Annotated in this window: 40 protein-coding genes and 1 tRNA gene (1 of these 41 only partly in view); 24 read left to right on the top strand and 17 right to left on the bottom strand. The window is 42.9% G+C overall.

Annotation, left to right across the window (positions count from 1 at the left end):
* Positions 1-746, top strand: partial view of a GAF domain-containing protein gene (locus ABWY16_RS02505; RefSeq protein ID WP_353903073.1) — the 3' end only. It extends 1,618 nt beyond the left edge of the window; 746 of the gene's 2,364 nt are visible here — the last part of the coding sequence; its start codon lies beyond the left edge, outside the window; it ends in the stop codon at positions 744-746.
* A gap of 10 nt (positions 747-756) precedes the next feature.
* Entirely contained in the window at positions 757-3,366 is a 2,610-nt protein-coding gene (locus ABWY16_RS02500; protein ID WP_353903072.1) for a BamA/TamA family outer membrane protein, read from the top strand.
* Positions 3,367-3,580: 214 nt separating this feature from the next.
* Here ABWY16_RS02500 and ABWY16_RS02495 read toward each other — a convergent pair whose 3' ends face one another.
* Positions 3,581-4,375, bottom strand: a complete 795-nt coding sequence (locus tag ABWY16_RS02495) for a hypothetical protein (protein WP_353903071.1) — start codon at positions 4,373-4,375, stop codon at positions 3,581-3,583.
* Between the two features lie 210 nt (positions 4,376-4,585).
* Here ABWY16_RS02495 and ABWY16_RS02490 point away from each other — a divergent pair, with 210 nt between their 5' ends.
* Together ABWY16_RS02490 and ABWY16_RS02485 are read left to right on the top strand one after the other, a co-directional pair.
* The gene (locus tag ABWY16_RS02490; protein WP_353903070.1) at positions 4,586-5,992 is read left to right on the top strand and encodes a glycogen synthase; all 1,407 of its coding nucleotides are present in this window, start codon (positions 4,586-4,588) and stop codon (positions 5,990-5,992) included.
* Positions 5,993-6,005: 13 nt separating this feature from the next.
* Positions 6,006-7,280: a glucose-1-phosphate adenylyltransferase gene (locus ABWY16_RS02485; protein ID WP_353903069.1), complete on the top strand. Its 1,275-nt coding sequence runs from the start codon at positions 6,006-6,008 to the stop codon at positions 7,278-7,280.
* Positions 7,281-7,350: 70 nt separating this feature from the next.
* On the opposite strand, the gene ABWY16_RS02480 is transcribed toward ABWY16_RS02485, so the two are convergent.
* The 4 genes from ABWY16_RS02480 to ABWY16_RS02465 form a co-directional block, all read right to left on the bottom strand.
* Entirely contained in the window at positions 7,351-8,220 is an 870-nt protein-coding gene (locus ABWY16_RS02480) for a PD-(D/E)XK nuclease family transposase (RefSeq protein WP_353903068.1), read from the bottom strand.
* Between the two features lie 123 nt (positions 8,221-8,343).
* Positions 8,344-9,396: a 2Fe-2S iron-sulfur cluster-binding protein gene (locus ABWY16_RS02475; protein ID WP_353903067.1), complete on the bottom strand. Its 1,053-nt coding sequence runs from the start codon at positions 9,394-9,396 to the stop codon at positions 8,344-8,346.
* Between the two features lie 22 nt (positions 9,397-9,418).
* Positions 9,419-10,777, bottom strand: coding sequence for a sensor histidine kinase (locus ABWY16_RS02470; RefSeq protein ID WP_353903066.1), 1,359 nt, complete (start codon positions 10,775-10,777; stop codon positions 9,419-9,421).
* 4 nt (positions 10,778-10,781) lie between these two features.
* A complete protein-coding gene (locus ABWY16_RS02465; RefSeq protein WP_353903065.1) occupies positions 10,782-12,152 on the bottom strand; it encodes a sigma-54-dependent transcriptional regulator in 1,371 nt (456 codons plus the stop codon).
* Positions 12,153-12,327: 175 nt separating this feature from the next.
* On the opposite strand from ABWY16_RS02465, the gene ABWY16_RS02460 reads away from it, so the two are divergent.
* The 12 genes from ABWY16_RS02460 to ABWY16_RS02405 all read left to right on the top strand — a co-directional run bounded on the left by ABWY16_RS02460 (position 12,328) and on the right by ABWY16_RS02405 (position 30,900).
* The gene (locus tag ABWY16_RS02460) at positions 12,328-13,572 is read left to right on the top strand and encodes an efflux RND transporter periplasmic adaptor subunit (protein ID WP_353903064.1); all 1,245 of its coding nucleotides are present in this window, start codon (positions 12,328-12,330) and stop codon (positions 13,570-13,572) included.
* Positions 13,573-13,627: 55 nt separating this feature from the next.
* The gene (locus ABWY16_RS02455; protein ID WP_353903063.1) at positions 13,628-14,326 is read left to right on the top strand and encodes an ABC transporter ATP-binding protein; all 699 of its coding nucleotides are present in this window, start codon (positions 13,628-13,630) and stop codon (positions 14,324-14,326) included.
* A 127-nt stretch (positions 14,327-14,453) separates the two neighbouring features.
* Positions 14,454-16,826 (top strand): ABC transporter permease, encoded by a 2,373-nt coding sequence (locus ABWY16_RS02450; protein WP_353903062.1) that lies wholly within the window; start codon positions 14,454-14,456, stop codon positions 16,824-16,826.
* A gap of 43 nt (positions 16,827-16,869) precedes the next feature.
* On the top strand, positions 16,870-19,242 hold the full coding sequence (locus ABWY16_RS02445) for an ABC transporter permease (protein WP_353903061.1): 2,373 nt from the start codon (positions 16,870-16,872) through the stop codon (positions 19,240-19,242).
* Positions 19,243-19,282: 40 nt separating this feature from the next.
* Positions 19,283-21,655, top strand: coding sequence for an ABC transporter permease (locus ABWY16_RS02440; protein WP_353903060.1), 2,373 nt, complete (start codon positions 19,283-19,285; stop codon positions 21,653-21,655).
* 24 nt (positions 21,656-21,679) lie between these two features.
* Entirely contained in the window at positions 21,680-24,040 is a 2,361-nt protein-coding gene (locus ABWY16_RS02435; RefSeq protein WP_353903059.1) for an ABC transporter permease, read from the top strand.
* 49 nt (positions 24,041-24,089) lie between these two features.
* On the top strand, positions 24,090-26,462 hold the full coding sequence (locus ABWY16_RS02430) for an ABC transporter permease (protein WP_353903058.1): 2,373 nt from the start codon (positions 24,090-24,092) through the stop codon (positions 26,460-26,462).
* Positions 26,455-26,634 (top strand): hypothetical protein, encoded by a 180-nt coding sequence (locus ABWY16_RS02425; RefSeq protein WP_353903057.1) that lies wholly within the window; start codon positions 26,455-26,457, stop codon positions 26,632-26,634. Before ABWY16_RS02430 ends, ABWY16_RS02425 begins: the two co-directional genes overlap by 8 nt.
* Positions 26,635-26,682: 48 nt before the next feature.
* A complete protein-coding gene (locus ABWY16_RS02420) occupies positions 26,683-29,076 on the top strand; it encodes an ABC transporter permease (RefSeq protein WP_353903056.1) in 2,394 nt (797 codons plus the stop codon).
* A 48-nt stretch (positions 29,077-29,124) separates the two neighbouring features.
* Entirely contained in the window at positions 29,125-29,817 is a 693-nt protein-coding gene (locus ABWY16_RS02415) for an ABC transporter ATP-binding protein (protein ID WP_353903055.1), read from the top strand.
* A 96-nt stretch (positions 29,818-29,913) separates the two neighbouring features.
* Complete coding sequence (locus ABWY16_RS02410; RefSeq protein ID WP_353903054.1) at positions 29,914-30,711, top strand: ABC transporter substrate-binding protein; 798 nt, start codon at positions 29,914-29,916, stop codon at positions 30,709-30,711.
* A gap of 107 nt (positions 30,712-30,818) precedes the next feature.
* A tRNA-Leu gene (locus ABWY16_RS02405) sits at positions 30,819-30,900 on the top strand.
* 464 nt (positions 30,901-31,364) lie between these two features.
* Here the strand turns inward: ABWY16_RS02405 and ABWY16_RS02400 are convergent.
* Together ABWY16_RS02400 and ABWY16_RS02395 are read right to left on the bottom strand one after the other, a co-directional pair.
* Positions 31,365-33,338: a RagB/SusD family nutrient uptake outer membrane protein gene (locus ABWY16_RS02400; protein ID WP_353903053.1), complete on the bottom strand. Its 1,974-nt coding sequence runs from the start codon at positions 33,336-33,338 to the stop codon at positions 31,365-31,367.
* A 42-nt stretch (positions 33,339-33,380) separates the two neighbouring features.
* A complete protein-coding gene (locus tag ABWY16_RS02395) occupies positions 33,381-36,590 on the bottom strand; it encodes a SusC/RagA family TonB-linked outer membrane protein (RefSeq protein ID WP_353903052.1) in 3,210 nt (1,069 codons plus the stop codon).
* Between the two features lie 495 nt (positions 36,591-37,085).
* Between ABWY16_RS02395 and ABWY16_RS02390 the strand changes: the two genes are divergently transcribed.
* On the top strand, positions 37,086-41,006 hold the full coding sequence (locus ABWY16_RS02390; RefSeq protein WP_353903051.1) for a hybrid sensor histidine kinase/response regulator transcription factor: 3,921 nt from the start codon (positions 37,086-37,088) through the stop codon (positions 41,004-41,006).
* 355 nt (positions 41,007-41,361) lie between these two features.
* Here the strand turns inward: ABWY16_RS02390 and ABWY16_RS02385 are convergent, their stop codons facing one another.
* Entirely contained in the window at positions 41,362-41,559 is a 198-nt protein-coding gene (locus tag ABWY16_RS02385; protein ID WP_353903050.1) for a hypothetical protein, read from the bottom strand.
* Between the two features lie 452 nt (positions 41,560-42,011).
* Between ABWY16_RS02385 and tig the strand changes: the two genes are divergently transcribed.
* The 4 genes from tig to ABWY16_RS02365 all read left to right on the top strand — a co-directional run bounded on the left by tig (position 42,012) and on the right by ABWY16_RS02365 (position 46,428).
* Positions 42,012-43,358, top strand: a complete 1,347-nt coding sequence (gene tig, locus ABWY16_RS02380; protein WP_353903049.1) for a trigger factor — start codon at positions 42,012-42,014, stop codon at positions 43,356-43,358.
* Positions 43,359-43,529: 171 nt separating this feature from the next.
* Positions 43,530-44,225, top strand: coding sequence for an ATP-dependent Clp endopeptidase proteolytic subunit ClpP (gene clpP / locus ABWY16_RS02375; RefSeq protein ID WP_142528989.1), 696 nt, complete (start codon positions 43,530-43,532; stop codon positions 44,223-44,225).
* Between the two features lie 3 nt (positions 44,226-44,228).
* Positions 44,229-45,470, top strand: a complete 1,242-nt coding sequence (gene clpX, locus ABWY16_RS02370; protein WP_353903048.1) for an ATP-dependent Clp protease ATP-binding subunit ClpX — start codon at positions 44,229-44,231, stop codon at positions 45,468-45,470.
* A 94-nt stretch (positions 45,471-45,564) separates the two neighbouring features.
* Positions 45,565-46,428 (top strand): AMP nucleosidase, encoded by an 864-nt coding sequence (locus tag ABWY16_RS02365; protein ID WP_353903047.1) that lies wholly within the window; start codon positions 45,565-45,567, stop codon positions 46,426-46,428.
* Here ABWY16_RS02365 and ABWY16_RS02360 read toward each other — a convergent pair.
* Genes ABWY16_RS02360 through ABWY16_RS02335 form a run of 6 tightly spaced genes read right to left on the bottom strand, consistent with a single transcriptional unit; the run spans position 46,425 to position 51,714 of the window.
* The gene (locus ABWY16_RS02360) at positions 46,425-46,925 is read right to left on the bottom strand and encodes a SixA phosphatase family protein (protein ID WP_353903046.1); all 501 of its coding nucleotides are present in this window, start codon (positions 46,923-46,925) and stop codon (positions 46,425-46,427) included. The genes ABWY16_RS02365 and ABWY16_RS02360 overlap by 4 nt on opposite strands.
* 40 nt (positions 46,926-46,965) lie before the next feature.
* Entirely contained in the window at positions 46,966-47,946 is a 981-nt protein-coding gene (locus ABWY16_RS02355; protein WP_353903045.1) for a glycosyltransferase family 9 protein, read from the bottom strand.
* A 17-nt stretch (positions 47,947-47,963) separates the two neighbouring features.
* Entirely contained in the window at positions 47,964-48,458 is a 495-nt protein-coding gene (rfaE2, locus tag ABWY16_RS02350) for a D-glycero-beta-D-manno-heptose 1-phosphate adenylyltransferase (protein ID WP_353903044.1), read from the bottom strand.
* 2 nt (positions 48,459-48,460) lie between these two features.
* Positions 48,461-49,015: a D-sedoheptulose 7-phosphate isomerase gene (locus ABWY16_RS02345; RefSeq protein WP_353903043.1), complete on the bottom strand. Its 555-nt coding sequence runs from the start codon at positions 49,013-49,015 to the stop codon at positions 48,461-48,463.
* Complete coding sequence (rfaE1, locus tag ABWY16_RS02340; protein WP_353903042.1) at positions 49,015-49,995, bottom strand: D-glycero-beta-D-manno-heptose-7-phosphate kinase; 981 nt, start codon at positions 49,993-49,995, stop codon at positions 49,015-49,017. Before rfaE1 ends, ABWY16_RS02345 begins: the two co-directional genes overlap by 1 nt.
* 39 nt (positions 49,996-50,034) lie before the next feature.
* A complete protein-coding gene (locus ABWY16_RS02335; protein WP_353903041.1) occupies positions 50,035-51,714 on the bottom strand; it encodes a DNA polymerase/3'-5' exonuclease PolX in 1,680 nt (559 codons plus the stop codon).
* 86 nt (positions 51,715-51,800) lie between these two features.
* On the opposite strand from ABWY16_RS02335, the gene ABWY16_RS02330 reads away from it, so the two are divergent.
* Positions 51,801-52,418 (top strand): hypothetical protein, encoded by a 618-nt coding sequence (locus ABWY16_RS02330; protein WP_353903040.1) that lies wholly within the window; start codon positions 51,801-51,803, stop codon positions 52,416-52,418.
* A gap of 1 nt (position 52,419) precedes the next feature.
* Here ABWY16_RS02330 and sppA read toward each other — a convergent pair whose 3' ends face one another.
* Positions 52,420-54,189 (bottom strand): signal peptide peptidase SppA, encoded by a 1,770-nt coding sequence (sppA, locus tag ABWY16_RS02325; RefSeq protein WP_353903039.1) that lies wholly within the window; start codon positions 54,187-54,189, stop codon positions 52,420-52,422.
* A gap of 52 nt (positions 54,190-54,241) precedes the next feature.
* On the opposite strand from sppA, the gene folK reads away from it, so the two are divergent.
* Together folK and ABWY16_RS02315 are read left to right on the top strand one after the other, a co-directional pair.
* Complete coding sequence (gene folK, locus ABWY16_RS02320; protein ID WP_353903038.1) at positions 54,242-54,739, top strand: 2-amino-4-hydroxy-6-hydroxymethyldihydropteridine diphosphokinase; 498 nt, start codon at positions 54,242-54,244, stop codon at positions 54,737-54,739.
* A gap of 21 nt (positions 54,740-54,760) precedes the next feature.
* Positions 54,761-55,138 carry an Hpt domain-containing protein gene (locus ABWY16_RS02315; protein ID WP_353903037.1) on the top strand — a complete coding sequence of 126 codons (378 nt, stop codon included), beginning with the start codon at positions 54,761-54,763 and terminating at the stop codon, positions 55,136-55,138.
* 58 nt (positions 55,139-55,196) lie between these two features.
* Here the strand turns inward: ABWY16_RS02315 and pssA are convergent, their stop codons facing one another.
* Both pssA and rho read right to left on the bottom strand, forming a co-directional pair.
* Positions 55,197-55,880 carry a CDP-diacylglycerol--serine O-phosphatidyltransferase gene (gene pssA / locus ABWY16_RS02310; protein ID WP_353903036.1) on the bottom strand — a complete coding sequence of 228 codons (684 nt, stop codon included), beginning with the start codon at positions 55,878-55,880 and terminating at the stop codon, positions 55,197-55,199.
* A 6-nt stretch (positions 55,881-55,886) separates the two neighbouring features.
* A complete protein-coding gene (rho, locus tag ABWY16_RS02305; RefSeq protein ID WP_353903035.1) occupies positions 55,887-57,599 on the bottom strand; it encodes a transcription termination factor Rho in 1,713 nt (570 codons plus the stop codon).
* Positions 57,600-57,671 lie beyond the last annotated feature (72 nt).

The raw sequence follows: 57,671 nt of genomic DNA, 5'->3' as shown, positions 1-57,671 counted from the left end.
ACCTGCAAAGGCAGCTTCCAGCATATTTTAATATGCTGGTGGATGAGCACCCTGAAACGAAGGAACTCATTGATGAGTATTTTGCGTTGACCAGGCAGGGGGGGAAGATCTATGAAAACCGCGACAACTATGAGTTGAGCATGCAGATGATCAATCATGCGCTGAACCGCCGCCTGGATGAATTTAATGCTGAACTACAGGAAATATATCCCTGCTATTTTGAGAAGTTCAGGACAGACGGGGTAGAGTTTGATATTTACCTGGGACAGTCGATCACCCCTGAAGTCAGGTTTAACCAGTATTACCTGACAGATTTCCGCTTCAGACAACTGAAGACAATTGCTGAAATAGCTCAGATAACCGGTAACCTTACACCGCATTTACCTATACCTTTAGAAACAACACAGCTGATTTTTGTTTATGATAAGCTGATTGATATTGGCTTCCGCCTGGATGAACAAAGGTTCGATGTGGAGGGCAGCTACAATATCAGGTATCAGATGGTGAAAAAAAGAATAGACAAAGCACATGTCAGGGAAAGCACAGAACGCCTCACCCAGCCTGGCAAAATTGCCATTGTTTATTTCAATCATGCCGAAGCCCAGGAATATTTGGGTTATATTCATCGGCTGCAGGAACAGAAACTGCTCAGCGATGTTATCGAATATATCGATGTAGAAGAACTGCAGGGGGTTGAAGGATTGAAAGCATTACGGGTTGAGGTGGCAATGAATAAGACAGCATAACAAAATATACATGGTTTCCAGGAAGAATAAAATTAGTTTACTGGCGATTGCCTTTTATACAGGCTTGCCTTGTATGGCTGTTGCCCAGCAGTATCAGACAAGGGACTCAATCACCATTGCTATTTCTCCTGTTTACGACTCTGTGAGCAAAGCACACCGCTTCTTTTTTGGGGAGAGCTACCGCAAACTTTGGGCAACGCCTGTAAAAATACGGGTGATTGATCTGCAAAAAGAAAAGGGCGGACTGAAAATCATCAAACTGGGTGGTGGAAATCAGACGCGCTCACTGCAATTGCAGGATGCCTCCGGGCAGGAGTGGGCACTCAGAACGGTACAGAAATATCCTGAAAGAGGTTTGCCCGAAAATCTGAGGGCTACAATCGCCAAAGATATTGTACAGGATCAGATCGCTACCAATCACCCTTTTGCATCTCTGATCGTTCCTCCTTTGGCTGATGTGCTGAATATCCCACATGCGCACCCGGAAGTGGTATACGTAGGTGATGACCCCGGTCTGAAAGAGTACCGGAAGGATTTTGCCAATGCGGTATACCTCATTGAAGAACGCTCACCTATTGGTCGCGAGGAGAGCGATAATACCCTGAAAATAGAGCGCAAACTCGAAGAAGACAATGACCACCAGGTTGACCAGAAGCTGCTGCTGAGAGCAAGGTTGCTGGATTTTATCGTGGGCGACTGGGACCGGCATGAGGACAACTGGCGCTGGCTGAAGGAAGAAGACAAAAAAGGAGATAAAACATATATCCCGGTTCCCAAAGACAGGGATAAAGTATTTTACAGTACATCAGGCCTTTTACCCTGGGTGCTATCACATCAATGGTTAAAAGCCAATTTGCAGCCCTACCAGGCAGAGATCAGGGCAATTGACCAGTACAATTACAACCAGCAGAATTTTGACCGTTATTTTTTAAATTCTCTGTCTGAAAAAGATTGGCAAGAGGCCGTGAAAGAGGTACAGGAGAAAATCAGTAATGCCGTCTTAAGACAGGCCATGATGAAAATCCCCGCAAATATTTTTGCAGAGGGAGGAGAGAAAACTCTTGGCATTATGATCGCCAGGAAGGATAACCTTGGAAAGACTGCCCTCGACTACTATCGTTTTTTATCAGCTACGGTAGAAATCACCGCTTCAGATAAAAAGGAATATTTTGAAATCAAACATCAGAAAGACGGCGATATTGAACTGACCATCCACAACCTTAAAAAGGATGGTGAACAGGGGAGGAAACTCTACCACAGAACTTTTGATCATACTGTTACTAAGGAGATCAGAGTGTATGGAATGGCTGGCGCAGATATCTTTGATGTAAAAGGCAAAACTAAATCCCCGGTTACCGTAAGACTGATCGGTGGTGATGACAAGGATAGCTTTAAAATCAATACTGAGCTGAACGCCCGGAGCAATACTTATATTTATGACCGCGGTGATGAGGAGAATGATCTGCCTGCCGCATCCCTTGCTAAACTACGCTTATCAACTGATACCGCTGTAAACCAGCATAAGTTCAATTACATTTACGACCAGTTTGGCCCTTTATTCCACCTGAATTATAGTGTGGATCGCGGGATTCAGCCAGGTGTGGGCTTAATCCTCCAGAAACAGGGTTTCAGAAAGTATCCCTATGCTTCCAAACAGGAATTTTGGGTAGACTACTCCACAGGAAGAAAGGCATTTATTCTCAGTTATACCGGAGACTTTAAAAAGGTAATCGGCGACTATAACCTAAAGATAAATGCACAACTGCTGGGCCCGCATAACCTCAGCAACTTTTTCGGACTGGGCAATGAAACGTCCTTTATCCAGCACGACATTGAAGGGGCAAATGAAGACGACGAAATAGATAGAGGTATATCTTATTACCGCAACCGTTATGACTACCTGACTGCTGATTTTCAATTGTATAAAAAAGTTGAAAAATGGACAATTGGTGCTGGTATAACCACGGAGTATTATACAAGCAGCTCCGGGGCAAATGATGAAAGGTTCCTGAAAGATTTTAATCTTACAAACCCTGAGGAGAACGTTTTTGCTGACCAATCTTTTGCAGGACTGGTCACTGAAATCAATTACGACTCGAGAGACAATATCGCTATCCCCAAAAAAGGCCTGTACTGGAACACCAGAATTTCAGGAAGCCAGCAACTCAATGGCGATCATAACCGTTACGGTAAGGTTCAAACGGAATTCCGTGCCTACTTCAATCCTGGAAACAGTGGTTTCGTGATTGCCAACCGCGTAGGCGGGGGTACTACCTTTGGCAATCCCGAGTACTTCCAGCTGATGCAGCTTGGAGGTGTGCACAATCTTCGTGGATACCATACCAACCGCTTTACCGGAAAAACAGTGGCTTATGAAAGTCTTGATTTCAGGTTGAAGCTATTTGACTTTACCTCTTATGTTGTTCCCGGTTCATTCGGCCTCCTTGCATTCAATGATGTAGGCAGGGTATGGTATCCGGGCCAGTCATCTGACAAGTGGCACTACGGTTACGGCGGAGGAATTTATGTTGTACCAGCTGATCTGATACTAATTCAGGCCGCAGTAGGTATTTCAAGGGAAAGCACAATGCCATATATCTCGGTTGGATTTAATTTTTAAGGAATAGATCCAGCCATCCTTCTTCTTCGCACCATGCTATTCTTGCATCGTGCTATTCTTGCATCGTGCTATTCTTGCATCGTGCTCTTCCTGCATTATGCTACAGGAAACTCTAAAAAAATCCTGGTACATGTGTATCGGTGCCATCTGCCGTTCTTCAGCGGCAGGCAGCATCAACATACAGGTACCAGGATTTTAGCGAAGCCAGACTATCTTAGAGAACCTTATAGCTGACTTTATAACTCGTAGCAACCCCATTAACCGGGAACTTAACACTTTCAGGATATCCATCCTCATTATAAGTATAACTAAAACTCTGGTTGTTCAAAGATTTTAAAGGATAACCGCAGGAGCTGATATTGTTCAAGCCGGAAAGGAATAACATATTCTGTTCCTCAATTGCAAACAACCACGCAAAGCCCACATTTTTGAAGAGCCCGTTTTTGTCATCATAGCTATAGTTTGCCGAAACTACACCGGCAACGCCCTGTTCCATGATCAGGTTTCCATTGTCAGCGTATATTTTCTTGTCCGTACTCAAAAGTATCTGCTTCGAATCATAATGACTAATCTCGCTGATCTTTGAATCGCTTTGATAAGTAACGCTGAACATTCCTGCAAACACATCCTTATTACCCGCGATAGTATAAGAGGAGCCTTTTATTACCCTCCCGGAGTTGTCCAGTTTAAATTGGGTGTAAGCAACAATTTCATTCCCCAGGGCATGCGTCAACAGGGAAGGGCTCCCGGTTGCAGTAAACTCCAGTACCGAACTCGTCCCGTCTCCGTAATCTATTTTGGAGAGGGCAAGACCTGAAGTATAACTAAAGGTCATTTTGGATTTGCCCGTTCCCATTTGAAGGGGAAGCAGCTTAGCTTCCGGTTTAGAAATTACAGGTGGTGTAACCACACCAATCTTTTCGGTTTGTGACTCAGCTTTTTTGCAGGCCATTGGCATGCAGCATCCCAGTGCAAGGAATGCCGGCAGAATTTTTAAGTAAACTTTCATATGCTTAATAGTTAAAGTAATTAATTTTAAAATTAATGCTGTTTGTGCATATGTTGGTTATTTAATTAAAAAAATCATCGTACACGCCCTTTTATTCCTTGTTAGTTTATTTTGAAATAAACACAAACAAAGTGTAGTTTAATCCGGTTATAACTCATATTTTGATCTCAGATTTTGTTCAGTTTCAATGCTCCCCATCTTTAAAAATATATGGAAATAATTCACTTGAGCGCAGAATGTTACCCGGTTGCCAAAGTAGGTGGCCTGGGCGATGTTGTTGGCGCTCTGCCAAAATACCAGAATAAACTCGGGCACTTTGCAAAAGTGGTCATGCCTGCTTATAACAATTCGTTTTTATGGGAAAACGAATTCGAAGTGGTATATGACGCCTGGGTAAATCTGGGCCGTCAGGCATTCCCTGTACGTATACTCAGGGAAAAAACAAATAAGCTAGGCTTTGATCTTTACCTTGTTCAGGTTATAGGACTAACTGACAGGGACAGGGTTTATGGATATGCCGATGATACGGAACGGTTCCTGGCTTACCAGATTTCAGTGCTCGACTGGATTAACCAGTGGGAGCACCGTCCTGATGTAATTCATTGCCACGATCACCATACCGGTCTTGTGCCATTTATGACCGCAAACTGCGAGCGTTATAAAAGCCTGAACCAGATTCCTACTATACTTACCATTCATAATGCCCAGTACCAGGGGCAATTTGGCTGGGATAAAATACACTACCTGCCGGCATTCGACCTGTGGAAGTCAGGTATGCTGGAATGGAAAAATGCAATCAACCCATTGGCTTCAGCTATCAAATGCGCCTGGCGTGTGACTACAGTTTCGCCCAGCTATCTTGACGAATTGAGCCAGCAGGCAAATGGCCTCGAAGGACTCCTGAGCATGGAGCGCGGAAAATCCTCAGGTATACTGAATGGTATTGATTTCGAAGTGTGGGATCCCAAGACGGATGTAATGCTCGACAAAACTTACAATTTCAGGACAGTAGAAAGTGGTAAAAAGGCAAACAAAGCGGCCCTCTGTGCTGTTTTTAATCTGGATCCAACAAAGCCGTTATTTACTTTTATCGGAAGATTAGTAGGTGAAAAAGGCGCAGATCTGTTACCGGATATTTTTCACAACGCCTTGGCGCATAGCAAAGGTAATATTAATATCCTTGTTTTAGGGTCAGGTGACCCTGTAGTTGAAGGCAAATTATCAGAACTTCACAATTGGTTTTCAGGTAATTATAACGCATATATCGGGTACAATGAAAAGCTTTCACACCAGATTTATGCAGGAGCGGACTTTCTGCTGATGCCGTCACGGGTTGAGCCATGCGGTCTAAATCAGATGTATGCCTTACGATACGGAACTATTCCGATTGTAAGGAGAATTGGCGGATTGAGAGATACTGTAACGGATATTGGTGATGGTGGATTTGGAATTTGTCATGATCAAACAAGCGTTTGGGATGTAGGGCAGGCAATGGGTAGGGCTTATGAGCTTTACCAGGATAAAAAAAGAATGAAAGGAATCCTTAAATATACAATGCAATTGGACCATTCCTGGGATAAGGCAGCCCAACAATATATCGATACATACCAAATGTAAATTAATAAATTATATGACTGAAAAAGTATTAGGAGTTATTCTTGGCGGTGGTCAGGGCTCCAGATTATCACCACTGACCCAAACACGTTCAAAGCCGGCAGTTCCCATTGCAGGGAAATACCGTTTAGTAGATATTCCTATTTCCAATTGCCTGAACTCCGGTATACACCGTATGTTCGTACTTACGCAGTTCAACTCCGCGTCACTCAACAAACACATCAAAAATACCTATTACTTCAGTCATTTTAGTGATGCATTTGTTGATATCCTTGCCGCAGAACAAACCCCGGATAACCCTACCTGGTTTCAGGGAACTGCCGATGCAGTAAGACAAACGATGCACCATTTGTTACAGCACGAATTTGAATATGTACTCATCTTATCTGGAGACCAGTTGTATCAGATGGACTTCAATGAGATGCTGCTGGCACATGAAGCAAGCGGTGCGGCTGTAACACTGGCAACAATACCAAGTACGGCTAAAGACGCTACAAGTTTTGGTATCCTGAAAGCTGACGAAGATAATATCATCACTTCATTTATAGAAAAACCGAGCAGTGACCTGCTGGTAGACTGGGCATCTGATACAGGACCGGAAATGCAGGCTGAAGGCAGGAATTACCTGGCATCCATGGGTATCTATATATTTAACCGTGAGCTTTTGTTAAGCATCTTTGCTGAAAATCCTGATGAAAAGGATTTTGGAAAAGAGATCATTCCAAGAATGCTGAAAGAACAGAAAGTACTGAGTTTTCAATATGAAGGATACTGGACTGATATTGGTAATATCTGTTCATTCTTTGAAGCCAATCTGGGCCTGACTGACGATATTCCTAAATTTAATCTTTTTGACAGTCACCAGAGCATTTTTACGCGTCCGCGTATGTTGCCGCCAACTAAGATATTGAGCTCATCTCTTGACAAGGCAGTGATTGCTGAGGGCTGTATTCTTAATGCAGATTATATCAAGCATTCCGTAATTGGTATCCGTTCCCGCATTGGTAATGGAACTACTATTGAGAACGCTTATATTATGGGAAGCGACCGTTACCAGACACTGGGAGAAATAGATGAAGAGAATGCTAAAGGTAATCCATTGATCGGCATCGGAGACCGCTGCAGGATTATCAATGCGATTGTAGATAAAAATGCCAGAATAGGAAACGATGTTCAGATTAACGGTGGAGAACATATGGCAGACGGAGATTTTCCATCTTACGCTGTTAAAGACGGAATTGTAGTTGTTAAAAAGGGAGCCATCATTTCAAATGGCACTGTGATCGGCTAAGATTTTTATTAAAGTAACAGATCGAGGATGTTTAAATCAAACATCCTCTTTTTTTGATTTGTATAGCTGATCAAAACACACTGCCAATTTCATTTGCGATTTCCAGCATGCCTTCCTCAAACCCGGTTTCATAACCCATTCTAAACACTTCAAGGAAGTACGCTTTCGATTCCTCATCCAGGTTTCCTTCATCCATTTCTCTCTGCAAAGCCTCATTTGCGGCCTGATCGGGATCGTATATTTTAAAAATGTGCTTTCTCTTTTTAAGGTCTGCTGCATATACAGCCTGCTGTTCCGCGGTTAAAGCAGAAACCTCAGCTGCCTCAAAAATTTTCCTGAAGCTCTCATCCTGAAACTTCTTTGGGATCTGATTCAAATGACGCAGGTGTTTGAGCAGGTAGAACCATTTGTCCATATCCGTTTCCAGGGCTTTTGCGGACTTATGAAATTCGGGTATTTCAAGGAATTTGAAGCCCAGTTTGCCGGCAGGATTTCTCCTCAGGTCTGTTTTTGCGAAACTGATTTCCCTGTAATACATATCCTCACAATCGCCGAAACTGAAGTCGATTAGTCCCAGCAGATAATGTTCTTTTACAGCAGATGGCGATTTTTGATCAGGAGCTTCGGCCTCCTTAAAAAACCTTGCCATAAATTTCCGCGAACTTTCACGGAACGATTCTTTCTCGATCCGCCGTATCAGCACAGTAAACTGCTTTCCGTTTTTCTCCTTACAGAGCAGGTCGGACAGTACATCTTTAGCTTGTTCCTTATCCCTGTTTATTTCAACGGGCACGAAGATAACTTCTACAATCTCTTTTTTCTCCTCAAAAACAGCGTTCAAAAATTTCAGCAGGATCTCTTTGTTCAGCTCGCTGCCGAAAAAATGCTTAAATCCAAAATCTGTTAAAGGGTCAATGTAACGGTTGTTTTTTTCTGACATAGTTAATGAATTAGATGTCAAAAATAACTTCTGTTATTGAATAAAGCAAATTAAATAAATAATAAATTAACTTAAGATGTAATTATAGCTCTTTATTATTCCTAAATATAAATATATTTTACTTTATATCACTATTCTGGTATTGTTTTCAGTGGGATGCCCTGTACAGATCAAAACTCTTCCCTGTGCTATTTCCTGATCAGTAAGTATCTCATTGTAGTCCATCCTCACATTTCCAGCAGTACAGGTTGCCACGCATGAACTGCAGATGCCCGCCCGGCAACTGTAAGGAACATTGATTTGATGCTCGAGGGCAACCTGGAGTATCCTTTTGTAATAAGGTACTTCCAGCTGGTAAGTATTGTCGTTAAATTCAAGCAGAACAGTATAAGTATTTTTATCACTTACTTCTTTTTCAGTCATGTCGTCATCGTCGGCTTCATCTTCAGGGATAAAATAGGTTTCCTTTTTGATCTGGTCCAGACGGTAGCCCATTGCAAGCAATGAAATCCGGCACATGACCATATAATCAATAGGTCCGCAGGTATAACACAATGCGTCAGCCTGATCGTACTCAAGATTGGCGGCAATAAGATCCTGGATCAGGAAGCCGTTTAATCTTGCAAACTGCAAACGTTTGCTGTCGCTAAATAAAAAAATCAGTTTAAATCTTTCCGGATATTTTTGCTGCCACTCATTGAGTTCTTCATAAAATAAAGTCGTGGACTGCGATCTGTTACTGTAGATCAGCACTATATGGGAACTGCTTTCTGTAACCAGAGCTGTTTTTAGGATAGAGAACACAGGAGTGATGCCCACACCGGCAGCAAAGAGAAAGACCGTCCGCCTGATTTCCTGAACAGGATGATAAGTAAACAAACCGTTTGGAGGTAATGCTGTAAGGATATCCCCCACTGCTGTCTTATGGTGCAGATTTTTGGAAATCTCTCCATTTTCAACAAATTTCACGGCAATACTCAGAGGTTCGTTTACATCCGGCGAACTGCAAATCGAGTATGAACGCCTGATCTCCTTTCCATTGACTTCAAACAATACAGTCAGAAATTGTCCTGCTGCATAAAGGGGCATGATACCATCAAGAGTGGCTAACTGAATAAAAACATTGTCCCCTGGCTGCTTTGAAATAGCTGTGATACGTAGTTGAATGGTGGTCATGCTGCAAATCTATTGATTTCCTTTAAACATAATTGAAAACCAGTGAGAAGATCGTCTTCTCCCCCGGAACAGATGTTACTTCGAGACTGCCATAATGCATTTTCATAATGTTTCTGGTGATGGTGAGCCCAATGCCGGAACCATTCTTCCGGGTAGTGAAGAAGGGCACAAATATCTTTTCCAGCAGGTCTGCTTCTATGCCTTTTCCATTGTCTGCCACATCAATAAAGAGTTTGTTTTGTTCCAGCCGGTAATCTATCTCTATCAGCGGATGCTGCGTTTCTTCCAGAGAATGAATACTGTTCGTTACCAGGTTAATCAGCGCCTGTTCTACCAGTTTCAGGTCTACATTCACAGAGATCTTTGAGGATGTTTGTCCCACTTTCAAACTGATGTTTTTTGCTGCAGCAAAGGGCTGCATGAGCACATGTATATGCTGTAAGATCCCGCCGATGCTGTGGAATTCAAGCTCGGGTGTGGGCAGTTCTGCAATCAGCCTGTAATCCTTTACAAAACCCAATAGTCCTTCAGAGCGTCTTTTGATCGTTTGTATCGCCGGTTTAAGGTCTTCAAGATCTTCTTTGCTCAGATAGTCTTTATTGATTACCATGGTGTTTACTGTATCAGACAGAGAACTGATCGGCGTTATAGAATTCAGGATTTCATGAGAAATGACCCCGATAAGCCTGTTCCATGCTTCGATCTCTTTCTGTTCAATCTCGTCTTTAATGTTCTGAAAAGATACAATCATATAGTCTGCACCGTAAAGATTCAGGGGGATCACTTCGGTAGACAGTTGAATGAGCTTATCCTGGATCTTCAGTTCCAGAAATCTTTTACCTCCCTTACGGATGTTTTCTATTTCTGCTGTAAATACGGGCAGGTGCTGTTTCAGGCGATGCCAGTATTTATAGGCAGGAACATTCAGCAATGCTGCTGCGGCTTCATTAAAGAAAGCGATCTCTGTATTCCCTGCGCTGTTTTTCTTTTCCTTTACTACAATCACTCCTACAGGAACCTGCTGCAGGATAGTTTTGATGAGCTGAAACATTGCATCCTGCTCCAGCTGAATATCTTTATGGGTTTTGATGATGTCATCAAAAGAGCTGTAAAGATCCGGGAAACTCCCTTTAGTGCTCTTATTCCTGAAATTAAGGGTATGGTCGCGCGTTTTTATCGCCAGGATAAAGCGTTTGATATCCGATCTGATCTGGTTGATATAACTGTATAGTGAAAAAACCGCCATCAGCAGTATAAAAGAGACACCTGCAATGGTAAACCAAAGTCTTGTTTTCAGTATCAGGTAAATCAGTACGATCCCCAGTATATTGATAAACAATAATTTGAAGATCAGCCTGAAAGTAAAACGCTCATAAAACATAGGCTTATAATCCGAATTTTTCTATCCTGCGGTAAAGGGCGGCACGGGTAAGTCCCAGTTCTGCAGCTGCGCGGGAAATATTGCCCTTGTGGGTATCTATTGCTTTTTGTACCATCATCCTTTCCATTTCCTCAAGATCCATATTTGCAGTTACCGGAGCAGCACTTCCAAATCTTTGCGGACTTAGCTGCAGATCAGTTTCTGTGATCTCATGTCCATCGGCCATAATGATAGCCCTTTCCATCACATGCTGTAATTCCCTTACATTTCCAGGCCAGTGATAATTCATCAGGGTTTTTCCTGCCTTGTCATTAATCCGGCTGATATTTTTGTGGTACTTCGTACTGAAGGTCTGAAGAAAATGATTAGCCAGTAATAAGATATCTTCAGCACGCTCATGCAGTGGTGGCAGCATCAGTTCTACCGTATTGATCCTGAAAAGCAGATCCTGTCTGAAGGTACCTTTTCCCACCATCTCGTTCAGTGGCATGTTGGTCGCGGTGATCAGCCGGACATTCACCTTGCGTTCCTTACTTTCCCCAAGCCGGGTAACAGTACGGTTTTGCAGGACAGTCAGTAATTTTGATTGCAGTGGCAGGGATAAATTGCCAATCTCATCGAGAAAAATCGTCCCATTGTCGGCCAGCTCAAACCTTCCGGGCCTGTCGTCCCTTGCATCGGTAAAAGCACCTTTGGCATAACCAAAAAGCTCACTTTCAAAAAGGCTTTCGCTCAGCGAGCCCAGATCCACATGCATGAAGATATGGTTCTTTCTTAAAGAATGTTTGTGCAGCTCATAGGCAAATACCTGTTTACCGGTGCCGTTTTCTCCGAGGATCAAAACATTGGCATCTGTAGGTGCCACCTTAACCAGCGTATTCTGCAAGTATTTAATAGGTCCTGAAGTACCAATAATATTTTCGAATTTCCTGGCGATATCATTCTGCAATGAAGAATGGATCTTCTCCAGTTTTTTAACTTTTTTAGTGGATTGTCTCAGTTTGGAGGCCGCAGAAAGGGTAGCGTATAACTTATCATTTTCCCAGGGTTTAAGAATAAAATCAATCGCTCCTTTTTTGATGGCCTGAACTGCCAGTTCCACATTTCCGTAAGCGGTCATCAGGATTACCACATAATCTTTATCAATAGATAAGATATGTTCCAGCCAGTACAGACCTTCCCGGCCGTCACTCGCACCCTTCTGATAGTTCATATCCAGCAGGATAATATCAATATCATTGTGGCTGAGCAGCACATTGATTTCTTTTGGGGATTTGCAGGTGACCACCTGGTTAAAGTGCTGTTTTAAAAACAGTTTGGCACTCAGCAGGATATCATCATCATCATCAATCACTAAAACGTTTGCTTCTGTCATTTTATAAGATTTACCCAAAATTAATTGAATTGTCCGATGTTGTACATTAAGTGTCCGATAACGAACGTTGTTTTTTAAATAAAATTAGTAAATGGCTGACATATAGCAATTTAAATGCTTATTTTTTCTTTGGCATATCCTTGGCACAAGGCATAGCAGAACTACAGGTACAACAATGGACAAGATTATAGAGAAAAAGAGATTCAGTAAGAAAATGATACTTATGACTATAGGAGGCATACTGCTGGTCACGCTGGTAGCCTATGGTTATAAACTCTCATTGAGCAAGGTATACAAGGCCGATGCCGACAAACTTACGATCAGCAAAGTTCAGTATGGTGATTTTGAGGACGTGGTCTTGTTAAATGCCAGTGTAGTACCTCTTACCTCTGTTATCGTGAGTTCTTCTGAAGGGGGTACAGTGGCAGAGATCTTTGTTGAAAACGGTGCCAGCGTAACCAAAGGAACCCCGTTGCTCAGGATTGCCAATCCACATGCACTGTCAGGTTATACAACCAGCGAAACCGGAATTATTGAACAGCAGAACCAGTTGCGTAAGGTACGTCTGGATCTGGAACAGAACCAAAGGGTAATGACCCAGGATATGATGGTAATAGAGGATGCACTGAGGACAGCCAGGCGCAAGTACAGAATAGACAGTGCCCTGTTTGCAAAAAAGGTAATTACAAGAGAAGAATTCAATACCTCGAGTCAGGACTATGAATACAACAAAGGCCGGAAAGAGATCATGAAGCAGGCCGTAAAACAGGAAAATCAAAGCCGGGTAATGCAGCTGAAACAGATTGATTTTTCCGTTGGCCGGATGAATGAAAGCCTGGAATCTATCAGGGAGAATATTGAAAACATGACTATTAAAGCCCCTGTTTCGGGCAGGTTATCCTCTTATGATCCGGTTGTGGGTAAATCCTATACGGCAAATGAAATGCTGGGCAAGATCGATGTTTTACAGGGCTATAAATTACAGGCTGGTGTGGATGAATATTATGTAAACAGGGTGAAAGAAGGACAAACCGCCAATTGCGAATTCAACGGCAAAACTTATGAGCTGAGGGTGAGCAAAGTGATTCCTGAGGTTACCGCCGGGCAGTTTCAGGTAGAGCTGGTTTTTCTGGGCAAATCCCCTGATGAACTCCGCAGAGGTTTATCTTTACAGGTGAAGCTTACTTTATCGGACAACAGCAAATCACTTTTACTCGCACAGGGACAGTTTTTCCAAAGTACGGGAGGTTCATGGGTATTTGTCCTGAAAGACGGGAAGGCCCAAAAGAGAAACGTAAAAATCGGGCGCAAGAACTACCAGTACTATGAGATCATGGAGGGATTACAAAAGAATGAGGAAGTGATTACTTCATCGTACGACCAGTTCAACCAGTACGATGTAATTGAGGTCAGCAATTAAGGCTGGCCAATATTAAAGAAAATATAAAAAGACATAAATCATAAATAAGATCATCATGATAAAAATTGAGAACCTGGAGAAAGTATACAAGACGGAGGAAATAGAAACTACTGCATTGAACGGGATCAACATGCATGTGAAAACCGGTGAATTTGTCTCCATCATGGGGCCTTCAGGTTGTGGTAAATCCACTTTGCTCAACGTAATGGGTTTACTGGATAAACCTGAAAGCGGCAGCTATAAATTTTTGGAGACTGAACTGCTGAGCATGAATGACAAAGAGCGCTCAAACTTCCGAAAACAGAATATGGGCTTTGTGTTCCAGAACTTTAACCTGATTGATGAACTTACAGTGTTCGAAAATATAGAACTACCTCTCATTTATAACAGGGTCCCGGCTACAGAACGTAAACGTCTGGTGAATGAGATCATCGAAAGGATGAACATTGTGAACCGGAGTGGTCATTTTCCACAGCAGCTATCTGGTGGTCAGCAGCAGCGGGTTGCGGTAGCCCGTGCACTGGTGACTAAACCAAAACTGGTGCTGGCGGATGAGCCTACGGGTAACCTGGACAGCTCCCACGGTAACGAAGTAATGGAGTTACTGTGTGAGTTAAATGAGCAGGGGACCACTATTGTCATGGTAACCCACTCTTCGCACGATGCCAGTTTTTCCAATAGGATTATCAACCTGAAAGATGGACACGTGATCTCAGAAAAGATAAATAAAAGCCGCACGGAAGAATTGATTTAATGAAATACCATTGAGGTGATGGAATACCAATCGGGGTAGCTGGTGCATTTGAAGATTTCGTCTGGGGGTCTTTGAAGCACTGGCGGTCCCGCTGGTAAACTGAGAAACTCAAATAAATTTGCTTGCTATGTTCAAACTCAACTTTAAAATAGCTTTAAGAAACATCTGGAAGAACAAAACTTCTTCACTGATTAATATTAGTGGATTGGCTATAGGATTAGCAGCCTGTCTGATGTTGCTGCTGTATGTGTCGTACGAGTGGAACTTTGATAAACAAAGTAAAGACAATGCGAATACCTACCAGGTGATGATGAACCATAGGGGCGTAGACGGACAAATTACGGAGACGGGGCAGAGTACCTCGAATGTAATGGCGCCATTGTTTAAGCAGAAATACAGTTGGGTAAAGACATCAGCCAGGTTAAGCTGGGCTGCGCCATATCTGGTGTCTGCAAATCATACCGGTTTTAAAAAGACAGGGGCGTTTGCTGATCCGGGTATTCTGGATATATTTGATTACACATTCATTTATGGAGATCAGCGTACTGCACTGAATGCGCCAAACAGTGTAATCATTACAGAATCAACAGCCAAATTATTTTTCGGCACAACAGACGTACTAAATAAATCTATCCGTTTTCAGGATAAGCTGGACCTTAAAATTACAGGTGTAATCAGGGATCTGCCGGCCAATATGTCCAGATCTTTTGATTACCTGATGCCATGGTCTTTTTATGAGTCGCAGTTTGAATGGGCAAAAAAACCAAACTGGCAAAATTATAGCTTTACCACCTTATTAAAGGTAGACCCTAAAGCCAATATCGATCAGCTCAATTCCACTATTAAAGATCTTTATCTGGAGAACGGACTGAACTTAAAAGTTGAACCTTATCTTTTCCAATACAGCAAACTGCATTTGTACGGCAATTTCGTGAACGGCGTAAGTACCGGAGGCAGCATAGCACAGTTGCGTTTGTTCATGGGTCTGGCCGTAGGGATTTTGCTTATTGCATGTATCAACTTCATGAATATGGCTACAGCCAAATCTGAAAAGCGTGCCAAAGAGGTGGGCATCAAAAAAACTATTGGTGCTACAAGAAGCAGCTTAGTCAGTCAGTTCCTGATGGAATCTCTTGTGTTAACACTTCTTGCTGCAGTCTTAGCTGTTGTCTTGATTGAGGTGTGCCTTCCCTTTTTTAATCACCTTTTAGGGATTGAACTGGGAATCAACTACTCTGGTGCATCCATATGGCTGGGTTTGCTCGTGGTGGTGCTGGTTACCGGTCTCATCGCCGGAAGTTATCCGGCATTTTACCTCTCTTCATTCAACCCTGTTCAGATTTTCAGGATGCGGAGCCAGAGCAGGGGAATTCTTTCTGTCAGCCTCAGGCAAATCCTGGTAGTAGGGCAGTTCTCTTTTGCTGTGATTCTGATCATCGCCACCACAGTAATCTACCAGCAGATCCAGTTTATTAAAAACAGGCCGGTAGGCTATCAGATCAATAATCTGGTAGAAATGGAACAGGATGGGGAGTTGTATGCCAAATTTGAACTATTGAGGTCTAAACTGCTGGAATCGGGGGCAGTATCCTCAGTTCTGCAGTCATCTACAACGATCACCAGAGAACTTTCGAGTATTGCCAGATGTGCATGGCCGGGTTCTTCTGAGGATGACAAGCTTCTTAATTTTAACACTATCGCCACTACCTACGGATTTGTAAAAACTACTGGAATCAAATTGTTATATGGCAGAGATTTTTCCCCGAAATTTGCATCAGATACCAGTGGAATTCTGATTAGTCACTCTGCGATGAAAGTGATGAATATGAAAAACCCGATCGGTCAGGTTGTATTTCACGATGGTGATAAAGCTGTGATTGTGGGCGTTTTTGAAGATTTTATCCTTGGTTCTCCCTTTAGCACGGAAAAACCATTGATCATCCATTTCAATAAAGACTGGAGCGGGATCGTAACGATGAGGCTTAATCCTGTGCATCCTGCCGCAGAAAATATTGCTGCGATAGAAAAGATTGTAAAGCAGATCAATCCGGCCTATCCCGTGAATGTCACATTTGTAGATCAGCTGTATGCCAGGAAATTAACGGAACAACGCATACTTGGAGTATTATCCAACCTCTTTGGTGGCCTCGCCATCTTCATTTCCTGCCTGGGGTTATTCGGCCTGGCATCCTACAGCGCGGAGCAGCGAACCAAAGAGATAGGTGTCAGGAAAGTGCTGGGAGCCTCAGTGAGCAGCCTGATGGGGCTCTTGTCCTTCAGCTTCTTAAAAATGGTAGGTATTGCAATATTCATTTCAATACCTGTAGCAAATTATATCATGTCCAATTGGTTAAAGAGTTTTGAGTTTCATACTTCGGTGAATTGGGTGGTCATCGTGCTGGCGGCGGCCGGCACGATAGGGATCGCCTTATTCACCGTTAGTTTTCAGGCTTACAAAGCTGCAAAGGCCAATCCGGTAGAGGCCTTAAAATACGAGTAATATAAGATCATCCAGGCAATTAATCACCAAAAACCTTGTCACCATGTTTAAACTCAACTTTAAAATCGCTTTAAGAAACATCTGGAAGAATAAGACTTCCTCACTGATCAACATCAGCGGACTGGCTATTGGTTTGGCAGCTTGCCTGTTGTTGTTGCTGTATGTAGCGTATGAATGGAACTTTGACGGCCAGACTTTTGATCCTTCTAATACGTACAAGGTTTTGATAAACAATGTTGATGCAAATAAGAAGGTCACGAGCACCTGGCAGGCATCTACCAATGCCATTGCCCCACTTTTTAAAAGCGAATACCCAGAAGTAGAGGAAGCAGCGCGAATTGACGGGGCGGGTTTGAAACTTGTCGCCAATGGCAGGAAAAGCCTGAAAAGAACTGCCTGTTTTGCTGATGCCGATATACTCCGGATCTATAAATATACTTTCACCTCAGGGGACGCGAAAAGCGCGATGGAAGCACCAAATAGTATCATAGTTACGGAATCAACAGCGAAGGATTTGTTTGGGACTACGGATGTGCTCAACAAATCCGTTCATTTTGACGACAAGGTAGATTTGAAAATAACTGGTGTCATTAAAGATCTCCCTAAAAATACTTCAGTTTTCTTTGATTTTCTCATGCCCTGGACGTTGAACGAGGCTTTGAACAACTGGATAAAAGAACCATCATGGGGCAATTTCAACTATAATACAATTGTAAGAATGGCGCCGGGTACTGATATTAATAAGTTCAATCTCAGTATCAAAGGTTTTATGCACCGTCACAATCAGTATGCAGATGGTCAGTTGCTGGTATTTCCACTCAGCAAACTTCACCTGTATAGTACGTTTGTTAACGGTGTAAGCATAGGTGGCAATATTGAACAGTTACGGTTGTTTATGGGACTGGCTATTGGAATTTTGCTCATCGCCTGTGTCAATTTCATGAACATGGCGACCGCTAAGTCTGAGAAAAGGGCAAAAGAAGTTGGCATAAAAAAGACGATCGGTGCCACAAGACGCAGTCTGATCAGTCAGTTTTTGATGGAATCCCTGGTGCTAACAATACTGAGTTCCGTATTGGCAATTGTATTGATCGAATTATGTATCCCGGTCTTCAATAACCTGTTTGATACCAGCCTCAGGATCAACTACTCCAATAGTTTTATATGGCTCGGTCTCTTTGCTGTAATTTTGCTGACAGGACTGATTTCCGGAAGTTATCCTGCTTTTTATCTCTCATCCTTTAATCCGGTGCAAATACTCAGAAAGCGTAATTTCAAGACAGGATTGTTTTCCGTCAATCTCCGGCAGGTGCTGGTGGTTGGGCAATTCAGCTTCGCCATTATTCTGATCATTGCCACCATAGTAATCTATAAACAAATCCAGTACATCAAAAACAGGCCTATTGGATATGATATCAACACTTTGGTGCAAATGCCCCAGGAGGGCGAGCTTTATGGAAAATATAATCTGCTGAAAGATCGTTTAATCAGATCAGGAGCGGTTACCTCACTTTATCAATCATCCGGAACCATTGCCAATCATACTTCCAGTTTCTCCGGAATGGAATGGAAAGGATCTACTGAAGCAGATAAAGGCATTAACTTTTCACAGATTGCTACAACGTATGACTTCGTAAAAACAACTGGGCTGAAACTGATTGCAGGCAGGGATTTCTCAGAGAAATTTGCTTCAGACTCTGCCGCTTTATTGATTAACACCACGGCTTTGAAACTAATGAACCTGGCGGATCCGATTGGCCAGCCCGTGAATTATCACGGAAACAAATTTACAATAGTAGGGGTGTTCCGGGACTTTATACAGGATGCTCCGGGATCTAAAGAAACACCCCTGGTAGTAGCATTCACCAAAGGCTGGGGCGGAGTGCTGACGATGCGTTTAAATCCTGCAAATCCTGTTGCTGATAACCTGGCGACGATAGAGAAAGTAGTGAAAGATATCAATCCCGCCTATCCCGTTGAGCTCACTTTTGTTGACCAGTTGTATGCAGCCAAATTAAAGGCACAACAGCAATTGGGTGTATTGTCCAACATGTTCGGTGGACTTGCCATCTTTATCTCCTGCCTCGGTTTATTCGGCCTGGCCGCATACAGTGCGGAACAGCGCACTAAAGAAATAGGCGTAAGAAAAATACTCGGTGCTTCCGTTTCCAGTTTGATGCAGCTTTTATCACTCAGCTTCCTGAAAATGGTGGGCTTTGCAATTATCATCTCAGTACCCGTGGCAACATACCTGATGAATAACTGGCTGAATGGGTTCGACTTCCATACCAACGTAAGCTGGATGGTCGTGCTTCTCACTGCAGTTGGAACACTGGCAATTGCACTGCTTACTGTGAGTTACCAGGCATATAAAGCGGCAAATGCGAATCCTGTCGATGCATTAAAATATGAATAGCCTCAGAAAAGACCTAAGTAATAAATAAAAAGACTCCGATATGTTTAAACTGAACCTCACCATCGCATTGCGGAACCTGTGGAAGAATAAAACTTCTGCACTCATCAATATTACCGGACTGGCTATTGGACTTGCATCCTGCCTCTTGCTTTTACTGTACGTATCGTATGAATGGAATTATAACAAGCAGACAAAAGACGATAAAAATGTTTACCAGGTGCTGGTCAATTTTGACGGGCCCGCCGGTAGTATAGGCGGTACGGGATGGTCTACACCCAATACAGTTGGCCCTGCACTCAAAGAGGGCTATCCGAGCGTTTTGGCGATGACCCGTACAGATGGCGCTGATTCCCGCCTTATTGCCAATGGTAGAAACAGTTTTAAAAAAAGAGGACGTTTTGCTGATCCTGATATCCTAAAGATTTTCGATTATACATTTGTCGCGGGAGAGCAGAAGACGGCGCTTAGTGCACCCAACAGTGTGGTGCTTACGGAAACTACAGCAAAAGTGCTGTTTGGCAGCACAGACGTACTCAATAAATCTGTCCGGTTTGAAGATCGTGTGGATCTCAAGATCACCGGCATAATCAAAGACCTTCCCGACAATACCTTTATCAAACTGGATTTCCTGATGCCCTGGACACTGTTTGAAAACATGTACGAATGGACAAAGCGGCCGGCATGGACAAATAATAACTGGACTACACTCGTAAGGCTGAGACCGGGAAGCGATGTTGAAGTGCTGAACAGTTCTGTAAAAGGGATGATCAAAAAGAATGTATCTGATGCAACTTCATCTCCAATGCTTTTCCCTTTCAGCAAAACACATTTGTATGGCACATTTACAAATGGCAAAAGTACTGGTGGCGAAATTGAACAGTTGCGTTTATTTATGGGCCTCGCTATTGGTATCCTGCTGATTGCCTGTATCAACTTTATGAACATGGCTACTGCCAAATCAGAGAAGCGGGCCAAGGAAGTGGGGATTAAAAAGACAATTGGTGCCACCCGGGCGAGCCTGATCAGCCAGTTCCTGATGGAGTCTCTGGTGCTGACTTTATGCAGTGCAGTTATGGCTATCGTACTTGTAGAAGTATTCCTCCCTATGTTCAATAATCTGCTGGACATCAAGATGGATATCGTTTATACCAATCCCTACCTTTGGATCAGTCTGATAGGTATTGTGCTTTTTACAGGAGTTGTTGCTGGCAGTTATCCGGCATTTTACCTTTCTTCGTTTAACCCTCTGCAGGTGTTAAAGAAAAGAACTTCAGGCCGCGGGATACGGTCTGTGAACCTGAGGCAGGTGCTGGTGGTTATCCAGTTTAGTTTCGCAGTTATTCTGATCATAGCGACAACTGTAATCTACAAACAGATCCAGTATATTAAAAATATACCGCTTGGCTATCAGGTAAACAACCTGGTAGAGTTGCCTCAGGATGGTCAGCTGGAGAAACGGTTCGAACTGCTGAAAGCACGTTTACTAAAGTCAGGCGCCATCTCCGGAATATGTCAGCTGTCAGGCAGCATAGCCAGTTATAACTCAAATTTTTGGGGAATGGAGTGGCCGGGTTCTTCTGAAGAGGACAGGCACATGGTTTTCAGCCAGCTGGCTACTACATATGATTTTGTACAGACTACCGGATTAAAGGTGATTGAAGGCCGGGATTTCTCCCGCCAGTTTCCTTCAGATACAGCAGCTGTGATGCTCAGTGTTTCTGCAGTTAAGGCTATGAATCTGGTTCATCCGGTGGGTAAGATCGTGAAATATCAGGGAGACAATTGTACGGTAGTGGGCGTGTTTCAGGATTTTATCTGGGGTGCTCCCCATAAAAAACAGGATCCAATGGTGGTGGCCTTTAGAAAAGGGGGCACCGGTTATGTTACGATGCGCCTCAATGCTTCAAATACACCATCTGCAAACCTGGCCCTGATAGAGCGTATTGTAAAAGAGATCAATCCTGCTTATCCGGTAGAATTTAATTTTGTTGACGAACTCTACGGGCAGAAACTGAAATCCCAGAAAATACTAGGGCTGCTGTCCAACGTTTTTGGCGGGCTTGCAATTTTCATCTCCTGCCTGGGTTTATTTGGACTTGCCGCATATAGCGCGGAGCAAAGAACAAAAGAGATTGGTGTACGTAAAGTCCTTGGTGCCTCAGTAGCAAGTCTGATGCAGTTGTTATCCCTGGGCTTCCTCAAAATGGTTGTTCTGGCTATCATCATTGCAATTCCTGTGGCCAATTATATGATGGATAGCTGGCTGAAGAAATTTGAATTCCACACCAGCATCAGTTGGGTGGTTATCCTGATGGCAGCGGTGGGAACTATCGCCATTGCGCTGCTCACAGTTAGTTACCAGGCGTATAAAGCCGCGAGAGCGAATCCCATTGATGCCTTGAAATACGAATAATATCCCCTTATAAAAATAGAGATCATGTTTAGATTAAACTTCAAAATAGCACTCAGAAACCTTTGGAATAACAAAGGGTACACGTTGATCAACGTCGGGGGACTGGCAATCGGCCTGGCCAGCTGCATGGTTTTGCTTTTGTATGTAGCCTACGAATGGGGGTATGACAGGCAGTCAAAGAATTCGATGAACACTTATGTGGTATACCAGCACCAGAAAGCCAGCAGTGGGATCATGAGCTGGGCCTGGACTCCGGGAGCGCTGGCTCCGGAGGTAGCAGGTAAAGTTCCGGGAGCAGTAGCCTCACATTCCAGTTACCCGGCAGCAGAACTACTCAGCTATAATCAGAATTACTTCAAAAAAGATGGCGTCTATAGCGATCCCCAGCTTTTGAAGATTATGGACTATAAATTCCTGAAAGGTAATCCCTCCAAAGCACTGCAGGAGGTAAATTCTGTGATCCTCACTGAAACGATGGCCAGAAATCTATTTGGAAGTGAAGATCCTGTCAACAAGGTAATAAAGCTTAATAATGCTGTCCAATTAAAAGTGGATGCCGTCATCGCAGATATTCCCAAAAACAGTACCATACGGTTTGATTACTTGATGACCTGGAGACTTTGGGAAAAACAACAGCCCTGGATAAAAACTTCAGGATGGGGAAATAATTTCTGTCTGACTATGGTTCAACTGCAAACTGAGCAGGATATCAATAAGGTTAGTGCCTTGATTAGGCCGATGCTGGCGAACCACCAGCAGGGCGCAACCGGTTATTACACACTTCATCCGCTCTCACAATGGCATTTGTATGGTGAGTTCCAGAATGGCAAATCTGTGGGTGGTAAAATCGGGCAGGTCAGGATATTCTTTATGCTGGCTTTCTGCATCCTGCTGATTGCTTGTGTCAACTTCATGAACCTTTCCACTGCACGTTCAGAAAAAAGGGCGAAGGAGGTAGGCGTGCGTAAAGCAATTGGCTCTTCCAGAAACTCGCTGATCGGGCAGTTTATGCTGGAATCCCTGCTGCTTTCTGTAATGGGAATGATTGTCGCTTTTGTACTGATCGAAATCAGTCTGCCTTATTTCAATGGGGTGCTGCATACAGCACTTTTAATCGATTATCCGGACTGGAAGTTCTGGTCGGTTTTTCTGGGGCTGACTATCGTTACAGGAATTTTGGCAGGAAGTTATCCGGCATTTTATCTGTCTTCGTTCGAGCCACTGCAGGTGTTAAAAGGAATGAACCTAAGGGGCAGTACATCTTTGTCTGTCAGACAGATCCTGGTCGTATTTCAGTTTGTATTCGCTGCCTGCCTTATCATATGCACAGCAGTAATTTATCAGCAGCTCAATTATATCAAAAATAAATCCATAGGGTATAACAAAAATAACCTGGTAGAATTACCTGTTCAGGGCTCACTGACTGGCGAGGGAAAGCTCAAACTGCTGAAAGAACAGTTGTTGAAATCAGGTGCGGTCATTGATGTTACTTATTTTGGGCGGAGCCTGAGCGAAGGCGGTAACAATACCTTCGGGGTCAGCTGGCCAGGCAAAAATGATAAAGAAGATATCTTCTTTAACTATAGAAGCGCAGGATACGATTTGTCAAAAACTTTAGGGACCAGTATGGTTAGCGGAAGGGAGTTTTCTGAAGCCTATACTGACACATCCAATGTGATCATGAATGAAGCTGCCATAAAAACTATGGGATTAAAAAATCCTGTCGGAACAGTTATCCAGTTCTGGAACCGGCCTGTGACAATTATCGGGGTAATGAAAGATTTTGTGATGGAGGATCCTTACAGCCAGACAGCACCGCTAGTGATCTATCACGATATGAAACAGGTGGAAGTGGTGGTTGCCCGGTTAAATCCTGCACAAAACATCAGTTCTTCCATGGACAAAATTAAGGAAGTAACAGAAAAACTTAACCCGGGTTTCCCTGTGGAGACAAAATTTGTGGATGATAATTTTGAGCAGAAGTTCCAGAATGAAAAGCTGCTCGGCATTATTGCCAACTGGTTTGGTGGCTTTGCAATTTTTATTTCCTGCCTTGGCCTCCTTGGACTGGCTTTATTTATGGCCGAGCAGCGTAAAAAGGAAATCAGCATCCGCAAGGTATTGGGTGCAAGTAATATGAACATTCTGACACTGCTCAATAAAGATTTTATCAAACTGGTGATTATAGCTGATCTGATTGCTTTTCCGATTGCCTATGTGATCGTTAACAGGTGGCTTTCCGCCTATAGTTTCAGGGTCTCTATCTCGGTATTGCCTTTTGCTATAGCGCTTTGCCTTTCGCTGATCATCGCCATTTTAACAGTAAGCGTGCAGTCCGTCAAGGTCGCGAAAGCAAACCCTGTTGATGCCTTGAAATATGAATAAGTTATTATACAAATAACTGCTTGATTGTAAACCTTCAACCTGACCTGAAATGTTTAAGCTCAATTTAACAATCGCCCTGCGCAACCTTTGGAAAAATAAGGTGTCATCTTTCATTAACGTAATTGGCCTGGCAATTGGCCTTGCGGCATGTTTGATGTTAATGGTATATGTATTCTATGAATGGAATTTTGATAAGCAGTCGAAAAATGCTGAAAATGTATATTTAACACTGACAAACGTGAGGGATAACAGCGGAAAGATTATGGTCACATTTGAAGGTACAACAACAGCCTTTGCGCCGGCTTTAAAAGAAGAAATACCTGAGCTGAAATACATATCCCGCCTCAATTATGGTAACGATAGAAATCTGATAGCAAATGGCAGTAACAGGTTCAAAAAACTGGCGAAGTTTGCTGATCCGGACATGCTGAAGATGTACGATTACCAATTTATTTATGGTGACCCCTCTACTGCATTGAATGATCCGAATTCGATAATACTTACCGAAAGTACAGCACTCACTTTATTTGGATCAACTGATGTGGTCAACAAATCCGTACGTTTCAGGGACCATTCAGACTTAAAAGTAACAGCAGTAATAAAAGATCTTCCTGCCAATAGTTCTAACCAGTTTGATTACATGATTCCATGGTCTTTTTATCAGACTATTGACGAGGATGCGAGGGATATCAACTGGAACAACTGCTGTCTGAATACGCTGGTAGTACTCAATTCCGGTTCAAATGTGGAGGTTGTCAATCAAAAAATAGCAGCATTGCTGAAAAAACATAATAACCAGCAATATCCTGCACACTTTCTCTATCCACTCAGTAAAATGCATCTCTATGGTAAGTTTGAGGATGGAAAGAGCGTGGGTGGTGCAATAGAAAAGATCTGGCTGTTTATGGGACTTGCTATCGGCATATTGCTGATCGCCTGTATCAACTTCATGAATATGGCAACCGCAAAGTCTGAAAAAAGGGCCAAGGAGGTAGGTGTAAAAAAGACTATTGGTGCAACCCGGACTTCCCTGATTTTACAGTTCTTAACAGAATCGCTGGTTTTATCGCTAATCAGTGTCGTGCTGGCAATTACTCTGGTAGAGATCTGTCTTCCTTCTCTTAATCATTTGTTGGGAATTGAGATGAATATCCCTTATTTACAAGGATATGTGTTCCTGTGGATAGTAGGTATTGTGTTAGTTACTGGCCTAGTTGCAGGCAGCTACCCGGCATTTTACCTGTCATCGTTTAACCCTGTTGAAACACTGCGGAGAAAAACAGGCAAAGGGAAATATCTTCAGATTGGGTTCAGGCAGATACTGATCGCGGGGCAGTTTTGCTTTACCATTATGCTTATTATTGCCACACTGGTAATCTATAGGCAGATCCAGTATGTGAAAAACAGGCCACTGGGAATTGATGCCAATGCCCTTGTGGAAATGCCGCAGGACGGAGCACTGAAAACAAGATTTGATGAACTCAAAAAACAGTTGCTTAAAAGTGGGGCTGTTACCAGTATGTATTATTCTTACTCAGGGCTGGCCCATCATGATAATAATTTCAGCGGACTGCGCTGGCCAGGGATGAAAGAAGAAAATACAGTACTTTTCAATAAGGTCTTCACCACAGCTGATTTCATCAAAACTACGGGATTGAAACTGATTGAAGGAAGAAACTTTTCAGAGAAACTAGCTTCAGATACAGCAGCAGTGCTGATTAGCAAATCTGCTGTAAAAACGATGCGCTTGGATGATCCCGTAGGAAAAGTATTGCAGATCTTTTCTGATAAGGTTACTGTAATAGGTGTTTTCGAAGATTATGTGTGGGATTCTCCCTACAAAGCAAATAATCCGATGATTGTTAACCTGAATAAAAAATTCCCGAATGTCATTACGATGAGATTGAACATGAAAAGGGGCCTTCAGGAAAATGTAGAAGCCATTAAAAGGATAACAAATGAAATAAACCCGGCTTATCCTGCAGAAGTCAGTTTTATCAGTTCCATTTACGGAGACATGTTTAAGCAGGAAAAAATCCTCGCTGTTCTTTCCAACATTTTTGGAGGCCTTGCCATATTCATCTCATGTTTAGGTTTGTTCGGACTTGTAGCCTATAGTGCAGAGCAGCGTACCAAAGAATTTGGTATAAGGAAAGTTCTTGGAGCATCGGTATACAGTTTAATGCAGCTGTTATCTGTGTCTTTCCTGAAAATGATTCTTGTTGCCATTGTAATTGCTGTTCCTGCTGCTTACTATTTGATGGACAAATGGTTGCGGAATTTTGAATTTCATACCAGCATCTCCTTGTGGATCATACTGATTGCAGCATCAGGCACATTATTTATTGCGCTTCTGACTGTCGGCTATCAGGCTTATAAAACAGCAACATCTAAGCCTGTTGATGCATTAAAATATGAATAAAAAGAGATACATCCGGTCAGAGTTATGGCAGTTTTTTAGGGAACCTGTCTGCTCAGCGGATGTACGATTGATAGTTATAGGGATGTTTCTATCGATTAAAGCGTACGTTGACTTCTTTGACCATAAAGATATGCTGACATGGTTAAAAGAAGTCGGTGTACGTAACGACTAAAAAGCCTGCTACGCAGACAAATGTAAATGAAATATAAACTGTACGGATATGTTTAAACTCAATCTCAAAATAGCGCTAAGAAACCTCTGGAAGAATAAAGGTTATACTTTGATCAATATAGCTGGTCTTTCCATTGGCATGGCCAGCTGTATCCTGATATTTATTTTCATCAGGTACCAGCTGAGCTATGACCAGCAGTTTGTCAAAAAAGACAGGATTTACCGTGTCGTTTCCTACTGGAAATATGCCGAAGGAGAAGAATTCTCAAAGGGAGTTCCAATGCCTCTGGCGCCGGCAATGCGAAACGATTTTGCCATGCTGGAAGATGTAGCCGTTTTACAGCGTGGCGGTGGAGTGATCAAGGTAAATGACCGCAACGGGAAGGAGAGACTCAAAATTGACCAGAAGACGTTTTATGTGAACCCGGAGTTTTTTAAACTGTTTGATTATCCCTGGCTGCAGGGAGATCCTCAGAAAGATCTGAGGGAACCCCATACAGTAGCTTTGAGCGAAGAAATGGCTGTGAAATTATTTGGCGACTGGCACCGGGCTGTGGGGCAAACAATTAATTACAACAATAAAACTGATTTAAAGGTAACCGGTGTTTTTGCTGATATCCCTCAGAACAATAGTAATGTAATTCAAGTAGCTATTTCCTATGCGGGCTTTGAAAGCAGGAACTTAAAGGAATGGAACAATGTCAATGATGCTTCGGAGTGTTACGTCCTGTTGAAAGAAGGACAAAATGTAGCTGATCTGCAGGGACCGAAAGCTGCATTTATCAAAAAATATTATGTGGCGCCCGGTACTGGAAAACCAGATATCTTTTTCCAGCCGCTGGCAGATGTTCATAAAGATGAGAACTATGGGAATTTCTCGCAGAAAACTACAGGGATGAAAGAGATTTGGGGATTGGCAGTAATTGGGGTTTTTCTTATGCTTACAGCCTGCATTAATTTTGTCAACCTCGCTACCGCACAAGCAGTAAGCCGCTCCAAAGAAGTTGGTGTAAGAAAAGTTATGGGTAGCAGGCGCAGCGATCTTATGCTGCAGTTTCTCACAGAAACGCTTACACTTACATTTTTTGCTTTGCTTCTGGCTTGTGTAATTACCGAGGCTGCTCTGCCAGGTCTGGCCGCCCTCTTTAAAGAAAAACTGTCTTTCAGTCTGTTGCAGCAACCCGTTATTTTACTATTTATGCTGGGGCTGGTAGTTTTTGTAGGTTTCCTTGCCGGGTTTTACCCCGCTATGGTCTTATCCGGGCTCCGTCCTGCACTGGCCATTAAAAATAAAGTAAGTATTGGCAATATGGGTGGTGGCGCTTTACGTCAGGTACTTGTGGTGGTCCAGTTTGCGTTAACGGTTGTCCTCATCACTGGCACGCTTGTAGTACTTAAACAAATGCAGTTCATGCGCGAAAAGCCGCTCGGGTTCAACGCCTCGGCAATAGCGCTGCCAAATGTTCCGGCTGACAGTTTAAGTCTGCTTAAGCATGATATCCTCAAGACAAGGATCCTGAATATTCCAGGCGTTTTATCGGCTAGCTTTTGCAGTGCCGCGCCATCATCAGGAGACAACAATTTAACGAATTTTGCTTACAGGGGAACCAGGGATGCAGATTTTCAGGTCAACACTAAATCAGCTGATCAGGATTACATTAAAGCCTTTGGCTTGCAGGTTCTCGCTGGAAGGGCGTTGTCAAAAAGCGATACCCTGAAAGAATTCGTTGTCAATGAAACGCTGCTGAAGAAACTCAATGTTAGAAATCCACAGGAAGCAATTGGTAAAATCATTACACTTGGTGGCCGCTATAAAGCACCAATTGTGGGCGTGGTTAAGGACTTTAATAATATGAACCTCAGGGAAGCAATATCACCTGTAATCCTTTTTTCCAGTAAAAAGAGTTCAAGTATGCTTGCCGTAAAAATGGATAGCCATCAGATCCCCTCCGTCATGAAAAATATAGAGCAGACCTGGAATTCCTGTTTTCCGAATAACGTGTACAAGTCTACTTTTATGGAAGAAGATATCAACAGTTATTATGAAAGTGAACAGGTGATGGGCGCCTTATTTAAAGTGTTTGCTTCGGTAATCATCTTTATTGCATTTATTGGTTTGTTTGGACTGATCTCCTTCGTGGCCACCCAGCGGACAAAAGAAATGGCTATACGAAAAGTGCTTGGGGCAACAACTTTAGAACTGGTAAAAATGCTGAATACTTCCTTTATCATTATGGTATTTATAGCCAACCTCGTAGCCTGGCCGGTAGCTTATATTTTTATATCCAGATGGCTTTCGCGTTATACCTATAGAATTGAACTGAACATCTGGCCTTTCGCCGTTGCAATGCTGATTTCTATGCTGGTCACCTTGCTGACAGTAAGCCTGAGATCATACAGGGCGGCTAAGACAAATCCAATCGATGCATTGAAATACGAATAATATACTTAAAGCATTATATATTCCTTAGATTTAAATATAAATATTAAGATGATAAAATTACAAAATATAGAAAAATACTATGCTGCAAAAGGTTTGAAAAGTTATATCCTCAGACATGTCAGTACTACTATAAATCAGGGTGAGTTTGTATCAATCATGGGCCCTTCGGGAGCCGGTAAATCAACATTACTGAATATCCTGGGGATGCTGGAAGAGCCTACTTATGGCAGCTATGAGTTTATGGGGGAAGACGTAACTTCACTGAACGAAAGAAGAAGGATAGAGCTTTACCGTAACCATATCGGCTTTGTTTTCCAGGCTTATCATTTGATAGATGAGATGACTGTCGCCGAAAATATAGAAGCGCCTTTGTTATATAAAAAAATAGGCAGCGCGGAACGTAAGAGCCGGGTAGCAGATATGCTGGACCGCTTCAATATCGTGGGTAAAAAAGACCTGTTTCCCAATCAGCTGTCTGGTGGCCAGCAGCAGCTGGTAGGTATTGCCCGCGCATTGGCGGCACAGCCTTCCATTATTCTGGCAGATGAGCCAACAGGAAATTTACAGTCAGCACAGGCGCTGCAGATTATGGACCTGTTCAAGAAACTGAATGAAGAGGAGAACATCACTGTTATACAGGTAACACATTCAGAAGTGAATGCCGGCTACGGATCGCGTATTCTGCATTTGCTGGACGGAGTGATTAAGGAAGATCTTCAGGTAAGCGAATCTGTCAGGTAGACCGTTTTAATACCTGGCAAATTTGATCATAACAGATTAACCTAAAGAAGAAGGCGAACGCTGAAAATTGATGAGGTGGATACTTATCTTTGTGCCATGCACAAAACGTTTACTGATCAGCTCAATAAGGAAGTGACCATTAACTATCCGCCAAAACGGATCATCTCGCTGGTACCTTCACAAACAGAGTTACTGTTTGAACTTGGGCTGAAGGATGAAGTAGTAGGGATCACTAAGTTCTGTGTACATCCCGTTGCACAGCTTAAGTCTAAAACAAAGGTCGGAGGAACGAAAAAACTCGATATTGAATTGATCAGGAATCTTCAGCCTGATTTGATCATAGGTAACAAAGAAGAGAATACAGAAGAACAAATTGAGTTGTTGAGCCGCGAGTTTCCTGTATGGATGAGTGACGTTGCTAATCTGGAAGAGGCCATGACAATGATCAGCCAGATTGCTGAAATGGTAGACAGGCAGCCTGAAGCAGCTTATCTTAACCATTTAATCAATGCTGGTTTTACAGATCTTCAGACCTTAGCCCTTCAGCTTGGGATTGATAAGAAAGTTGCTTACCTGATCTGGAAAGATCCTTATATGCTGGCCGGCCGGGATACTTTTATCAATGATATCCTGACGAAAATTGGTCTTACCAATATCATCAGGGAAAGCAGATATCCTGAAATTGATCTGGAGAAACTGTTGATTATGCAGCCTGACCTGATCTTTCTGTCTTCAGAACCTTATCCTTTCAAAGAAAAACATATGGACGAATTAAAACAGGCTGTTCCGGGTATAAAAATTATGCTGGTTGACGGCGAAATGTTCGCCTGGTATGGCAGCAGATTGGTAAAAGCGGTTCAATATCTTTTCCAGTTGCAGCCTCAATTAAAATAATAAGCCTTAAAATGAATGCTTTAGGCTTGCTGACGCAAAATAAACACAAAAGGTTTTTGAGAATTGATAACTATCTCTATCTTTGCAGTCCTAAACAACTCCTAGATGCGGATGTGGCGTAATTGGTAGCCGCACCAGACTTAGGATCTGGCGCTTCACGGCGTGGGGGTTCGAGTCCCTTCATCCGCACAACCAATACAGAAAAGCAGTCTTAACCGACTGCTTTTCCTGTTTAAAGATAATGGGTCTACTTCACAATAGTTGTAGTTATGATTATAACTTTCTGCATATTTACCAAAGTTATAATCATACTTATAATATTCGTCGTATGCAGATTCCTTCAAGCTCATTGAAAGGACATCCTATTGAAATAGGATCAGACCATTTAACGGAAAAATTTAATAAAGGTTTTATCCGGGCAGCGAAGGGTAGGTAAAAGCTAATTATTTTTTCAGATTATAAATGAGATCAAAAATCACGACGAGAAAGCTAATATTATCTATATCAATAAGGAAGATCTTCAATTCGATGATATAAAGACTGCTCAGGACCTTATCAGGGTATCAGCCATATTTATACCCGTGATTTTTTGATGTGGGAGGGGGATGTAACCGCCTTACCATAATGGCAAGGCGGTAAGAAAGCTTAAAATATCACCAGCCTGGATTTTGCATAGCCGTTTTCTGATCTCCCGTAAGTGGTGCTCCGCCACTTTGAATACCATCCAGAAACTTCTGAGGAATGGGACGCAGGTAATGTTTATCAACTGGTCTGGCCTCGTTGTTAAATACCGTAGCGCGTTTGATCAGTGTTTTTGTGCGGGAAAGATCTTCCCAGCGCATCAGCTCACCCATCAGTTCTCTTGAGCGTTCATTCAGGATGAAAGCAATGAATTTGTCTGATTGTGAACCAGCGCCTAACTGGGTATAAAAGTCATGTGTTGAATTAAGAATGTCATCAACACTGTTCAGGTGTAAGGCGCTTTGCGTGCTTGCAGTAGTCACTGCGATATTATTGTTCGACTCATAATAAGTATTTGTTGGTGCAAACGATACGTACTGCGCAGTATTGGCCACAGGATTGGTCAGGTAAGAGATCCCGCCATCAGTATATGCGCTGCGGTCTTCACCGTTGGCATAAGCTGCACGGTCGCGAACCTTATTCAAATAGGGCAAAGCAAGAGCATAATTACCCAGGCGGCCCTGAGCCTCGGCGGCAATTAAATAAGTTTCACCCAACCTGGCCAGGATACCGTCTCTCTGACCAAAGGCAGAAGCTACTGCATTACGGGAGCCATCAATGAATTTGGAAAGGCTTGGCCATTGGTTGCTGTTGTATCCACCATGTGTACCAATCAGATTTTGCGTTTCGCCAGCATAATAACGCACAAACATGGTTGGTGCCCTGAACAAAATATTGGCAGCTGTATAGCGTGCGTCTAAAGCATCATTAACAATGTAAAGGATAGACTGCTGTCCGCCTGTAAATTTAACTTTTCCGGATTGTGCCGGAGTAGGGGCATGTGCGGCATCCCAAACAGGTGCGCCGGTTGGTTTATTGCACAGGTATACTGTTTTAAAGGATTTCCAGAAACGTGAGTCGTTAAGTCTGTCATATACATCTATGGCATAATCCGTAGTCCTCATCCGCTGAAATTCCCTGTCACCCGGCAGATCCCGCTGCATACCTGGTAATGTCTGGTAGAGTGATGGATAGTATAAGTGTACCTGATTTCCATATCTTCCCTGAGTAGCGGTATTGTTTGAAAACTCAGCGGCGAGGATGATCTCGGCATTGCTTTCATTTGGGCCGTCCACTGCTGTGAAATTCCAGAGGTCACGGAAATTTGCAGCCAGGGTATGTTTGCCGCTGTTGATAACGATATCTGCATACTTCACCGCATTGTTCAGGTCGGCAGTAAGAGTTGAAGCGTTAAACGAACTGTTCAGTTCACTGGCGCGGTACAAATATGCTTTAGCGAGGAAATGGGCCGCAGCATATTTGGTAATTCGACCGTGTGCTTCAGGAGTTTCAGGCAGCAGCGCATACGCCTGTGTAAAGTCGTCAATTACCTGCTGATATACCTGCTGAGCGCTTGCCCGGGCAAATTCATAACTGACTGTAGTGGAAGGTGTAAGCTGCAGGGGCACACCACCATATTGCTTAACCAGTTTAAAATAGTCGAAAGCCCGCATGAAATAACCTTCGCCCAGCCTTACGTTCTTGTTTCCGCCGGTATAATACTGCGGTACGTTGGTAATTACGATGTTTGCAGAGTTGATGTTACCGTACATATTATCCCAGACCGTAGCTACATCGCCATTCAGTGAATTCAGGTTCTGATCGTAAGAATTAAACATTTGCTCAGTGCGGTCACCTCCAACAGTCATCTCATCAACCCCGTAATTGGTGGTAGAATATGCCCATTCATAATTGAAGTGAAAGCGTAAGCCCTGGTACATCCCGATGACAAGACCGTCAAGTCCGTCCGTAGTCTGGAAATCCTGTGTATTCCTTAATGTGATCAGGTCTTCATCCAGGAAATTTTTTCTGCATGAAGTGGGGATGGTTAAGCTGATTGCGGCTAACAATGCCAGATATATATAGTTGAATTTATTCTTTTTCATCTTTGTATGTGATTGAGTTATCAATTGTATAGCGCTTGCAGTTTAGAATCCTACGTTAATACCTGCTGTTAATCCCCTGTTATAATAGGAGGTCCCGAGATCAGGATTGATCCAGCCAATTTTTGAATAGAGCAGCGCTGGATTTGCTGCCTGTGCATATACCTTGATCCTGGATACGCCCAGTTTCTTGTTAATTCTGTCGGATAAGAAGTAGCCGAGCGAAATATTCCGGATGGCGATGTAAGATCCGTCCTGGTAACCCATTGAACTCACATAAGTGTCTCCTGTAGCGCTGGCATAATTAGGCGCCGGGTAGGCATTGGTCGGATTGGTAGGCGTCCAGTAATCTAACACGCGCTGTGCGTATCTTCCCTGTAAAATTTCAGCACCTGTGGGTACTGTAAAGCCCCATCTGGCGTAAAGGAAAACAGATAGCTCAAATTTTTTGTAGCTGAAAGTATTGTTTAAGCCACCGCTCCAGTCGGGTGCCCTGTGCCCAACAATTTTACGGTCATTATTGGCGTCAATCTTATAGTCGCCATTTAAATCCGCCACTTTGATCGTTCCGGGATAGAATGTACGGATACCATTGTTGGCAGCCGTATATTTTGCCATTTCGGCCTGATCCTGCGGGGTATCCTGCCATATCCCTATTTTCTCATAATTGTAATAGATCGAAATACGCTGCCCGATAAACAACAGGTTATTGATGTCATCAACCTTGCCATTGGCTAAGGAGGACACCTTCTCGCGGTTTGCAGTGAAAGAAAAATTGGTTGACCAGCTGAAATCTTTTGACGTAATATTCGTACTGTTCAGCGTAAGGTCAATACCCTTATTGGCAGTAGAACCTACGTTATCATATGTTGATGTATATCCGAGAACAGAAGGGATACTTCGCAGAAAGAGTAAATCTGTAGTTTTAGACGAATAGATATCAATGACACCATTGATGCGGCTTTTAAAGATGGCAAAGTCAACTCCAAGGTTATACTGTGTAGTGTGCTCCCAGCCCAGATCTGGATTAGGCAGGGGAATCGGGGTAGACAGTGATGCATCCGAAGATACATAGCCTGCTGTAGCAGCGCTGCCAAATGTATAATACAATGCCTGTAAACGTCCTTCTGAAGAATAAAGGTCTACTGAAGAGTTACCTGTTGTACCTACACCGAAACGTAACTTCATCTGGTTGATCCAGCTGGATGATTTCAGGAAATCTTCCTGATCCATACGCCATGCCAGTGCAACGGATGGGAAAAAGTCCCATTTATGTCCCGGGGCCAGCTGCGATGCACCGTCCCAGCGGGCTGATGCAGTTAACAGATATTTGCTGTCATAAGTGTAATTTACCCTGGCCATGTAGGATTGAAGCTGTGACTGGGTAAGATTGGATGAGAAGCTGTTTGGCAGGCTTACGGAGTTCAGTTGATACCAAAGCTGTTTGTCATAGGGAACATTTACAGCTGAGGTTGCCAGCGTTACATTGCGTGTAGCAGATGTACTTTGGAGTAATGTTAAACCAAAGTCGTGTTTTTTAATCGTTTTATTATAATAAAGCAGGTTATCCCAGGTATAAGCAAAATTGTTGCCCTGCGAAAGGCTGGCAAAGTTCGTTGAGCCGGGTTGTCCGCCCCCGCGGTTAATTGCATTGGCTGAAGCAAACTGGCCATTGCTGGTGTTCAGAAAATCCGGGCCAAAGTTACTGCGGATCTTTAAACCAGGCAGCAGGGTAGCTTCTGCATAAATAGAACCCAGTGTACGGATGGTCCTGTTCTGTGTTGTTGTGTTTTTGTCTTCACCAATGGGATTCAAAATACCTACGTCGCCACCAGGCAGGTTAATGCGTTCGCCAGTTTCAGGATTAAATGGTATAGCATAAGGAAGTTGTCCCTGCGCAGCTGCATATAAACTGGTTGGTCCGGTAGCAGATGAGCTGGTAAAACCATAATTCTGGATAGAGCTGGTGATGTTTACGCTACCACCCATAGCAAACCATTTTGTAGGGTTTACGTCCACGCTCAGGTTACCTGTGTAGCGCTCAAAATCTTGTCCAAGCTGTGTGCCATCCTGTTTCAGGTAGCCAAACGAGCCATAGGCCTTAACTTTTTCGGTACCACCGCTGGCACTCAGGGTGTGGTTTTGAGTATATGCAGTACGTTGTACCATATCAGTCCAGTTGGTGGTTGGTACAAGGCTTCCGTTCCAAACCCCATTTACCCAACCTTTATTTACATTGGCCAGGGCAAATGAATCTCCACCAAAAATACGCTGGTCATCCACCTGGTTTGGGCCGAGCGAAGAATAACCTGTACCTGCAGCAGTAGTTTTCCCCTGGGCAGCGTTCAGATAATTGATTCTGCGGTAAGCATCCCTGCGGAAATCTATGTACTGCTCAGAATTCATCATTTCCGTACGGTTATCAATTTGTTCTGCCGTGACAGTACCCACATAACTCAGCTGCATTGAACCGTTTTTTCCACGTTTGGTTGTCACAATGATTACCCCGTTTGCACCTCTTGAACCATATATTGCTGTTGCAGAAGCATCTTTTAGGATATCAATTGATTGAATATCGTTTGGATTGATCGCATCGATGCCGCCAGCAGCGAGCGGAACACCGTCTACCACATAAAGTGGATTGTTGCTGGCATTCACGGAACGCTGTCCCCTGATCGTAATCGCACCCATCGTTCCCGGCCGCTGACTGGATGTAATATCTACACCTGCAGCTTTCCCCTGCATAGCTTCAAGCGCATTGGATACAGGTCTCGAACGTATATCTTCTTCCGTAACACTGACAACAGAACCGGTTACATCGCTTTTCTTTACTACGTTGTAACCTACCACAACTGCTTCGTTCAGTGTTTTAACATTATCTTTTAATTGAACCGTAATGGTGGTTTTTCCTCCGAGTGGTTGTTCCAGGCTTTCATAACCTAAATAGGAAAATACCAATATTGCATTGGCATCATCTGATGGTACGGTAATCACAAATTTTCCATTCACATCAGTCTGTGTTCCTGCTGCAGTTCCTTTAACGCGTACGCTTACACCCGGAAGTGGCAGTTTGTTTTCATCGGTAACAGTACCGGTAACCCGGATGGCCAATGCATCCTTAAAGTTTATATGTGCAGATTCTGCAGCAAATCCCTTCAAGGAGGTTAGAGAGAGAATAGCAAACAGATTAAAAATGAGACAACGGATCAGTCGCTCATGCCTCCGTAGGGGCTCATAGTAGAAGTTGTTTTTCATTTGAACTAATTGGTTTTGATATTTGGCTATTATTGGTATTTTCCTATTGGGATCAGGAAAGGAGTTGCTTACTCAAGTAAATGGTAAAGCATTGATAAACCGTTTGAGATTTTCATCATGTCATACATTAAATAACCCTAATTTATATTGGTATGCTGAAGTGAAACAGCTTAACAAAGCTATGTTTGTTGTGCGCAAACTGTTTACGTTCTCGTTGAAAGTAATAGTACTGATGTTGAAAAAAAAGGCTTATAGGCTATTTTAAGACTTGATTTGTGTTTCTGCGTCATCATCTTTTATATAAAAAGAAATTTTTCACACGTTCTTTAACACAATTGAATATTTAAATTGTATTTTGACATTTAATAACAAAACAATACCCGTTGCAAACCATTTATAACCTGAAGCTGTAAAGCAGTCTCTGTACTTTTATATTTAAGACACAAATTGAAAATACTACTAGTCTGTTTCCTTTCATTTCTGTGCCGCTTGGCTATGGCGCAGCAATTCAACGCGTTTACAACAGTTGAAAGCAGCAATGGCTTGTCTGACAATAATGTGCGGAGCATAGGTCAGCTCCCTGATGGGAGGATGATGGTCATCACCGAGGGGATGGTTAATTTCTATAATGGCTCTTCCTTTCAATATATTCACCTGGATGATGAGAATCTTTACCCTCTCCGTGGCTACAAAGGATATCATTATCCATACCTCGAAAATAACAACCGGCTTTGGATCAAAAGAAAAGGCCAGCTCATGCTTATTGACCTGACAAATGAAAGGTATGAGAAGCATCCGGATAGTATTCTGACATCATTCGGGCTGAAAGAGGCAATCAGTGATTTTTTTATGGATGCCGGAAAAAATCTCTGGTTTGTTACTGTTACCGGTAGATTGTACCGCAAAGATCCTAAAGAAAAAACTGCCCGGCTTTTCCTGGCAGGGATATCAATAGATAATAATAAGAAAAATACGCTGTTTGATATTGCCTTGTTCCGCGGGGAAGCGCGGTTATTTTACCGTTCCGGTATTGTTGTACGCTATGATGTGCTATCAAAGAAAGAAACGGGAAGAGAAAATGCAATGGAAGGAGAAACAGGAGAAACCTTTGCCCGTTATCTTCATGTTGTCAATGGGAATAACACCCTCTATTTGCTCAGCAATTTAAATAAACGTGCTGTGCTGCTGGAGTACCAGGTTGCTGAAAAGAAATGGAAAAAACTACTGGACAATCCGGGTTGGTTAAATGATGTTGCTGTTAACAGAGAGGGTTCCCTTGCGATCAGCAGCCGGTATGGATTATGGATGATCGGCCGCGGCTTAAAACCTGAGTTTATTTCCACTCTTCATCTGTCCGATGGGAAATCATTCTCCACTGAAGTTACCAGTGCCTACTACGATTTACAGGGAGGGCTATGGATATCAACATTGTACAAAGGCCTCTTGTATACTCATCAGGACCGTCTCAGGTTTACTTCTTTTGACAGGTCACTTTTTAAGCAGCCGGATGAGAAAGTAATGCAGGTAACGTGTTTTGTCCAGAGTAATCAGAATGATATTCTGGTTGGTACCAATAGGGGCCTTTACCGTTATCAGCGTGCTCCGATGAAACTTGTTCCGTTTTCTGATCAGCTGAAAAATATACACTGCAATTATTTATACAAAGACAGCAGCGGCAGAATATGGATTTGCGCAACAGCAGGACTGTACTGTATCTCCGGGAGTACCGTTCAATTTTACCCTCTTGGCGAAGTTAACAGCATTATGCCAGCTTCCGGCGGACTGCTCTATGTAAGCACTGAGCAGGGAGGTGTGCTCAGCTTTAATCCGGCCGGGGGTACTTCGAAAGCATTAGCTTTCAAAGGAACTGAAGAGAACTGGCCCTCGCGGATCAAACAGATGATCTGGTGGAAGGGAGAATTAATCGGTTCGCCTTACTGGGAATTGTTTGTTTATCATCCAAAGGATTCGGTATTGCAGGTCATGGACCATGTTAAAAAGAAGCCTGCAATGTTCAGACATAACAACCACCAGTACAACTGCTTATTTGTTGACAGCCGCGGAATGCTCTGGTTCGCAACACAGGATGGCCTGAATGTCTGGGACGATAAAGATAAGAAACTTCAGACATTTCATACTGGCAATGGATTGATTAACAATGCAGTAAAGTCCTTGTCGGAAGATGCAAAGGGAGCAATCTGGATCTCAACTGCCAATGGCATTTCAAGGATTATAGTAGAAACAGGCACAAAAAGCAGAAGTTTCAGCTTTAGCCATTTTAACAGGTATGATGGATTGATGACCACTGAGTTTTCTCCACGCTCTTCTTTGATAACCACTGATGGGTATCTTTTGATGGGCGGTGTGGATGGCTTTAATGAATTAAAACTGGATCAAAGCCCCGCGTCCCATAAGACCCTTAATCCGGTACTCGTAAGTTTCAGGTTGTTTGGTACGGAGATCATTCAGAACGAAACCTATCAGGGCAATAAAATCCTGGAGAACGCGATATCGGCCACAAAAAGTTTGAAACTCAAACATGATCAGAACTTTTTTTCCATCGACTTTTCGGCGCTGAATTACGCCAATCCTTCTCATACCTTCTACCGCTATCGCCTTGAAGGAGTAGATCACAACTGGAACCTGCAGAATACGCCCGGTGGAATAGGGCATGCTACCTATACTGATATAGCGCCAGGAACTTATCTTCTCAAAATCCAGGCCTCAGAAAATGGTTCTGGCTGGACAGGCAAAACAGAACAATTACTGATCACCATAACGGCACCCTGGTGGGCTACTTCGATTGCGATCATCATTTATTGTTTGACAGGTATTCTGCTTATTTACCTTGCTGTTTCATGGTATATCCGTAAAACCAAAGCCCGGCAGCTGACTCTGCAGGCAGAAAAACTGGACCAGCTGAAGTTTAACTTCTTTACCAATATCAGTCACGAACTCAGGACCCCGCTTACATTGATCATGAGCCCGCTTGAAGTCATTTTGAAAAACACAGAAGACCTGGCACTCAAACAGAAGCTTAGTGGTATTTACCGTAATGCAACTACTCTTCTGAATCTGGTTAACCAGCTGCTTAATTTCCGCAAACTGGAATTGAATGGGGATGCCCTGCATCTGGGATACTGTAACCTGGAGGAGTACATAGAAAGTGTATGCCTGCCATTTGACTATCTGGCAGCAAGTAAAGATATAGCGTTCAAAAGAGAATATACTGAAAACCCCTCGCTATACTTTGATAAGAATAAGCTTGAAATTATTGTAAATAACCTGCTTTCCAATTCCTTTAAGTTTACACCGAAGGGTGGGCAGATCAGCATGAGGGTAATGAACTCCCTGATACCGGGATCGCAACGGCCGGCAGTATTGATTATTGTGCAGGATACAGGACTGGGAATCTCAAAAAAGGATCTGCCTGATATTTTCAATGTATTTTTTCAGTCGGATAATATGGGCGCTGAGAATACAGGCAGTGGTATCGGTCTTCATCTGGTAAAAGAGTATGCAGAGCTGCATGAAGGAACAGTCAGCGTTCAGAGCGTATCAGGTTCCGGAACAGAGTTTTCACTATATATACCTGCAGATCTGAAACCTGCTATTATCCAGAATCTGAGGGATCAGCCTGAACATCATCCTGCCCAGGGGATTAAGCTGCTGATCGCTGAAGATAATACTGAATTCCGTAACTTTCTGCTGGGGCAGCTTGAGCATCATTTTGATGTCATTGCTGCAACCAACGGCCGCGAAGCTCTGGATATGATTTTCTCAGATATGCCCGATCTGGTAATCAGTGACGTTATGATGCCGGAAATGAGTGGCATCGAACTGTGTGACCAGCTCAAAAGGAATGTTGCCACTTCGCATATTCCGGTGATCCTGCTTACTGCCCGGTATTCTGATGAAAATCAGGGCTATCAGGTCAGGGCGGATGCTTATATCACAAAACCTTTCAATATAGATCTTTTGTTTATCCGTATACGTAACCTGCTGGAGCAACAGGAGCAAAGAAAGAACCTTTTCAAGAATGCTATTATTATCCAGCCTTCATCGGTGACAACTTCTGATATCGATGAAAAGCTGATCCGTAAAGCGCTTGCTTTCATTGAAAAAAACATGAGTAATTCACTATATTCGGTTGAAGAGCTGAGCAGTGATATGAATATGGAACGTTCTGGCTTGTACAGGAAATTGATGGCTATCATCGGGCAGACACCCTCAGCATTCATTCGTTCGGTCAGACTGAAGAAAGCAGCGCAGCTGCTCATTCAGAAAGAGTTTACCATCGCTGAGATTTCCGATAGGGTAGGATTTAGCAATGCAGGCTATTTCAGTAAATGTTTTCAGGAAGAGTTTGCCCAAAAACCTTCTCAGTATGCAGAAAAGAACTTATACCCTCATTAAGCAGTGTCATTGCCCGTATACTGTTCGTGTATTGCTTGTACAGTGCTCTGTGTTCGTTCAGAGAGTGTTTTGTCAGTGCTCTTAACAGCCATACCACGCTTATAGCAAAAACATACCCCGGGCTTACCTCAGCCTTACCTTTTAGGTATAGCTGAGGTAAGCCCGGGGTATGTTTTTGGTACGGCTGCCGTAAGCCCGAGAGGAACACAAACAGAACATACAAGGAACGAGGTAGGAACGCTCATCGAGCAATGTACGAGCAACGTTAGAATGTGGTATCAGTTGTAGTTAAGCTGTAATCTGGTTTAGACCGTTTTCGGTGTGTAAACTGTGATAACACCATCATTTTCGCTGCTTACCACAAGCAGTCTGCAACCTTACCATTTGCCTGTTTATTTGTAGATTCGATGGCAGCAGCAAGTTTACCATCAGAAACAGTTACGCTGTTCACAGCGCCGCCGTATGGCGCAATAAGGATAGAGCCGATTACTTTCATATTTGCCGGATTTTTGAAATCGATCACGTCAATCTTATTAACTGTTCCATTGTTCACTACACAAACGGTTGATTGCCCGATCAAATGCGGAGATTTAAGCAGCTGCGGTATCACCAATATCAAGAGAACTGATCTGTGAAAATGTAGCAGCATCTTCATTCACAAAAAACTCTTCTTCGGTAGTTGAATCCTGTTTGTCTTTTTTACATCCTGCAAAACTGAGCAGACGAGTAGCAGTAGTAAATTATACTTCATATAGTTGCGGTTAAGCCGGCAAAATATCATTCCCGCATGTGCATGGCTTAATGCCTGTGTTAAGAATTTGTTAAATGCAATGCAGCACATACAGTACGGTTAAAATTGCAGGTAATCTATTATCTGGCAGACAAATTGACATTTAACACTGCCTAATTCAGGAAAAAATAATACTTTTGGCACCCTACAACCATCCGGCAGCATATCGGCTGGATTTTTGATTAAATGACATTTTAAAACATTGATTCAGAAAGATGAATATTACACAGGAAAAAATTGACGACTTAAACGCAGTTGTAAAAATTAACATTTCGCCTGAAGATTATACTGAGAAGGTCGATAAATCTATAAAAGAACAAGCCAAAAAATCTACTCTTCCGGGTTTCCGCAAAGGGATGGTACCTGCGGCGCACATTAAAAAAATGTACGGCAGAAGCATCCTTGTAGAAACCGTTAATACTTTGCTGAGTGAAAACCTTAACAAGTATTTAACAGACAACAAGGTAGAGATTCTTGGTCAGCCTGTGCCGGTAATAGATGATTCAAAAGATTTTAAATGGGACGGTACTGACGCTTTTGAGTTCGACTATGAAATTGGTCTGGCCCCGGTTGTGGATATTACGATCACATCTAAAGATAAATTTGTTCAGTACAATGTGAAAGCTGATGAAGAGACCCTGGCTGCACGTATCAAAAACATCCGCCGCAGCTATGGCAAAATGACAAACCCGGAAGTTTCGGCAGACGAAGATGTACTTTATGCCGAATTAGCACAACTTTCTCCTGATGGTTCAGTTTTTGAAGGTGGGATAACCAGTACTGGTTCTATCCGTCTGGATCTTGTAAAAGATAAAGCGATTTTAAAATCTCTGACCGGTAAGAAAAAAGACGATGTATTTGAACTGGATGTGCAGAAAGCTTTCGATAACAATGAAACAGTAATTGCGAAATTATTGAATATCGAAGAAGAAGCAGCTAAAGATCTGGACGGTAAATTTCAGGTAACGGTTAAAAATGTAAACCGTTTAGAGGAATCAGATCTGAACCAGGAGTTCTTTGATAAAATATTTGGTGAAGGTGTAGTGACTGACGAAGCTGGTTTCACTGCAAAGATCACAGAGGAAATTGAGGGGATGTTTAAACAGGATGCAGACCGCAAACTACAAAACGATATGTACACTCAGTTAACTGAAAACGTAAAAATGGACTTACCTGATGAGTTCTTACGCAAGTGGTTAAAAGCAACGAACGAAAAATTATCTGATGCTGAACTGGCTGAAGGATATGAAGATTTTGCTAAAAACTTAAAGTGGACTTTAATTGAAAACAAAATCATTAAAGACAACAGCCTCGAGATTAAATACGAAGATGTGTTCGCAACGGCTAAACAACGTTTAGATGCACAATTCAAAATGTACAGCCCTGCTCCGCTGCCTGAAGATCAACTGGCTCAGTATACTGCCACATTCCTTCAGGAAAAAGACAACGCTAACCGCATTTTTGAAGAAGTAAAAGCTTTAAAAGTTTTTGAATACATTCAGTCGGTTGCAACTTTAGACCAAAAAGATATAGCTTATAATAAATTTATAGAAATGACTTAATCTTTTAAAGAGATTGTCAGTTCTTTATACTTATCATAAGGCGGCTCTACCTGAGGCCGCCTTATTTATATCCGCTAAATTAATTTTACAATACCCAAATAAATTGCCAACTTAGTTTAAGTACTTTGGCAAGGATAAACGACAAATAAATTAATATATATTATTATAACAATGAATATAGATAAAGACGAATTTAGAAAGTACGCAGTTAAACACCACCGTATTAACGGCTTAAACGTTGATCGTTATATTGGCCAAACCAACATGTCTCCAAAAAGCATGACGCCCTACATCATTGAAGAGCGCCAGCTGAATGTTGCACAAATGGATGTATTCTCCCGTTTAATGATGGACAGGATCATCTTCCTTGGAGATGCAATTCATGATGGTAATGCAAACATTATACAGGCTCAGCTGCTGTTCCTGCAGTCTACAGATAACAACAGGGATATCCAGATTTATATCAATTCACCAGGTGGTTCTGTATATGCAGGATTAGGTATTTATGATACAATGCAGTATATTACCCCTGATGTAGCTACAATCTGTACAGGTATGGCTGCTTCAATGGGTGCAGTATTGTTAGTTGCAGGTGCCAAAGGAAAACGTGCAGCGTTACCTCACTCCCGCGTAATGATCCACCAGCCTTCAGGAGGTTCACAGGGTGTAGCTTCAGATATGGAGATCAACCTGAGAGAAATGCTGAAATTGAAAAAAGAATTATATGATATTATTTCTGATCATTCAGGCCAGACTTATGAATGGGTAGAAAAAGCTTCAGACCGTGATTACTGGATGAAAGCTGATGAAGCCAAAAGTTTCGGAATGATTGACGAAGTATTAGGTTCCAATTCGGATAAAAAATAGATAATGGCTAAACAAACAAAAGAATCCCGTTGCTCTTTTTGCGGTTCAAGTAAGCAGGATACTTTAATGCTTATTGAAGGGCTTGATGCATACATTTGTGATAAATGTGTTACCCAGGCTCATCAGCTGGTGCTGCAGGAATTCGGCAATAAACAGTCGAAAGGCCTGGATGCTTCAGTTACCCTGCTGAAACCAATGGAGATTAAGGCTCACATTGACCAGTACGTTATTGGTCAGGATGATGCCAAAAAGGTGCTTTCGGTAGCTGTGTATAACCACTATAAAAGGTTAGGGCAGAAAGTAGACAAAGGCGATGAGGTAGAGATTGAAAAATCGAATATCATGCTGGTTGGAGAAACCGGTACAGGTAAAACCCTGCTGGCGAAAACTATTGCCAAAATATTGCATGTACCTTTCTGTATCTGTGATGCTACGGTACTAACCGAAGCAGGATATGTAGGTGAAGATGTGGAAAGTATCCTTACCCGCCTGCTTCAGGCTGCGGATTATGATGTGGCTTCTGCAGAACGCGGAATTGTATACATCGATGAGGTGGATAAGGTAGCGCGTAAAAGCGATAACCCGTCTATCACAAGAGATGTATCCGGTGAAGGTGTACAACAGGCTTTGTTGAAAATCTTGGAAGGAACAGTTGTGAATGTTCCTCCTCAGGGCGGACGTAAACATCCGGACCAGAAAATGATCCCGGTGAATACCAACAATATCCTGTTTATTTGCGGTGGTGCCTTTGATGGTATCGAACGTAAGATTGCCAACAGGTTACGTACCCAGGCAGTAGGTTATAAAGTGAAGAAAGATGATACAGAACTTGACCTGGACAATCTGTACAAGTATATCACTCCGCAGGATCTAAAATCTTTCGGATTGATTCCTGAACTGATCGGACGTGTTCCTGTACTGACACACCTGAACCCTCTGGATAAACAGGCATTGCGTAATATATTAACGGAGCCAAAGAACTCGTTGTTCCGTCAGTATGTAAAACTGTTCGAATTTGAAGGAGTAAAGCTTGTTTTTGAAGATGACGTTCTTGATTTCATCGTTGATAAAGCCATGGAATATAAGCTTGGTGCAAGGGGATTACGGTCCATTTGTGAAGCAATCATGCTGGATGCCATGTTTGACATCCCGTCTGATACGAGTATAAAGGAGCTGGTCATCTCGCTCGATTATGCGGTTGAGAAATTTGAAAAGGCCGACTTTAAAAAGTTAAAAGCTGCTTAAAAATTTAATCCCCGTCTAATCAACGGGGATTTTTTTTATCTTGTTATTTTACCAGGTATAGCGGTTTTGCAGATTATGAATTAAATGAATGTATATGAATGAAGAAAAAGAAGTAAAGAAAGATGAAGTCATCGTAGAAAAAGCTAAAAAAGTAAAAGAAGTAGAATCCCCGGTTAAAGCTGGTTTAAAATCCAAAGGTGATATCGTAAAAAACTGGTTGCCCAGATATACCGGAAGACCTCTCGAAGAATTTGGTGAATATATCCTGCTCACCAATTTCAGCAAGTATGTGCAGATGTTTTCAGAATGGAACGACAATGCCCCGATCATGGGACTGGACAAACCAATGCAGAGCGTAACAGCCAATGGGATTACTATTATCAATTTTGGTATGGGAAGTCCTCTAGCGGCCACAATGATGGACTTGCTGAGTGCAATAATGCCCAAAGCAGTATTGTTTCTTGGAAAATGCGGCGGACTGAAAAAGAAAAACCAGCTGGGTGATCTGATCCTGCCAATTGCAGCAATCAGGGGAGAAGGTACTTCCAATGATTATATGCCACCAGAGGTGCCTGCTTTGCCTTCATTTGCCTTGCAGAAGGCAATCTCTACAACAATCCGTGACCATTCCCGCGATTATTTTACGGGTACCTGTTACACTACCAACCGCAGGGTTTGGGAACACGACAAGGAATTTAAAAAATATCTGAAAACCCTGAGGGCAATGGCCGTAGATATGGAAACTGCAACAATCTTTACCACAGGTTTTGCCAATAAAATACCTACAGGTGCTTTACTGCTGGTTTCTGATCAGCCGATGATCCCTGAAGGCGTTAAAACTGCAGAAAGCGACAGCACTGTAACTACCAACTATGTTGAAGTACATCTGAAAATCGGTATTGACTCTCTTAAGCAGTTGATCAATAATGGCTTAACGGTGAAACATCTGCATTTTTAATCCTCCTGATTTTTTGGAGAATCAAAGAAAAAAAGACTTCCTGTGTGCTGACTTACCAAAAACCAGTCATCAAACGGGAAATCTATCACTACTACTCCCGCTGTTGGCAGATTATAGATCTTAGCATCAGCGAGGTAGTTCACAAGCTCGGTTAAGCCGGGATTATGCCCAAACAAGGCTATACGTTCGTAATCGTTATTCAGCTGGTTGATCACTTTCAGCAATGCAGTTGTATTGGCTTCATAAATAGCTTGTTCCTGCTGGATAGCATTATAGGGAAACTTTAATACATCAGCAAAATGTTTGGCTGTTGTTAAGGCTCTCACTGCGGGGCTGCTGACAATCAGTTCAGGAATAATACCTTTCTGTGTAATCCTTTCGGCCATTTCATTTGCGTTTTTATTTCCGCGGTGGTTCAGTGTCCTGTCAAAATCAGACATACCATATTCGCCCTGGTCTGATTTGCCGTGTCTCACGACGATAAGTTGTTTGGCCATGATGTTAATTAGAGGTTCACGATTGGTTAGTTTTTCCCTGTTAAGTGTTTGAGAAAGTAACAATCTCTTCAGCAGGAATGTTTTTCATACACTTAAAATGTCCAAGCGGACATTGCTCAAGGCCAAACTTGGAACATGGCCTGCAGTCGAGATCAATACCCACAATAAGTGAATCTTTTACCTGGTAAGGATATACCCCCAGCAATTCAGGTGTTGTTCCTCCCCATACAGACGCTATCGGGCGGTCAAACGCTTCTGCAATATGCGTTAGTCCGGTATCAAAACCAATGATTTTATGGGCCTGTGAAACGATAAAGACCGACTGATCAAGATTGGTCAATCCACAGGTAGAATATATATTTGCGCCAACAGCATTGCTGATTTCTGCGGCATTGTCTTTTACATCGTTACCTCCCAGCAGTACAATTGGCACATCAATCCCCCTGCAGATCTCAATGATCTTCTCATTGGGCATTCTCTTTGTAAAGTGGGTGGCACCAATAATGAAAGCAATAAATTTTCCCTGATGGGAGGGAGGGAGGAAATCTGCGATCTGGTACTGGTTACGCACATAGTAATCGATCGGCCGGTTATCGTTTTTTACGCCCAGGAATTTGACGGTTTCCATGTATCTGTCTACCAGATGATCTTTGGAAAACAGGGAGGTCCATTTGAATTTCAGGGCCAGCCATTTCCTGATCCTGTCTTTTTTGTAGGTCGAAGATGGAATTTGTGCAGACAGCTTGATGATTGACGTGCGCAGGTTATTATGCAGGTCGATAATCATATCAAATTGCTCCTCTTTGATTTCGCGGATGGTATCCTTTAACCTGGGTTTTAAGAGGTGGAGTTTGCTGAGGTAGGGATTTCCCTCATAGATATATTTGAACTGCTCTTTGGTCAGGAAGTGCACCTCACAGCCTGGAAGCTGTTCTTTGAGGCAGCGGACAACAGGGGTAGTATAAATGATATCACCCATTGAACTGAACCTGATCACCAATATTTTCTTAGGGCTTTTCAATATAGTATCTTTAGAATTTATTCTGAGCGCTTTATTTTTTCAATTATGGCAGTAGATGAGAATCCCGGCAAAAAACTCAGGACTTCAACCTTGCCTCCATTGGCGATGGTTTCTTTTGCACCCACTATACTTTCTACTGTGTAGTCACCACCTTTCACTAGAATATCCGGCAGTACTGTTTTAATCAATTCTAAGGGAGTATCATCGCCAAACAATACTACTGCGTCGATGAAGAACATTGACGCCAGAAGAGTACTGCGTGTAGTTTCGCTGTTTACAGGTCTTTGCGGACCTTTGATGCAGGAAACAGACTGATCACTGTTGAGGCCAACGATAAGCTTATCTCCAAGATCAGCGGCCTCGGAAAGATAAGCTACGTGGCCCGCATGCAGCAGGTCAAAGCAGCCATTTGTAAAAACTATTTTTTTTCCTTCTGCTTTCCAGGAGTCGGTTAAGTCCTTTAACTCACTGAGGGAAACTATTTTCCGGCTTAAGGTATCCTTGCTATTCATCTTTAATAATTCAGGTCTACTGCATTGCAGAAAATATGTCCGATCAGGATATGCATTTCCTGAATTCTTGCCGTTGTTTCGTCGGGCACTACAATATTCAGATCGCAGAGCTCATTCATTTCACCGCCGTCCCTTCCAGATAAACCCAGGGTTTTACAACCCAGTTCTTTGGCTGTATGCAGCGCATGAATGATGTTTTTACTGTTGCCGCTGGTAGAAATGGCAATAAACAAATCGTTTTCACGGGCCAGGGCATGTAGTTGCCTCGAAAATACGAAGTCGAACCCGTAATCATTGCTGATGGCAGTCATGGCCGAAGTGTCAACCGTTAACGCAATTCCGGGCAATGCTTTGCGTTCCTTCACATACCTGCCTGCCAGTTCAGCAGCTATATGCTGTGCATCGGCGGCGCTGCCCCCGTTACCTGCAAGCAGGATTTTGCCCCCGGCAGCAAGAACGCTGGTTACCATTTCGCAGCCCTCTTCTATTGCCGGAACGAGTGCGGCAATTACCCTGTCTATCGTCTGCTTATGATTATTCAGTTCTTCTAAAACCATTATTTTGCTGTTATTTCGGTTAGTATTTCTTCAATAGTGGTAGTGGCACTTCCGATATGTTTGATCACAATTGAAGCGGCATAATTGGCAATTGTACAGGCTTCTTCGATAGAGAAACCCAGTCCTAAGCAATAAGCTAAAGTGGCGATCACAGTATCACCTGCACCCGTTACATCATAAACCTGATTGGCTACTACAGGAAGAATGCTGCAGCTTTCCGGAGTAATTATTGCAATACCATTTTCGGAAAGCGTGACTATCAGGTAATCTGTACCTGTAACGTCAAAAATCACTTTTGCTGCTGCTTCCAGGTCGGCCTGACTATGGATCTTTTCAGTTTTCGCTGCTTCTGCCAGTTCCTTGCGGTTTGGCTTGATGATAAACGCTCCCTTATATTTTGTATAATCGAGTCCTTTCGGATCTACGATCACTTTTTTATTCAGTTGATGGCAGGCCTCAATCACCTTCAATGACAATGAGGGTGTAAGCAAGCCTTTGTTGTAATCAGAAAGGATTACAATATCGCTCTCTTTGATAGCAGGCAGGAGCGCTGTATAAAATATATCTTCGAGATCGCCGGGGATATCATGTGTATCCTCCTGGTCGATTCTTACTATCTGATGGTTGGAGGCTATTACCCGTGTTTTTACCGTTGTAGTACGTGTGCTGTCCTTCAGGATCAGCTCTGCACCAATGTTTTTGGTTTGCAGGATTGCCTTGATTTCGGCTCCGAATGCATCATCGCCCGTAATGCCGGCAAGAGATACTGATGCCCCGAGATCGATCAGGTTGCAGGCTACATTTGCGGCGCCGCCGATGATCTTATTTTCGTTTTTAACATTTACAATGGGTACCGGGGCTTCGGGGGATAACCTGGAGGCAGTTCCAAAGATATAATGGTCCAGCATCACATCACCTATAACCAGTATATTCGGTTTTGGATGGTTATAATGTGCATTGTACAGTTTTTCTCCAAGCATGCTAAGGGATTAATTTTCAAATATAGGTAGAAAAAAGGACTACTGTTTTCGGGAGCTGAAATATTCACCGATCTGAGCCAGGCTGAATGTGTTCAGGCAGGAGCCAGCTTCCAGTCCGCCTTTTCTGCCAATGTAAACTCCGTAGTGCATATCCCTGAAACCTTCCATGCGGTGTGCATCAGGATTGACCGACAAGAGGACGCCTTTTTCCAGCGCATAGCGATGGTAACGCCAGTCGAGATCCAGCCTCAGCGGGTTCGCATTGATCTCGATCACCACCTTGTTGGCTGCGCAGGCATCAATAATCTTGTGATAGTCAATAGGATAACCTTTACGGCTGAGCAGGAGCCTTCCTGTGGGATGGCCTAATATCGTTGTATATGGGTTTTCAATTGCTTTGATGAGTCTTGCAGTAGCCTTCTCTTCATCCATTCTCAGGTTGCTGTGAACAGAGGCAACTACAAAATCAAAGGTCTTCAGGATTTCGTCACTGTAATCCAGTGAACCATCATTGAGAATATCACTTTCAATACCTTTGAATATTTTAAAAGGGGCCAGTTTCTGGTTCAGTGCGTCAATTTCCTGGTGTTGTGCATATACGCGCTGCTCATTGAGCCCTTTGGCATAGAAGGCAGATTTGGAGTGATCGCATATGCCAAGATATTCCAGATGCAAATTGTCTTTGCAATAGGTTGCCATCTCTTCCAGGGAATGCACCCCATCACTCCATGTGGAGTGGTTGTGGAGGCTGCCCTTCAGATCTTCGTAAGTAATTAATGCAGGTAGTTTTCCCTCTTTTGCAAGTTCAACCTCATCGAGTCCCTCACGAAGTTCAGGTTCTACAAAGCTGAGTCCTGCTTTGGCATAAATCGCCTTTTCATCTTCAAAAGGGCCTTCGCCTGCCAGCTCCAGTACCTTGCTAACATGGCTTTCATTGCCGGTCAGTTTAAACAGGCTGATGTAAAACTCGGACCTGGGATAAATATGTAATTGTATTTTCAATCCGAAAGGGCTCATTGCAGTAAAAAGATTGGCGGTGCTCTGCTCAAACGGAAGCGCCGCAAACAGGTGCAGCTTTTCAACTACAGCTGCTTCATTGTCAACACCTGCCACAAAATCCAGTTCTTCGATGATCTCATTGTAACGGCGAAAGCCACCGGCTACGCTCAATAGCGGAGCCTGTTCGAGTTGTGTTAACCACAACAGAAGTTCGGCAGATAAACTCTGCACGAGTGTTTCAGACTGGGCATACAGGAACTTGCCCTGCGCAGCCATTTTAAATTCAATGACCTTTTTGATCTCCTCCTGGGTTTTCAATCCAAAGCCTTTGGCTTCGATCAGTCGGTTTTCATTACAGGCATAATACAGTTCACCTATATTTTCAATGCCCAGGTCTTTCCAGATCACTACGATCTTTTTGGGACCTATCCCCTTAATGCTGAGCATCTCCACAATTCCTTCCGGAGTGTTGGCCAGAATATTTTGCAGGTCGGTCATGGTGCCGGTTTGCAGTAATTCCCAAACTTTTGCAGCCGTACTTTTGCCGAGGCCATCGATCTGTTCAATCTCTTCCCGGGTTTTGGTACTGATGGCAAAGGGTAGTTTATCCACTTTAAAAGCAGCATTTGCCACGCTTTTAATTTTAAAAGGATTTTCATTATGCAACTCCATCAGCTGAGACAGGAGCCGTAAACTGCGGGCTATGGTCTTGTTTTCCATTGGGCGCTAAAATAAATAAAAAGAAGCGTTTTTCCCCAACAATGTATTTATGGCATAGTTTTGTTGACTGACCAGGTATGAAAGGGATGAATTATTTAGGAGCGCTACTGCTCGGTTTATCAGCTGCATGCCATGCTCCTGCAAGCGATAATGCACAGCAGGATACTGCGCTTAGAAAAAAGGATACTGTGAAGTTTCAGGAAGTGGATTCCTCCAAACTTGTGATTGCTGGCAAACAGGCCGGTAAAATATATATCGGTCAGTATATGGAGCAGGTGTCTGAATTAATGGGGCGACCTGATGACGGGGATGCGGCTATGGGTAGTGCGCTGGGGATATGGTATGAGGGAGATGAAAAAGTTTTAAAGAAAAATCCCACAGTGATATTTTCTTCTTACCGAGACAGCAACATGGTGATCAGAGCAGTGAAGCAGGTTTCAGTTGCTGCGCCAGAATTTCAAACTGCCCAGGGTATACATACAGGAGTCAGACTGGCAGAATTGCTGAAAGCTTATCCCTTACTGAGGAAGACGGAAACCTATGTGAATGCTCAAAAAGACAGTGTTTTCGTATATGACAGTGTAGCTGATGGCATTGCATTTGACCTGCAAAGGGATACCTGTACCGCGATCACGATACACGTGAAGAACAGACCGGCAAATGCAGTTTACCTGCCTGTTCATCCCGAATGGAAAAAATTATAGCCTACTGTACCAGGATGTCAAATGGCATGCGTGCCTGTATACCGGCATTTACTACTGCCTTTTTCATCTGCTGGTACAGGTAAAAGTTTTCGCCAAATTCCTGCTTCGCATAATACATCTTTACATTATCCGCGCCATCGTCCAGGAGTGATTTCAGCGTACTGATTTGCTCTGGATATTCCACTACCTTATATTCCGTCAGTTTGGCTTTTTTACCCGCAGCAACTACGGCATCATTAAAACTGCCCAGTTTGTCTGCAAGCCCAATTTTCACTGCATCTGTTCCTACCCATACGTGACCACCTCCAATGGAGTCAACATAAGCTTTTGATTTCTTACGTCCATCCGCTACGCGGGTGATAAAGCTGTCATATACATGGTTCACATCTGTCTGGATGATTAACCTTTCGCCAGCGGTAAGCGGGCGGTTTACACTCATGATATCTGCATATTCACCGGTTTTTACGCCATCGAAAGTGATACCCAGTTTATTTGTGAACAGGTTCTGGAAGTTAGGTATGATACCGAAAACCCCAATTGAACCCGTAATAGTATTGGGCTGTACAAAAATTGAATCGGCAGCACAGCCGATATAGTAACCACCAGAAGCAGCAACATCACCAAAAGATGCGATGACAGGTTTAACTTTTCTGCTCAGCACCACCTCTCTCCAGATCACATCCGAAGCGAGGGCACTGCCACCTCCTGAATTTACACGCAGAACTATAGCTTTTACCTTATCGTCCATTCTTGCTTTCCTGATCGCACGGGAGATACGTTCAGATCCGATCGACTCATCGTTGCCTTCGCCACCGGTAATATCGCCATTGGCATAGATCACAGCTATTTTATTTTTGCTGTCGCTGTTCTCAGTTTTCTGGTTCTGCGCATAATCATTAATGGTTACCGTAGAAAGCGTTTCTTTAGCGCCAGTGCTGCTCAGTTTTTTCAGTTCATCCAGTACCTCGTCCTTATACTTCAGTCCGTCAATCATTTTATAACTCAGCGCATCTTTAGGTTGCTGTATCCTGTAGGTATTGGCATATACATAAAGGCTGTCCTCAGGGATATTCCTCGAAGCAGAAATTCCTTCGAGGAATGTATTGTATAAGCCTCCCACGTAAGCTGTTACCTGTTTACGGTTATACTCACTCATCTTATCATTGATAAAGGGCTCCACAGCGCTTTTATAATTTCCTACACGGATAATCTGGGCTTCAACACCTATTTTCTCCATTGCACCTTTGAAAAATGTCAGCTGCGAACTGAATCCCTTGAATTCAAGTGCGCCTTGTGGATTCAGATAGACTTTATCTGCTACTGAGGCCAGGTAATAGGCATCCTGGGTGTATACTTCGCTGTAAGCGATGATTTTCTTTTTACTTTTTTTGAAATCAATCAGGGCATCCCGTATTTCCTTGAGAGTAGCTTTGCCCGCAGCCGGAGAACTTACATTCAGATAAATACAGGTGATATTGTCATCCGTTTTGGCTCTTTTAAGTGCCCTTATCAAATCATTGAAACCGATACTTTTTTGTCCGCCGTTACCAACGATTGGCAGGCTCTCCAGTGTTTTGTTAGGGGTACGCTCCTTAATGCTTTGATCGAGATTGAGGTAAAGCACGCTGTTACTGAGTACGCTGATACTTTTATCCTCGTCGATAGAAGATACCACACCAACCACAAGAAGAATGATAACCAGGAAAATCAGGAATGTAGAAATAATGATACCTACAACCGTAGCAAAAACATATTTGAAAAATTCTCTCATGTGGATGATTAATATTTAATTTGTAAAGATATTAAATGAATCAGGGTTTTATATGCAATTAGAGACCAAAACAGTTTATTTGTTACTTGGAAGCAATTTAGGGGACAGAAGGGCAATATTAAACAATGCATTGCGCAGAATAGGGGATACAATAGGCGAAATTACTGCAATGTCATCCTTTTACGAAACTGCAGCCTGGGGAAATGTAGACCAGCCAGCCTTTTATAATCTGGCTGCCGGAGTTAAAACCAGTCTGGATCCGCAGGAGATATTAAAACGTACGTTAAAAATTGAAGAAGAACTGGGACGGATCAGGGCCGAAAAATGGGGTGCAAGGGTGATCGACATTGATATTATATTATACGCTGAAGAGGTTGTCAGTGATGGTGAACGGCTTCAGATACCGCATCCGAGGATGCATGAAAGGAGATTTGTGCTGGAGCCGCTGGCCGAAATTGCAGGCGAAGCCCAACATCCTTTGCTACAACAAAATATTTCAGGCTTATTGTCCATATTAAAGGATAACTTAGTGGTTTCAAAAATCTCATAATTTTATATAGTTTTGTCCCAAATGATAGACGCAGAAAAAAACAACAGCCCTCTAGACCTGTCTTATTTACGGGATATGTCGGGCGACAGTGCAGAATTTATGATCGAAATGATCGATATGTTCAAATTACAAACGCCTTTATATATTGCCGATCTGGAGCAGTCGATCGTTGCACAGGAATGGGATAAAGCAGCAGGATTTGCGCACAAGATCAAACCTACGCTATCGTATGTTGGCAGGGAGGATGCCCGCGGACATCTGCAGCTGATTGAAAACAGTGCGCGTGACCAGAAAGATCTCTCGGATATGCCAAAGAACTTTCAGGAGTTCAGTGATTTTGTGCAGATTTTATACAGGCAGCTGGATGAAGCAAAAGCTGAACTAGAGAAACGTCTCTAGTTAGCTTTAAAAATTGATCAGGGAAGCTGATTATCCTGATCAGGCCTGATTTAAATCGTTATAGTTTGGGTATACGTCTGAAATGCAGTATAGACAAAGAGATATACAGCACCAGTACAAAGGGAATTGCAGCGAATTTCAGGAACGCGATCAGGATAGCAGATAGGATCAGGAAAATGTATTTAATCTTGTTCTGGGCCCAGTCCTGCGTACCAAATTTCAAAGAAAAAATCCTGATCTCGCTCGTGAGCAGGAAACTCATAACCACGGTGATTGCCACCAGCAGTAAAGTAGAATTTCCCAATCCCGGGTAATCGCGCTGGATAAAGGGAAGCGACACGATAAACAAGGTGTTCATCGGCGTGTTCAGCCCTATAAAATCTTCTGTCTGGCGTTCATCAATATTGAATTTAGCCAGGCGGAGCGCCGAAAACATCGTGATCAGGAAACCCAAATAAGGTAGGTAAGGCGAACTGAAATCACTTTGGGCAAGCATCTGAAACATCACCACCCCTGGTAAAAAACCAAAGCTTACCATATCCGCCAGTGAATCCAGTTCTTTGCCGATGGCCGATTTTACGCCCAGGGACCTGGCCACAAAACCATCGAAAAAGTCGAATATACCAGAGGCGAGCACTGCATAAGCGGCTATGTCTAAATTACCTTTAAATGCAGAAACCACACCAAAACATCCCGAAAGGAGGTTGGCGCAAGTTAATGCATTAGGAATGTGTTTCTTCATTTTGGATTAGCTGTTCATTGAAATTAAGAACTCCTCGTTAGTCTTGGTGTTCTTGATTTGTGCCTGAACAAACTCCATAGCTTCCTGTGCATTCATATCAGCCAGGTGGTTACGCAGGATCCATACTCTTTGTAAAGTATCTCTGTCATGCAGCAGGTCATCACGGCGGGTACTTGATGCAGTAATGTCAATTGCAGGGAAGATACGTTTATTGGACAGTTTACGGTCTAACTGAAGCTCCATGTTACCGGTACCTTTGAATTCTTCAAAGATCACTTCATCCATTTTAGAACCAGTATCTGTAAGGGCAGTTGCCAGGATGGTCAGTGAACCACCTCTTTCGATATTCCTTGCCGCTCCGAAGAAACGTTTTGGTTTATGTAATGCGTTTGCATCCACACCACCGGAAAGGATTTTACCTGAAGCAGGGGCCGTTGTATTGTAAGCACGGGCAAGACGGGTGATTGAATCCAGCAGGATTACTACATCATGGCCACATTCTACCAGTCGTTTTGCTTTTTCGAGTACGATATTGGCGATTTTAACGTGACGTTCAGCAGGCTCATCAAAAGTTGATGCGATAACTTCTGCACGTACGCTTCTTGCCATATCTGTAACCTCTTCCGGACGCTCATCGATCAGCAGGATAATCAGGTAAACTTCCGGATGGTTTTTAGCGATCGCATTGGCTACTTCTTTCAGCAGGTTTGTTTTACCTGTTTTCGGCTGTGCCACGATCAAACCACGCTGGCCTTTACCGATTGGGGTAAACAAGTCAATGATCCTTGTAGAATAGTTATTTGTTTCTGTGAAAAGGTTTAATCTTTCAGTAGGGAACAATGGGGTAAGGTAATCAAAAGGAACCCTGTCTCTCACATCAGCAGGAAGACGTCCATTGATTGTTTCCACGCGTACCAGCGGGAAATATTTTTCACCTTCTTTTGGCGGGCGGATACTTCCTTTAACGGTATCACCGGTTTTTAAACCAAATAATTTGATTTGCGACTGCGATACATAAATGTCATCCGGAGATGAAAGGTAGTTGTAATCTGCAGATCTCAGGAAGCCATAACCATCGGGCATGATTTCCAGGACACCTTCATTGGTGATGGTATTGTCGAAATCCAGGTTAGAATAACTGTTTTCATTTGATTTCTGGTTACTGTTGTTACCTGTATTATTGTTCTTAGGCCTGTTGTCTTCTCTTAAGGGCTTTATTTTTTTCTGTTCGCCGTTAGGATTGGCAGCAGGTACCGGTGAATTGTCTTCTTTTCTTGCTTGTGGTACAGCTACTTCAGCTTCTTCATTTCCTGCAGAAGGCTGGGCAACAGATTCCTGTTGTTCCTCAGTTGCAGGATTGTCAAATAATGAGGCTCTGTTAAAATTAGTGTTGGCCGCTGCAGTTGTTTCAGGCTCATCTTTTGAGATGCGCGTTCTTTTTCTGAGTGGTTTTTCAGCGGTATTGCTTTTTGGAGCTTTCGCTTTTGCAGCTTTTACCGGTGCCTGGTTTGCAGCATCATTTGTGGTAATGATCTCGGCAATAGTGGATTCAGTTGATGGAATAATTACATCTGGTTCTCCCTGCTGTTCGCTGATCTGGCGAATCACTTCAACCAGTTCTGCCTTACGCATATCATCGGCATTTAAGATCCCCTTAGATTTTGCTAACTCACGCAGTTCAGCGGTGAGTTTTTCATTTAATTCTGTTTTGTTAAACATTATGTGGGTGTAGAGAAATTTTTATAAACGTATTTATCGACATATCAGAGCAAAAAATGCAATTAGGATTTG

The sequence above is a fragment of the Pedobacter sp. genome (assembly GCF_040513095.1).
Lineage (GTDB): Bacteria > Bacteroidota > Bacteroidia > Sphingobacteriales > Sphingobacteriaceae > Pedobacter.
The sequence above is the reverse complement of the archived record's forward strand: the minus strand, read 5'-3'. Positions and strand labels throughout refer to the sequence as shown.

Coding starts and splice junctions, on each gene's coding strand:
- ABWY16_RS02400 (WP_353903053.1), bottom strand. CDS start 33,338: ATGAAAAAGAATAAATTCAACTATATATATCTGGCATTGTTAGCCGCA.
- rfaE2 (WP_353903044.1), bottom strand. CDS start 48,458: ATGAATAGCAAGGATACCTTAAGCCGGAAAATAGTTTCCCTCAGTGAG.
- ABWY16_RS02395 (WP_353903052.1), bottom strand. CDS start 36,590: ATGAAAAACAACTTCTACTATGAGCCCCTACGGAGGCATGAGCGACTG.
- ABWY16_RS02490 (WP_353903070.1), top strand. CDS start 4,586: ATGGAAATAATTCACTTGAGCGCAGAATGTTACCCGGTTGCCAAAGTA.
- ABWY16_RS02360 (WP_353903046.1), bottom strand. CDS start 46,925: ATGGCCAAACAACTTATCGTCGTGAGACACGGCAAATCAGACCAGGGC.
- ABWY16_RS02425 (WP_353903057.1), top strand. CDS start 26,455: ATGAATAAAAAGAGATACATCCGGTCAGAGTTATGGCAGTTTTTTAGG.
- ABWY16_RS02495 (WP_353903071.1), bottom strand. CDS start 4,375: ATGAAAGTTTACTTAAAAATTCTGCCGGCATTCCTTGCACTGGGATGC.
- tig (WP_353903049.1), top strand. CDS start 42,012: ATGAATATTACACAGGAAAAAATTGACGACTTAAACGCAGTTGTAAAA.
- ABWY16_RS02470 (WP_353903066.1), bottom strand. CDS start 10,777: ATGTTTTATGAGCGTTTTACTTTCAGGCTGATCTTCAAATTATTGTTT.
- ABWY16_RS02465 (WP_353903065.1), bottom strand. CDS start 12,152: ATGACAGAAGCAAACGTTTTAGTGATTGATGATGATGATGATATCCTG.
- ABWY16_RS02480 (WP_353903068.1), bottom strand. CDS start 8,220: ATGTCAGAAAAAAACAACCGTTACATTGACCCTTTAACAGATTTTGGA.
- ABWY16_RS02330 (WP_353903040.1), top strand. CDS start 51,801: ATGAATTATTTAGGAGCGCTACTGCTCGGTTTATCAGCTGCATGCCAT.
- rfaE1 (WP_353903042.1), bottom strand. CDS start 49,995: ATGCTTGGAGAAAAACTGTACAATGCACATTATAACCATCCAAAACCG.
- ABWY16_RS02345 (WP_353903043.1), bottom strand. CDS start 49,015: ATGGTTTTAGAAGAACTGAATAATCATAAGCAGACGATAGACAGGGTA.
- ABWY16_RS02445 (WP_353903061.1), top strand. CDS start 16,870: ATGTTTAAACTCAACTTTAAAATCGCTTTAAGAAACATCTGGAAGAAT.
- folK (WP_353903038.1), top strand. CDS start 54,242: ATGCAATTAGAGACCAAAACAGTTTATTTGTTACTTGGAAGCAATTTA.
- ABWY16_RS02475 (WP_353903067.1), bottom strand. CDS start 9,396: ATGACCACCATTCAACTACGTATCACAGCTATTTCAAAGCAGCCAGGG.
- ABWY16_RS02450 (WP_353903062.1), top strand. CDS start 14,454: ATGTTCAAACTCAACTTTAAAATAGCTTTAAGAAACATCTGGAAGAAC.
- clpX (WP_353903048.1), top strand. CDS start 44,229: ATGGCTAAACAAACAAAAGAATCCCGTTGCTCTTTTTGCGGTTCAAGT.
- ABWY16_RS02410 (WP_353903054.1), top strand. CDS start 29,914: ATGCACAAAACGTTTACTGATCAGCTCAATAAGGAAGTGACCATTAAC.
- ABWY16_RS02415 (WP_353903055.1), top strand. CDS start 29,125: ATGATAAAATTACAAAATATAGAAAAATACTATGCTGCAAAAGGTTTG.
- ABWY16_RS02455 (WP_353903063.1), top strand. CDS start 13,628: ATGATAAAAATTGAGAACCTGGAGAAAGTATACAAGACGGAGGAAATA.
- ABWY16_RS02460 (WP_353903064.1), top strand. CDS start 12,328: ATGGACAAGATTATAGAGAAAAAGAGATTCAGTAAGAAAATGATACTT.
- ABWY16_RS02435 (WP_353903059.1), top strand. CDS start 21,680: ATGTTTAGATTAAACTTCAAAATAGCACTCAGAAACCTTTGGAATAAC.
- ABWY16_RS02365 (WP_353903047.1), top strand. CDS start 45,565: ATGAATGAAGAAAAAGAAGTAAAGAAAGATGAAGTCATCGTAGAAAAA.
- rho (WP_353903035.1), bottom strand. CDS start 57,599: ATGTTTAACAAAACAGAATTAAATGAAAAACTCACCGCTGAACTGCGT.
- ABWY16_RS02440 (WP_353903060.1), top strand. CDS start 19,283: ATGTTTAAACTGAACCTCACCATCGCATTGCGGAACCTGTGGAAGAAT.
- ABWY16_RS02335 (WP_353903041.1), bottom strand. CDS start 51,714: ATGGAAAACAAGACCATAGCCCGCAGTTTACGGCTCCTGTCTCAGCTG.
- ABWY16_RS02420 (WP_353903056.1), top strand. CDS start 26,683: ATGTTTAAACTCAATCTCAAAATAGCGCTAAGAAACCTCTGGAAGAAT.
- ABWY16_RS02315 (WP_353903037.1), top strand. CDS start 54,761: ATGATAGACGCAGAAAAAAACAACAGCCCTCTAGACCTGTCTTATTTA.
- ABWY16_RS02430 (WP_353903058.1), top strand. CDS start 24,090: ATGTTTAAGCTCAATTTAACAATCGCCCTGCGCAACCTTTGGAAAAAT.
- ABWY16_RS02390 (WP_353903051.1), top strand. CDS start 37,086: ATGGCGCAGCAATTCAACGCGTTTACAACAGTTGAAAGCAGCAATGGC.
- sppA (WP_353903039.1), bottom strand. CDS start 54,189: ATGAGAGAATTTTTCAAATATGTTTTTGCTACGGTTGTAGGTATCATT.
- ABWY16_RS02500 (WP_353903072.1), top strand. CDS start 757: ATGGTTTCCAGGAAGAATAAAATTAGTTTACTGGCGATTGCCTTTTAT.
- clpP (WP_142528989.1), top strand. CDS start 43,530: ATGAATATAGATAAAGACGAATTTAGAAAGTACGCAGTTAAACACCAC.
- pssA (WP_353903036.1), bottom strand. CDS start 55,880: ATGAAGAAACACATTCCTAATGCATTAACTTGCGCCAACCTCCTTTCG.
- ABWY16_RS02485 (WP_353903069.1), top strand. CDS start 6,006: ATGACTGAAAAAGTATTAGGAGTTATTCTTGGCGGTGGTCAGGGCTCC.